This is a genomic window from Actinomycetota bacterium, assembly GCA_019347675.1.
Lineage (GTDB): Bacteria > Actinomycetota > Nitriliruptoria > Nitriliruptorales > JAHWKO01 > JAHWKW01.
Window position 1 is genome coordinate 114665 of sequence record JAHWKW010000007.1, and the last position, 41143, is coordinate 155807.

General features: G+C 71.6%; 36 protein-coding genes and 2 pseudogenes (1 of these 38 only partly in view). 28 read left to right on the forward strand and 10 right to left on the reverse strand.

The features are described from left to right. A protein-coding gene (gene murJ, locus KY462_06315) for a murein biosynthesis integral membrane protein MurJ (GenBank protein MBW3577342.1) crosses the window boundary here: on the reverse strand, positions 1-1155 show its 5' portion. Its footprint begins 594 nt before the window's first position; only the first 1155 of its 1749 coding nucleotides appear in the window; the start codon lies at positions 1153-1155; the stop codon falls past the left edge of the window. 100 nt (positions 1156-1255) lie between these two features. On the opposite strand from murJ, the gene KY462_06320 reads away from it, so the two are divergent. Next, positions 1256-1774, forward strand: a complete 519-nt coding sequence (locus KY462_06320; GenBank protein MBW3577343.1) for a GNAT family N-acetyltransferase — start codon at positions 1256-1258, stop codon at positions 1772-1774. 3 nt (positions 1775-1777) lie between these two features. Here KY462_06320 and KY462_06325 read toward each other — a convergent pair whose 3' ends face one another. Continuing rightward, positions 1778-2668 (reverse strand): flap endonuclease, encoded by an 891-nt coding sequence (locus KY462_06325; protein ID MBW3577344.1) that lies wholly within the window; start codon positions 2666-2668, stop codon positions 1778-1780. Between the two features lie 64 nt (positions 2669-2732). On the opposite strand from KY462_06325, the gene aat reads away from it, so the two are divergent. Both aat and KY462_06335 read left to right on the forward strand, forming a co-directional pair. Continuing rightward, positions 2733-3512, forward strand: a complete 780-nt coding sequence (gene aat, locus KY462_06330; protein ID MBW3577345.1) for a leucyl/phenylalanyl-tRNA--protein transferase — start codon at positions 2733-2735, stop codon at positions 3510-3512. A gap of 75 nt (positions 3513-3587) precedes the next feature. After that, a complete protein-coding gene (locus KY462_06335) occupies positions 3588-5015 on the forward strand; it encodes an adenosylhomocysteinase (GenBank protein ID MBW3577346.1) in 1428 nt (475 codons plus the stop codon). Between the two features lie 103 nt (positions 5016-5118). Here KY462_06335 and amt read toward each other — a convergent pair whose 3' ends face one another. Together amt and KY462_06345 are read right to left on the reverse strand one after the other, a co-directional pair. After that, positions 5119-6453, reverse strand: coding sequence for an ammonium transporter (gene amt, locus KY462_06340; GenBank protein MBW3577347.1), 1335 nt, complete (start codon positions 6451-6453; stop codon positions 5119-5121). Positions 6454-6633: 180 nt separating this feature from the next. After that, positions 6634-7863: a GAF domain-containing sensor histidine kinase gene (locus KY462_06345; protein ID MBW3577348.1), complete on the reverse strand. Its 1230-nt coding sequence runs from the start codon at positions 7861-7863 to the stop codon at positions 6634-6636. A 270-nt stretch (positions 7864-8133) separates the two neighbouring features. Between KY462_06345 and KY462_06350 the strand changes: the two genes are divergently transcribed. The 13 genes from KY462_06350 to KY462_06410 all read left to right on the forward strand — a co-directional run bounded on the left by KY462_06350 (position 8134) and on the right by KY462_06410 (position 21289). After that, positions 8134-9213, forward strand: coding sequence for a TerC family protein (locus KY462_06350; protein MBW3577349.1), 1080 nt, complete (start codon positions 8134-8136; stop codon positions 9211-9213). A 75-nt stretch (positions 9214-9288) separates the two neighbouring features. Beyond that, positions 9289-11121, forward strand: a complete 1833-nt coding sequence (gene glmS / locus KY462_06355) for a glutamine--fructose-6-phosphate transaminase (isomerizing) (protein MBW3577350.1) — start codon at positions 9289-9291, stop codon at positions 11119-11121. A gap of 83 nt (positions 11122-11204) precedes the next feature. After that, on the forward strand, positions 11205-11963 hold the full coding sequence (locus tag KY462_06360) for a S1 family peptidase (GenBank protein MBW3577351.1): 759 nt from the start codon (positions 11205-11207) through the stop codon (positions 11961-11963). A 104-nt stretch (positions 11964-12067) separates the two neighbouring features. Further along, complete coding sequence (locus KY462_06365) at positions 12068-13696, forward strand: NAD(P)H-hydrate dehydratase (protein MBW3577352.1); 1629 nt, start codon at positions 12068-12070, stop codon at positions 13694-13696. Then, on the forward strand, positions 13693-14850 hold the full coding sequence (alr, locus tag KY462_06370) for an alanine racemase (GenBank protein ID MBW3577353.1): 1158 nt from the start codon (positions 13693-13695) through the stop codon (positions 14848-14850). Before KY462_06365 ends, alr begins: the two co-directional genes overlap by 4 nt. Further along, positions 14843-15913, forward strand: a complete 1071-nt coding sequence (locus KY462_06375; GenBank protein ID MBW3577354.1) for an alpha/beta hydrolase — start codon at positions 14843-14845, stop codon at positions 15911-15913. The genes alr and KY462_06375 overlap by 8 nt, the downstream gene beginning before the upstream one ends. A gap of 13 nt (positions 15914-15926) precedes the next feature. Further along, positions 15927-16880 (forward strand): P1 family peptidase, encoded by a 954-nt coding sequence (locus tag KY462_06380; GenBank protein ID MBW3577355.1) that lies wholly within the window; start codon positions 15927-15929, stop codon positions 16878-16880. An 82-nt stretch (positions 16881-16962) separates the two neighbouring features. Next, positions 16963-17583: a uracil-DNA glycosylase gene (locus tag KY462_06385; GenBank protein ID MBW3577356.1), complete on the forward strand. Its 621-nt coding sequence runs from the start codon at positions 16963-16965 to the stop codon at positions 17581-17583. 32 nt (positions 17584-17615) lie between these two features. After that, positions 17616-18125 carry a tRNA (adenosine(37)-N6)-threonylcarbamoyltransferase complex ATPase subunit type 1 TsaE gene (gene tsaE / locus KY462_06390; protein MBW3577357.1) on the forward strand — a complete coding sequence of 170 codons (510 nt, stop codon included), beginning with the start codon at positions 17616-17618 and terminating at the stop codon, positions 18123-18125. Continuing rightward, complete coding sequence (gene tsaB, locus KY462_06395) at positions 18122-18838, forward strand: tRNA (adenosine(37)-N6)-threonylcarbamoyltransferase complex dimerization subunit type 1 TsaB (protein MBW3577358.1); 717 nt, start codon at positions 18122-18124, stop codon at positions 18836-18838. Before tsaE ends, tsaB begins: the two co-directional genes overlap by 4 nt. Before the next feature lie 74 nt (positions 18839-18912). After that, positions 18913-19395: a ribosomal protein S18-alanine N-acetyltransferase gene (gene rimI / locus KY462_06400; protein MBW3577359.1), complete on the forward strand. Its 483-nt coding sequence runs from the start codon at positions 18913-18915 to the stop codon at positions 19393-19395. Further along, complete coding sequence (gene tsaD, locus KY462_06405; protein ID MBW3577360.1) at positions 19392-20444, forward strand: tRNA (adenosine(37)-N6)-threonylcarbamoyltransferase complex transferase subunit TsaD; 1053 nt, start codon at positions 19392-19394, stop codon at positions 20442-20444. Before rimI ends, tsaD begins: the two co-directional genes overlap by 4 nt. Continuing rightward, entirely contained in the window at positions 20441-21289 is an 849-nt protein-coding gene (locus KY462_06410; protein ID MBW3577361.1) for a GNAT family N-acetyltransferase, read from the forward strand. The genes tsaD and KY462_06410 overlap by 4 nt, the downstream gene beginning before the upstream one ends. A 28-nt stretch (positions 21290-21317) precedes the next feature. On the opposite strand, the gene KY462_06415 is transcribed toward KY462_06410, so the two are convergent. Further along, positions 21318-21806 carry a transcriptional regulator gene (locus KY462_06415; protein MBW3577362.1) on the reverse strand — a complete coding sequence of 163 codons (489 nt, stop codon included), beginning with the start codon at positions 21804-21806 and terminating at the stop codon, positions 21318-21320. Between the two features lie 357 nt (positions 21807-22163). On the opposite strand from KY462_06415, the gene groES reads away from it, so the two are divergent. From groES to KY462_06465, 10 genes are all read left to right on the forward strand, one after another. Then, positions 22164-22454 carry a co-chaperone GroES gene (gene groES / locus KY462_06420; GenBank protein ID MBW3577363.1) on the forward strand — a complete coding sequence of 97 codons (291 nt, stop codon included), beginning with the start codon at positions 22164-22166 and terminating at the stop codon, positions 22452-22454. A 66-nt stretch (positions 22455-22520) separates the two neighbouring features. After that, positions 22521-24155: a chaperonin GroEL gene (groL, locus tag KY462_06425; protein MBW3577364.1), complete on the forward strand. Its 1635-nt coding sequence runs from the start codon at positions 22521-22523 to the stop codon at positions 24153-24155. A 262-nt stretch (positions 24156-24417) separates the two neighbouring features. Beyond that, complete coding sequence (locus KY462_06430) at positions 24418-25311, forward strand: hypothetical protein (protein MBW3577365.1); 894 nt, start codon at positions 24418-24420, stop codon at positions 25309-25311. A 60-nt stretch (positions 25312-25371) separates the two neighbouring features. Next, positions 25372-25590 carry an excisionase family DNA-binding protein gene (locus tag KY462_06435; protein MBW3577366.1) on the forward strand — a complete coding sequence of 73 codons (219 nt, stop codon included), beginning with the start codon at positions 25372-25374 and terminating at the stop codon, positions 25588-25590. 44 nt (positions 25591-25634) lie between these two features. Then, positions 25635-27368 carry a hypothetical protein gene (locus KY462_06440; protein MBW3577367.1) on the forward strand — a complete coding sequence of 578 codons (1734 nt, stop codon included), beginning with the start codon at positions 25635-25637 and terminating at the stop codon, positions 27366-27368. 109 nt (positions 27369-27477) lie between these two features. Then, positions 27478-29457, forward strand: a complete 1980-nt coding sequence (locus tag KY462_06445; GenBank protein MBW3577368.1) for a HEAT repeat domain-containing protein — start codon at positions 27478-27480, stop codon at positions 29455-29457. Further along, positions 29454-30971, forward strand: a complete 1518-nt coding sequence (locus KY462_06450) for an HD-GYP domain-containing protein (protein ID MBW3577369.1) — start codon at positions 29454-29456, stop codon at positions 30969-30971. The genes KY462_06445 and KY462_06450 overlap by 4 nt, the downstream gene beginning before the upstream one ends. A gap of 71 nt (positions 30972-31042) precedes the next feature. Next, complete coding sequence (locus KY462_06455) at positions 31043-32383, forward strand: UDP-glucose/GDP-mannose dehydrogenase family protein (GenBank protein ID MBW3577370.1); 1341 nt, start codon at positions 31043-31045, stop codon at positions 32381-32383. After that, complete coding sequence (locus KY462_06460; GenBank protein MBW3577371.1) at positions 32380-33318, forward strand: SDR family oxidoreductase; 939 nt, start codon at positions 32380-32382, stop codon at positions 33316-33318. Before KY462_06455 ends, KY462_06460 begins: the two co-directional genes overlap by 4 nt. A 119-nt stretch (positions 33319-33437) precedes the next feature. Continuing rightward, positions 33438-34589, forward strand: coding sequence for a nucleotidyltransferase family protein (locus KY462_06465; protein MBW3577372.1), 1152 nt, complete (start codon positions 33438-33440; stop codon positions 34587-34589). A 21-nt stretch (positions 34590-34610) separates the two neighbouring features. Here the strand turns inward: KY462_06465 and KY462_06470 are convergent, their stop codons facing one another. Both KY462_06470 and KY462_06475 read right to left on the reverse strand, forming a co-directional pair. Next, positions 34611-34925 (reverse strand): PqqD family protein, encoded by a 315-nt coding sequence (locus KY462_06470; protein ID MBW3577373.1) that lies wholly within the window; start codon positions 34923-34925, stop codon positions 34611-34613. Then, positions 34922-35815, reverse strand: a complete 894-nt coding sequence (locus KY462_06475) for a hypothetical protein (protein MBW3577374.1) — start codon at positions 35813-35815, stop codon at positions 34922-34924. The genes KY462_06470 and KY462_06475 overlap by 4 nt, the downstream gene beginning before the upstream one ends. Before the next feature lie 200 nt (positions 35816-36015). On the opposite strand from KY462_06475, the gene KY462_06480 reads away from it, so the two are divergent. Then, entirely contained in the window at positions 36016-36552 is a 537-nt protein-coding gene (locus tag KY462_06480) for a hypothetical protein (protein MBW3577375.1), read from the forward strand. Between the two features lie 699 nt (positions 36553-37251). Here the strand turns inward: KY462_06480 and lhgO are convergent. The 3 genes and pseudogenes from lhgO to KY462_06495 form a co-directional block, all read right to left on the reverse strand. Beyond that, positions 37252-38469, reverse strand: a complete 1218-nt coding sequence (lhgO, locus tag KY462_06485) for an L-2-hydroxyglutarate oxidase (GenBank protein MBW3577376.1) — start codon at positions 38467-38469, stop codon at positions 37252-37254. 177 nt (positions 38470-38646) lie between these two features. After that, positions 38647-39387 (reverse strand): annotated as a pseudogene (locus KY462_06490) (methylenetetrahydrofolate reductase). 187 nt (positions 39388-39574) lie between these two features. Beyond that, positions 39575-39877, reverse strand: coding sequence for a hypothetical protein (locus KY462_06495; GenBank protein ID MBW3577377.1), 303 nt, complete (start codon positions 39875-39877; stop codon positions 39575-39577). Positions 39878-40261: 384 nt separating this feature from the next. On the opposite strand from KY462_06495, the pseudogene KY462_06500 reads away from it, so the two are divergent. Next, a pseudogene (locus tag KY462_06500) lies at positions 40262-40639 on the forward strand (DUF4277 domain-containing protein). Positions 40640-41143: the final 504 nt, after the last annotated feature.

A 41143-nucleotide genomic window follows, 5' to 3' on the forward strand; every position in this document is an offset into this window, starting at 1 on the left:
GACCTGCAGGCTGTCGGTGCGGTCGAACTCCCCACGCTGGTACAGCGCCCCGACGATCAGGTCGCCGATCGCCAGGAACCCGACCACCGTCGGGACGACGAAGACCGCGATGCGCGACAAGCCCTCGTCCAGGCGCGACCGCAGCTGCTCACGGCCATGCGACTGCATGCTGGACAGCTCCGGTAGCTCCGCCGCCGCGACCGCCATCCCGAACAGGCTGATCGGCAGGACGTACAGGGTCTGGCTGAACCGCAGCGCCGCGAGGGCTCCCACCGCCAGGAAGCTCGCCAGGATCTGGTCGGCGTAGGCAGACAGCTGCACCACGCCCCGACCGCCGACCACCGGCGCGAACGCCCGGGCGACCTGCCGCACGCCGGGCAGGTCGGTACGTAGCGACGGTCGCACCCCGCGCGCGACGCGCAGCACCCACGGCAGCTGCACCAGGAACTGCAGCGCCCCACCGAGGACGGTGCCCCACGCCAACGCGGTGATCAGGGCGATCTCCGCCGACCGGGCCTCCAGTCCGTTGCCCAGCGCCCCGGCGTAGACGGTCGTGCCCAACGCGACGAGCACGCCGATCTGCGCCCCGTTCCACAGCACCGGTGCCACGTAGGACAGGAAGAACCGCCGGTGGCTGTTCAGCACGCCCAGGCACCAGGCCGACAGGACCAGGAACCCGATCCCGGGCGTGATGATCCGGGTGAGGCGCACGGTGAGCGCGAACGTCGCCGGCGCCAGACCGGGAGCCAGGACCGCGGTGATCGGCCGAGCGAACACCACTCCGACGAGGACCAGCCCTCCGGCCACAGCGGTCAGCAGCCCAGCCGTCGCGCCCGCGACACGGCCGGCTTCCTCTTCTCGGCCCTCAGCCAGAAGGCGGCTGTAGACGGGGATGAACGAGGCCGACAGGACGCCTTCGCCGAGGAGGTTCTGCATCAGGTTGGGGATCCGGAAGGCGGCCGAGAAGGCGTCCGCAGCGAACCCGAGCCCGAAGAAGTGGCTGATGGTGCCTTCGCGGACGAGACCGCTGATGCGCGACAGCAGGATCCCGGCCGCGACCAGCGCCGAGTTGCGGCGGGTGGACGCGGGCGGCGCGCCCGCGGTGTCGTCGTGGGAGGCTTCGACGGTGTCCTCGGTGGACGGAGCCTCCTCCACGGCAACCTCCCATCACCGGCGGAACCGTACCGGGACGCCACAGCGCGCCCGAGGACTCATGGGCCGTGGTGCTCGGGTGGCGTATCGTCTTCAGGCGCCGATGGCCGACCTGCGTTTCACCGTCGATCCGCTCCTCGACCGTGGATTGCGTGACGCCTTGATCGCGCTCTGGGTCGATGTCACCAACGCCGGCGGGGCGGTGGGCTTCGTCCCGCCCGTGTCCGCCGCAGACGTCCGCCCGGTCGCCGAGGAGGCGTTCGACCGGGTCGCCGCCGGACACGACCACCTGGTGGTGGCCTGCGACGGTGATCGTGCCGTGGGCCTGGCGTTCCTCGAACAACGCGGCGGCCCGCTGTTCCGCCACTGGGCGACGGTGAAGCGGCTGCAGATCCACCCGTCGTGGCAGGGCCAAGGAGCGGGGACGGCGCTGCTCGAGGTGGTGCACCGAGCCGGACGGGAGCTCGGTCTCGAACAGCTCCGGTTGGATGTGCGGGGCGGGACCGGCACGGAGGTCTTCTACCAGCGTCACGGGTACGAGATCGTCGCGCGCATCCGGCGGACCATCCGGGTCGCTCCGGGCGACGACCGCGACCAGATCTGGCTGCTCAGCGACCTGTGACCGTCAACCGCCGGCCGTGGATGCCCATCGACGCGTTCGGGCGGGCAACGCTTCGACGCCGACCTGTTCGCACCAGTTCAGGAAACGCTCGCGGGGCACTCCCGGCCACTTCAGGTCGCCCAGCTCCTCAGCGAGGGGCACGTCGGTGACCAGGGTGGCGAGCTCGCGGTACAGCAGCGCGTCGTCGCGGCGGGCCGCCAGCGTGGCCGCCAGCCGTTCCGCGCCCCGCACCGCAACCCCCGACCAGCGTGACGACTCGAGCGGGATGCGGTCGAGCTTGTCGTAGGCGGCCAGGAGCGCAGCGGCCGAGCGCTGGCCCCATCCCGGCAGTCCGGGGATCCCGTCAGCGCGGTCACCGACGAGCGCGAGCAGGTCCGGGACGCTCGCCGGGCCGATCCCCAGCCGCGCGCGCAAGCCGTGCTCGTCTTCCGTGCGCCCGCGACGCCGGTCGACCACCACGACGTCGTCGCGGTGGATGCACTGACACAGATCCTTGTCGCACGTCAGGATGCGGACCTGGGCGACGCCACGCCACCGCGCAGCCGCCGTCGCCAACGCGTCGTCCGCCTCGTGGTGGGCCATCGACCAGACCGTGATGCCCAACGCGCGGACCGCGTCCTCCGCGCGGTCGAACTGGGCGACCAACGCGGGGTCGACGTCGGAACCGTCCTTGTACCCGCCGAGCCGGTCGTTGCGGAACGACCGGATCGGGTTGTCGAACGCGACCGCGATGTGGGTGACCGCCTCGGTGTCGTCGTGCACCAGGGCGACCAACGACTCGATCAGCCCCACCGTCGCCTTGACGTCCGCGCCGGTGGCGTCCGTCCGCGGTGGACGCGGCGAGAAGTGGGCGCGGAACAGCTCGTAGGTGCCATCGACCAGGTGCAGGCGCACGCACGCCTTTCGGTCGGGCGGGGCGCCAACGGTACCGCCACGGGCATGGCCCTACTCTGACGACATGGTGCGCCCAGCGCGGGGAGAACCGACCGGTCAGACCCGCGCCCCGGCGACGCGCCTGGCCAGACCACCGCAGCGCCTGCCACCGCCGTCGTGGCTGTTCCCCGACCCCGAAACGGCCGACGAGGACGGCGTCGTGGGGGTCGGTGCTGACCTGGCGCCCCGGACCCTGGCGTACGCCTACCGCGCGGGTGTGTTCCCCTGGCCGCATCCGAGCATGCCCCTGCCGTGGTTCTCGCCCGACCCCCGGGGGGTGATGACCGTGGACAGCTTGCACGTGTCGCGCTCGCTGCGGCGCACGCTGCGGCGCAGCGGCTGGTGGACGACCGTCGACGTGGCGTTCCCGGCGGTGATCGCGGGGTGTGCCGAGCAACACAGCGACGCGGACGAGGGCACGTGGATCACGCCGGGGATGGAGCGCGCCTACACCCGGCTGCACGTGTTGGGCTGGGCGCACAGCGTGGAGGTGTGGGACGACCACGCCCTGGTCGGGGGCGTCTACGGGGTGCAGATCGGTGGGTGCTTCACCGGGGAGTCGATGTTCCACCGCGAGTCCGACGCGTCCAAGGTCGCGCTGGTGGACCTTGCGCACCGCTTCGGGGAGGTCGGCGGCCGGATGATCGACGTGCAGTTGACCACTCCCCACCTCCGCGGCATGGGTGCCCGAGACGTTCCCCGGTCACGGTTCCTGCGCGAGCTGAAGGTCGTCCGCGATCTCGACGTCCGGCTGCCGGTCGACGCACGCCCGGTGAGCCGCCTGGTGGCAGCCAGCGGCCGCTGACCACACCGCCCCGCTATCCTCGGCCGTCCGACTGCCGCTGTCCGTGCCGATCCGGCGCCTCACCCAGGAGCACTCGTGGACGCCAACGACTTCAAGGTCGCTGATCTCTCCTTGGCCGACTGGGGACGCAAGGAGATCCAGCTGGCCGAACAGGAGATGCCTGGGCTGATGGCGCTGCGCCAACGCTACGCCACCGACCAGCCGCTGGCTGGTGCGCGGATCGCCGGCTGCATCCACATGACGGTCCAGACAGCGGTGCTGATCGAGACGCTGCAGGCGCTCGGGGCGCAGGTGCGCTGGTCGTCGTGCAACATCTTCTCCACGCAGGACCACGCCGCGGCCGCGATCGCTGCCGCGGGCACCCCGGTCTTCGCCTGGAAGGGCGAGACCGAGGAGGAGTACTGGTGGTGCATCGAGCAGACCCTGCGCTGGCCACGGGGTTCGGGGTCCTCCCCGGAGCCAGGGGGTTCGGGGTCCTCCCCGGAGCCAGGGGGTTCGGGGTCCTCCCCGGAGCCAGGGGGTTCGGGGTCCTCCCCGGAGCCAGGGGGTTCGGGGTCCTCCCCGGAGCCGGGAGATCAGGGGCCCAACATGCTCCTGGACGACGGCGGTGACCTCACCACGCTCGTCCACGACGAGCACGAGGACCTGCTGGCCGCCATCCGCGGTGTGTCCGAGGAGACCACCACCGGGGTGCACAACCTGCGCGCCATGCAACGGCGGGGCACCCTGCGCATGCCGGCGATCAACGTCAACGACTCGGTGACAAAGTCCAAGTTCGACAACCTGTACGGGTGCCGCGAGTCGCTGGTGGACGGCATCAAGCGCGCCACCGACGTGATGCTGGCCGGCAAGACCTGCGTCGTGGCCGGGTTCGGCGACGTCGGACGCGGCAGCGCCCAGTCGCTACGCGGGTACGGCGCCGAGGTCTGGATCACCGAGGTCGACCCGATCAGGGCGCTGCAGGCACGGATGGACGGCTACCGGGTCGTCACCATGGACGAAGCCGCCCCGGTCGCCGACCTGTTCGTCACCGCCACCGGCTGCCGCGACGTGATCACCCTCGAGCACATCCTGCAGATGCACGACCAGGCGATCGTGTGCAACATCGGCCACTTCGACATCGAGATCCAGGTCGCGCGGCTGCGGCGGTTCGACTGGACCAACGTCAAACCCCAGGTCGACCAGGTGCACCTGCCCAACGGACGCTCGATCATCCTCCTCGCCGAGGGACGGCTGGTGAACCTCGGCTGCGCGACCGGTCACCCGTCGTTCGTGATGAGCATGTCGTTCACCAACCAGGTTCTCGCCCAGATGGAGCTGTGGGCCAACCACGAGGACTACAAGCACGAGGTCTACGTCCTGCCCCGTCATCTCGACGAAGAGGTCGCACGTCTGCACCTCGACCACCTCGACGTGCACCTCACCCAGCTCACGCCCGAGCAGGCTGCGTACCTCGACGTGCCGGTCGAAGGTCCCTACAAGCGCGACGACTACCGCTACTGACGGGGTCCGGGCCGGGGCGTTGCCCGTCAGCGCCCCGTCGGTCGGGCGGTGACGAACGCGTTGCCCCCCGGGGCGACCCGGGAGGCAACAGCGCCGGTCGGTGTTAGCCCCAGGCGGCGGTGACGGGCTCGGGTTCGGGTTCGGGTTCGGTCGGGACCAGCTTCGGGCCGGTCGGCTCCGTGGCCGGGCCGCCCGGATAAGCGGCCGGACCGTGGGCCAGCTCCGGGTAGGCGTACATCCCGTGCTCGTGGATGTCGAGACCCTCGAGCTCCTCAGCCTCGGTTACCCGGATCCCGATGGTCGCCCGCAGCGCCAGGAACGCCGCTCCCGAGGTGGCGGCGACGAAGGCGGCGACCGCCACCACCCCGATCGCCTGGGTGAGCAGGAGCCCACCCCCACCGCCGTACAGCAGGCCGCCGTCGACGGCGAACAGCCCCACGCCGACCGTGCCCCACGCCCCGCAGACGGCGTGCACGCTGACGGCCCCGACCGGGTCGTCGACCCGCAGCCGGTCGATCGCGGCGACGGCCTCGAACACGATGACACCGGCGACGGCGCCCAGCACCAGCGCACCGAGGTTGTTGACGACGTCCGCCCCGGCGGTCACCCCGACCAGACCGGCGAGGATCCCGTTGCCCTTCATCCCGACGTCGAACTTGCCCGTCCGCACCCTGCTGTAGAGGCCGGTCGTGACGCCTCCGGCGCAGCCCGCCAGCGCGGTGGTGACCAGCACCCGGCCGATCGCGTCACCGTCCAGCGCGAGCACCGAGCCGCCGTTGAACCCGAACCAGCCGAAGAACAACGCCAGCACACCGAACACGGTCATCGACATCGAGTGGCCCGGGATCGCCCGCGGCGCGCCGTCCGGGCCGAACTTGCCCAGGCGCGGACCCAGGATCAGGGCGCCCATCAGTGCGGCGACGCCGCCGGTCAGGTGCACGACGGTGGAGCCGGCGAAGTCCACGAACCCGAGCGAGTCGAGCCAACCGCCACCCCACTTCCACGCCCCCACCATGGGGTAGATCAGCCCCGTCATCGCCACCGCGAACAGAATGTACGCCGAGAGCTTCATCCGCTCGGCGACCGCTCCGGACACGATCGTGGCAGCCGTGGCAGCGAACATCCCCTGGAAGAAGAAGTCGATCGCGATCGAGCCAGCGACCGGCTCGTACGCGCTGAAGTTCAACAGGAAGAACCCGTCCGTGCCGAACAGACCGGCTGCCTGCGCGCCGTACATGACGCCGAACCCGACGGCGAAGTAGACGATGAACCCGAGACACAGGGTCATCAGGTTCTTCATCAGGATGTTGGCCGTGTTCTTCGCGCGTGTCAGTCCCGCCTCGAGCATCGAGAACCCGACGTGCATGAACATCACGAGGACGCCGGCGAGCATCAGGAACATGACCAGGACGGCGTTCTCGAGCTGGGTGACAGACATCCCCTCGGACCTCCCATCGACTGCAGTGGCCATCCACTGCGGTGGCCCGCAACCTACGCAGGAGCCTTTTCCGGGGAGTTGCTCGCGGGTTTCGCGGGCGTTACAAGTCGAGGTCGTTTCCGAGTCGAGGTCGCTCACGAGTCGAGGACATCACCGACGAGCCCGGACGGTGCTCCGCACTCAGCGGCTCGAGGCCACCCGGTCGTGGCTGGGGTCCCTGCTGCGCTCGCTGGTCGGGTGCGCTGCTTGCAGAACCAGTGTGAAGCGCGTGCCTTGTCCGGGAGTCGACTGGACACCGAGGCGGCCGCCTTGCGCTTCGGCCAGGGCGCGGCTGACGTACAGGCCGATGCCGCTCCCGGAACTTCGGTCGCTGCGGTAGAACTTCTCGAACAACCGGGGCAGCGCGGTGGCCTCGATGCCCGGTCCCCGGTCGGCCACGCTGACAGTCGGTGAGCCGTCGTCCTGGTCCTCGACGCTGACGTCGATCGGCATCTCGAGGCCGGCGAAGCGGACGGCGTTGTTCAGCAGCTCGATCAGGATCTGCAGGACGCGGTCACGGTCGGCGAGTGCGGGGCGGTCGGATGCGACGCGAACGTCGATGTGGGCCCGGTCGGTGAAGACATCGACGGCGTCGGTGACCAGTTCGGCGAGGTCGGTCGGAGCGACGTGGACCGTCACCCGTCGGTCCTCCTCGAGCTGCGCGTAGTCGAGGAACTGGCGCACCAGCCAGTCCAAGTGGCGGATCTGGCGACGCGCCAGGTGACGGATGCGGCGCCGTTCCGGATCGAGCGATCCGACGCCGTCTTCGAGATCGACCGTGCCTCTGAGGATCGCCAGTGGCGTCCGCATGTCGTGAGACAGTCCGGCGAGGATCTGCTCGCGGAATTGGGCGTTGGCGCGTTCCGTCTCGAACTCGACGGTGCGACGGGCCGCGAGGCGCAGTTCGAGCTCGTCGATCACGATGGCGGCGAGGTCGGACAGCGTCTGGAGCTGCTGCGAGTCGACGTCGCGCGGCTCCACGTCGATGATGTTCAACGTCCCCAGGTTGTAGCCGTCGCTGGTCGTGAGAGGCACCGCGACGTAGAAGCGCAGGCCCAGCTCGCCGCGCACCAGCGGGTTGTCCAGCGTCCGAGGGTCGAGGCCCGCGTCGGTGACCACGTACGGCTCGTCCCGCAAGATGACGGACGCGCACAGCCCACGATCGCGCGGGATCTGATCGATGTCGATGCCGCACGTGGACTTGAACCAGATCCGGTCGCGGTCGACGATGGTGATGGTGCTGATCGGCACGTCGCAGAAGCGCGCAGCCAGGGCGGTCACCCGGTCGAATGCCCCGTCGGGGGGCGTATCGAGGATGTCGTACCGTCTGACGGCATCGAGACGACGCTCCTCGTCATCACCCGTGATCATCGGCGACGCCGTTGCGCCAGGAACACATGACCGCCGTTCCGTCTCGGTCGCGCGAGGCTATCCCGACGCGTCGCGGCTCCCGGGTGGCCGAAGGGGCGGTGCCGAGCTGGCCCCATGACGGTCCGAACGACGGGTATGCTGCGCCGCCTCGGAGGGGAGTACCCGCAGGCGGCGGCGTCGTCACCACGGCCTCGTGCCCGGTGCCGTCGACCACCTCGACCAGGTGGTGGGGAGACCTCCGGTCGCTGACGTGGCTTCCGGAGGTCATCGATGTTCCTCGCCGCCGCTCCCGCCGGTCCGGGCGATTTCGTCCGACTCGACGTCCCCGGCTGGGCGTGGGTGGCCCTGACGCTCGCCATCGTGGCGCTGCTCCTGGCCGACCTGCTGCTGGTCCACCGCACGCCGCACGAGGTCTCGTTCCGTGAGGCACTGGTCGAGAGCGGCGTGTGGGTCACACTGGGGCTGGTGTTCGGGATCGTGTTGTGGTGGTGGGCGGGCGGCCAGACGGCCGGCGAGTACTACGCCGGCTACCTGATCGAGAAGAGCCTGTCGGTCGACAACGTCTTCGTCTGGGCGGTGATCTTCAGCTACTTCGGCGTGCCACCGAAATACCAGTTCAGGGTGCTGTTCTGGGGTGTGTTCGGTGCGCTGGTGCTGCGGGCGATCTTCATCTTCGCTGGCGTTGCGCTGCTGGAGCGGTTCGACTGGCTGCTGTACGTCTTCGGCGCGTTCCTGCTGTACACCGCGTTCAAGATGCTCCGCCACCGCGGCACCGAAGTGCACCCGGAAGACAACCCCGTCCTCAAGCTGGTGCGTCGGGTGGTTCCGTCGACCAGCGACTACGACGGGCAGAAGATGTTCACCCGCCGCGACGGTGCCCTGCTGGCGACCCCGCTGTTCGCGGTCCTGGTGCTGGTCGAGGCCACCGACGTGGTGTTCGCGATCGACTCCGTCCCGGCGATCCTGGCGATCAGCCGCGAGCCGTTCATCGTGTTCTCCTCCAACGCCTTCGCGATCCTGGGGCTGCGTGCGCTGTACTTCGCCCTGGCTGGTATGGCCGGACGGTTCCGGTACCTCGACATGGGGCTGGCCGCGATCCTCGCGTTCGTCGGCGTCAAGATGATCCTGGTGGAGTGGTACCACCTGCCGATCCCGCTCAGTCTTGGCGTGATCGCCACGATCCTGACCGTGGCGATCACTGTGTCCGTGCGCGCCGACCGACGTGGCGAGCCGGACCGGATCCACGCCGCCGAGCCGGCGCCGAGCCAGCAGCCGTCGCAGCGGCCCGACGTCTCCGATCCGGACAGCGCACCGGCCCAGTCCAAAGAGCCGTTCTTCCAGCAGGACTGAGCCGGCGATGGGCTCGGTGAGCGGGCCCGTGGGTAGGCTGCGGCCATCCGCGGTCGGTCGACGACAGGGCAGCGCATGTGCGGGATCATCGGTGTCGTCGGCCGTGACGACGCCCTGGAGGTCATCGCCGACGCCCTGCAGCGCCTCGAGTACCGCGGCTACGACTCGGCCGGAGTGGCGCTCCAGACCGGCGGCGGTGGGGCCCATGGCCTGCGCGTGGTCAAACGCGCCGGGAAGCTGCAGACACTGGGCGCCGCCCTCGAGGACGCGCCGGCCCACGGCCGCACCGGCCTGGGACACACCCGCTGGGCGACCCACGGAGCACCGACCGACCGCAACGCCCACCCCCACACCGACCCCACCGGATCGGTCGCGGTCGTGCACAACGGGATCATCGAGAACTACCAGACGCTCAAGGCGTCACTGGACGGGCGGTCGTTCGCGTCCGACACCGACACGGAGGTCGTCGCGCACCTCGTCGCAGACGCCTACGACGGCGATCTGCTCGAGGCGGTCCGTCGGGTCGTCGCGCGGCTGCGGGGCGCCTACTCGCTGTGCTTGGTCCACGCCGACGAACCCGACGTGCTGGTGGCAGCCCGCCGCGAGTCGCCGCTGATCATCGCGCACACCGACGGCGTCGGGTACTGCGCCTCGGACGTCGCGGCGCTGATCGCGCACACACTTGACGTAGCGGCACTCGGCGACGGACAGCTGGCGCGGATCACTCCCGACGGGGTCGACGTCGTCGACGGCGACGGTCGCCCGGCCGAGCCCCACCGTTACACGGTCAGCTGGGACGTCGACGCCGCCGAGAAGCAGGGCTACCCGCACTTCATGCTGAAGGAGATCCACGAGCAGCCCCAGGCGGTCGCCGACACGCTGCTCGACCGACGCCGCGACGGTCGCCTCACGCTCGACGAGCTCCACCTCGACGAGGACGAGTTCGCCCGCCTCGACAAGGTCTTCGTGGTGGCGTGCGGAACGTCGCTGTACGCCGGGATGCTCGCCAAGCTCGCCGTCGAGCATTGGGCCGGGATCCCGGTCGAGGTGGAGGTCGCCAGCGAGTTCCGTTACCGCGACCCGATCCTGTCCGAACACACCTTGGTCGTGGCGATCAGCCAGTCCGGCGAGACGATCGACACGCTGGCGGCGGTGGGCCACGCTCGCGATCAACGCGCCAAGGTGGCCGCGATCACCAACGTGGTCGGCTCGAGCCTGGCTCGGGAGGCCGACGCCGTCCTGTACACCCACGCCGGCCCCGAGATCGGCGTGGCGGCCTCCAAGACGTTCACCACCCAGATCGTGGCGGTCGATCTCCTGGCGCTGTACCTGGCCCAGATCCGCCGGGCGTTGTGGCCCGACGAGGTCGCCGACATGCTCAAGCGCCTCGAGGACCTGCCGACGCAGCTGGACGAGGTCCTGGCCGCCGAGAAGGACATCGTCGACCTCGCCCGCCGCTACGTCGACGTGCCCTACACCATGTTCATCGGTCGCCACGCGAGCCTCCCGATCGCCCACGAGGGCGCGCTGAAGCTGAAGGAGATCAGCTACCTGCACACCGAGGCGTTCCCCGCCGGCGAGATGAAGCACGGGCCGATCGCCCTGATCGAGCAGGGCAGCCTCGTGGTGGCGATCGCTCCCCGCGGCCACGTGTTCCCCAAGATGGTGAGCAACATCCAGGAGGTCAAGGCCCGCGGCGCCCGGGTGCTGGCGATCGGGACCAAGGGTTCCACCGCCGAGCTCGAGGAGCACGCAGACCACATCATCGCGATCCCCGAGGCGCACGAGCTGGCTGCCCCCGCGTTGGCGGTCGTGCCCCTGCAGCTGCTCGCCTACCACATCGCCACACTGCGCGGAGAGGACGTCGACCAGCCCCGCAACCTCGCCAAGACGGTCACCGTCGAGTGACGGGGGCGTCGCCCCGGTGACCTCCTACCATCGCGTCGACCCCACCGGGCCGTGAACCGCCCGGCAACGAGAGGACATCACCAGTGCGTCCGTACAGGCGTTGGGTTCCGGCAGCGGTCGTCTGCGTGGTCGTGCTGGCCCTGTCCGGCGCGCCCGCGTTCGGGTCACACGCGATCCAACAGGCCACGATCGAACCCGGCGCCGCGATCGTCACCGACGCCGGGTACTGCACGCTGAGCTGGATCTTCGACGGGACGAAGAAGCTGGCCGGCGAGGTGTACGCCAGCACCGCCGCCCACTGTGTGGACGAGGTCGGTCAGGCGGTCAGTCTGGCGACGACCAGCCTCGGCGCAGCGCAGGATCCCATCGGCAAGGTCGCGTTCCGCGGTGACCCCGAGCAGCCGGGGCGCGACTACGCGTTCATCAAGATCGCCTCCGACGACCGCGACCGTGTCGATCCGGCGATGAAGGGACACCCCCGCATCCCCACCGGCGTCTCGCGCGACTACCGCGAGGGTGACCTGATGCAGTTCTCCGGCCACGGGGTGGGGTTCAACCTCACGTCGCTCACCCGTCAGGAACGCGTCGGCGTGCTCAACTGGACCGACCGCCGCGAGCACCAGATCGTCGGCGGTGTCGCACCCGGCGACTCCGGCGGTCCCGTCGCCAACCTCAGCGACGGCGGCACCGCGTTCGGCATCGTCGCCACGGTCGGGGTCGGGATCGACACGCGCGCGCTGACGCTGGTCACCGCCGGGGAGGGCGGCGCCAACCTCGACTGGGTCCTCGCCGACGCCGCCGCCCACGACTTCACCGTCTCGCTACGCACCGTCGACGGGTGACCGTTCGCGGCCCCGCCGTGCCTGACCGGCACGGCGAACCCGGCCGACCGTGACGCGGCGGTGGCCCGCCCCGACGCGACCCGACTGACCTAGCCTGCGAGGTGATGTCGGATCTGCGCTCCGTGCCGCTGCTGGACGCTGATGCTGCCCACGCCGGGGACCAGGCGGCGGTCGCGGCCGGTTCGTCGTGGGCTGCGCTGATGCACCGTGCAGGAGGGCACCTGGCGCGCGGCATCGTGGCCAGCGCCGGGTACGGGTACGGGTTGCGCGTCGCCATCGTGGCCGGGAAGGGCAACAACGGCGGTGACGGTTGGGCGGCGGCCCGTCGACTGGCCGCTTGGGGCGCCGAGCCGCGGGTGGTGGCGGTCGCGGGACTCGACGCTGAGCTCTCCGACGAGGCGAGCGACCAACGCCGCCGGTTTCTGAGCGCCGGCGGCTGGGCGCGGGGGCCACAAGCCACCGACGCCGTGCTCCAGTGGTGCGATGTCGCGGTCGACTGTCTGCTGGGGACCGGGGCCACCGGCGCGCCCCGCGGGGTGATCGGCGACGCTGTGGCGGCGCTGCGGCGGGCCGGCGACCGCGCGACCTCCGTGGTGGCGTGCGACGTCCCCACCGGTGTCCAGGCTGACGACGGGCAGGTCCCGGGCGAGGCCGTCTCCGCGGACCTGACGGTCACCTTCGGCGGCTTGAAGCGCGGCGTGCTGCTGTACCCCGGAGCCAAGTACGCCGGCCGGGTCGCGGTCGGGGATCTGGGCGGGGCGTACCAGCCGCCCGAGGTCGCCTGGTCGGCCCTGACCGCTGCTGGCGCCGCACCGCAGGCGCTGGGTGTCGGCGTGGACAAGCACGCCCGCGGGAGGGTCCTGGTCGTCGCGGGGTCCCGCGGCATGGCCGGTGCGGCGGTGCTGTGCGCACGCGGTGCCCTGGCGGCCGGTGCCGGGCTGGTCACCGTCGCGGTCCCCCGCGGCATCCAGGACCTGGTCGCCGGCCTGATCCCGCCTGCGCTGACGATCGGTCTGGACGATGCCGGCGGTGCGGTGGCAGCCGCGGCCGTCGATGCGATCCAGGACGCCGCCGCCGACGCCGACGTGGTGGTGGCTGGACCCGGCATGACGTTCGGGTCCGGCACCCGCCAGGTGATCGAGACGCTGCGCCGAACGGCCCGACGGCTCGTGCTCGACGCCGATGCCCTCAACGCCCACCGTGGCGAGACCGACGTCCTGGCCGACCACGCCGGCGAACTCGTGGTCACGCCCCAGCACCGGGAGCTGGCCCGGCTCGTCGAAGACGCCACCGACGGCGACGACGCGCTGCGTCGCCGCGCGGAGCTGGCACCACCGCTGGCAGCGCGGCTCGATGCCACGGTCGTGGCCAAAGGCCCCACCACCGTCGTCGCTGCACCCGACCAACGGGTTTGGGTGACTCCCACCGGCGGTCCGGCCCTGGGAGCGGGTGGGACCGGCGACGTCCTCGCCGGCATGGTCGCGGCCGGCTGCGCGACCGCCGAGGACGTCCCGTACGCCGTCGCGCAGGCGTGCTGGCGTGGCGGGCTGGCCGGACAGCTGGCTGGCGCGCCGGCCGCCGACCGCAGCACCAGCGACGACATGGCTGACGCGGTCCCGGCCGCGCTGGCGCTCACCGTCCGGTTGGCGCAGCACCGACCGACGTGGCCTTTCGACGCGCCAGGCTGGCGCGCCGGACGCGTCCCGGCCGACGACGCCGGGTGGCGCCCGTGACCCACCTCCCGGACGACGCTGGTGGGCCGCTCCGCCCGGCGGTGGCCGAGATCGACCTCGAGGCGGTCGACCACAACGTCCGCCTCTTGCGCGAACGTGTCGCTCCGGCCGAGGTGATCGCCGTGGTGAAGGCGGACGCGTACGGGCATGGCGCGGTCCCCGTGGCGCGGGCGGCGCTGGGCGCCGGAGCGACCTGGCTGGCGGTCGCGCTCGTGGAGGAGGCCGAGGAGCTGCGCGCCGCGGGCGTGACCGTGCCGATGCTGCTGCTGTCCGAACCGCCACCGGCCGCTGCCGCCCGGGTCCTGGCCGCCGACCTCACACCGTCGGTGTACACGCCGATCTTCGCCGAAGCGCTTCGTGTGGAGGCGGCCAGGCGCGGCCGCCCGGTCCGCGTGCACGTCAACGCCGACACCGGCATGGGGCGTGTGGGGGTGGCCCGAACGGACTGGGACGGGTTCCTGCGGACGTTGCGCGCCTGGCCGGACCTCGAGGTCCAGGGCCTCATGAGCCACTTCGCGTGCGCCGACCAGCCGGGACACCCATCGGTCCGCCAGCAGCAGCAGCGGTTCGAGGAGTTCCTGCAGCTGGCGCGCACGCACGGCTTCGACGCCACCCTCGTCCACGCGGCCAACTCCGCCGCGGCGCTCACCATCGACGAGTCCCACTACGACGCGGTCCGCCTCGGCATCGCGATGTACGGGGCGCCCCCATCACCCGCCCTGGCCAGCGCCGCCGAGCTGCGCCCGGTGATGCGCCTGGTGGCCGACGTGGCGTTCGCCAAGCGGGTCGGGGCGCACAGCCCGATCTCGTACGGACACAGCTGGTCGGCTCCCGTGGCCGGCGTGGTTGCCACGGTCCCGCTCGGGTACGCCGACGGGGTGCCCCGGCTGCTGTCGAACCGTGGCGAGGTGGTCCTGAGCGGGGTGCGCCGCCCGATCGTCGGGGCCGTCACCATGGACATGTTCATGGTGTGGTGCGGCGACGACCAGGTCGATGTCGGCGACCAGGTCGTGCTGCTGGGCAGGCAGGAGGATGCCGAGGTCACCGCCACCGAGTGGGCGCACCATGCCGACACGATCGCCTACGAGATCCTCAGCCGCATCGCGCCACGGGTGCCACGGGTCTACCTGACCGGGCAGGCCAGCGGTGGCTGACCGGGGCAGACGGGCGTTGACCGCCGCGACGACCGCAGCCGGTGTCGCCGCAGGGTACTTCGGCGAACGGGAGGCGTTCCGCGGGCGGATGCAGATCGTCCGTCACGGACCCGAGCTCGGCGACTTCGCGGGCGAGTCGCGCGAGATCGAAGCCCCCGACGCCACCAGGATCTTCGTCGAGACCTACGGCCCCGACGACCCCGACGCCCCGCAGGTCGTGTTCGTGCACGGGTACACGATGTCCGGCCGCTGCTGGCACGAACAGGTCGTCGCGCTGCGGCACCGCTACCGGCTGATCACCTACGACCAGCCGGGTCACGGGCGGTCTTCCCCGCCCCGCTCGGGCACCTTCACGATCGAGCTGCTCGGTGACGCGCTCGGGGCCGTGATCGAGCAGGCCACCGACCACACACGCGGCCCGCTCGTCGTGGTGGGCCACTCGATGGGCGGGATGACCGCCCTGGCCTGCGCCCGCCGCCACGGCGACCTGTTCCGCGCTCGGGTCGGGGGGCTGGTGCTGCTGTCGACCACCGCCAAGTCGGGCGCTGAGGACGTCGCGATGGGTCTCGGCGTGCAGCTGCTGGCCCGGGCCGAACGCGCCATCACCGCCGTGGCCGGGGTGCTCGGCGAGCGGGTCCGTGAGGTGGCCCGTATCTACCGTGCTTCGAGCGACCTCAGCTTCGTGTTGGTCCGCGCGGTGGCCCTCTGCCGTGGTGCGGACCCACGGTACGTCGACTTCACCGAGCAACTGGTGCTCGATACCGACCTGCGCACCGCCAGCCAGTTGCTCCCCGTGCTGGCGCGGATGGACGAGGACCACACGCTGGCGACGCTGGATGTCCCGACGTTGGTGGTGGTCGGGGCCCGTGACCGCATGACACCGGTCGACCACGCCCGCCACATGGCCGAGGTGAACCCGGACGTGGATGTGGTCGAGCTGCCGGGGATCGGTCACATGACACCTCTCGAGGCACATCACGTCGTGAACGCCCTGGTGGTGCACATGGTCGGCGCCGTCCACAGTCCCGCGCCGAGCGCTGAGGTCGCAACGTCGCGCACGTGACGCAGGAGGGATCGTGGCGCTGGGGCACGAGGACGTGGCGGTGGGCTGCTGGACGTGCGACGATCCGCCGACCGGTTGCACGGTGGTGCTGCCGCCGGCGGGCACGCTCGGAGCGGTGGCGGTCCGCGGCGCCGCGCCGGGGACCCGCGAGGCGGTGGCGCTGGGCCCCAACGGCAAGCTGACCGTCTGTCACGCGGTGGTGCTGGCAGGCGGGTCGGCGTTCGGGCTGGCCGCCGCCGACGGGGTCGTCGCGTGGCTGGAGGAGCGGGGCGTCGGGTACCCGGTCGGCCAGCCGGAGCCGGTCGCGCGGGTCCCGATCGTGGGTGCCGCGATCGTGCTCGACGCGGCGGTGGCCGTTCCCCACGCGCGCCCGGGACCGGACGCCGGCCGTGCCGCCTGCGAGCAGGCCACGACCGCCGATCCGCCCGAGGGTGGCGTGGGGGTCGGTGCCGGGTGCATGGTCGCCAAGGTCGGTGGCCTGGCACACGCCTGGCGGGGCGGTCAGGGCATCGCCGTGCGGCGCGCCGGTGACGTGGTGGTCGGGGCGCTGGTGGCCAACAACGCCGTGGGCGAGGTCTTCGACGAGGACGGCCGCCCCCTGGCGGCGTCACGCGCTGGCCACGGCACCCCCCGCTACCCCTACGATCCGGACGCGATCGCCGGTCAGCGCGCGGACGCCGGCGGGCCGACCGGCTCGACCGTCCTCGGCTGCGTCGTGACCAACGCCCGCCTGCTGAAGAGCGACGCGTGCCGCGTCGCAGACCTCGCCCACTCGGGCATCGCCCGGGCGGTCCGCCCCGCGCACACCCAGCTCGACGGAGACGCGTTGTTCTGCCTGGCCACCGGGGAGGTCGACGCGACGGTCGACCTGCTCGCCACGCTCGCCGCCGAGGCGGTCGCGGACGCGTGCCGCCGCGGGGTCCGCGCCGCGGTGTCCCGCCACGGCGTTCCCGGCCTCGCGGGGTGAGAGGAGCGCTGGGCGGTGGACTAGCATGCCCCGAGCCGTCGTCCCGCTCGGAGCGTCGCTCGTGCCGTCGTCACGTGTTCCCGTGGACTCGCACCGGTGGACGGTGGTGCAGCGCGAAGCCGAGACGTGCACCCGGTGCGAGCTGCACACGGCCCGGAGCCGGGTCGTGTTCGGTGACGGCGATCCCGGCGCCGAGCTCGTGTTCGTCGGCGACTCCCCGCGCCACAGCGAGGAGCTATCCGGCCGGGCGCTGGCCGGCGCTGCGGGGAACCTCCTCGACAACGTGCTCCTGGAGAACGGGCTGCGCCGCGAGGACGTGTACGTCTGCAACCTCGTCAAGTGCCGCCCTCCCGGCAACCGTCCCCCCCAAGCCGACGAGATCGGCGCGTGTCGCCGGCACCTCCACGATCAGCTGGGGCTCGTCGCCGCACGCGTCATCGTGGCCCTCGGTCCGGCCGCGGCGCAGCTGTTGTTGGGCCGCCGTGCTCCGCTCGAGAAGGTCGCCGGGTACCGGTTCGAGGCACCCGGAGCGACGCTGATCGCGACGTACCACCCGATCGCTGCGCTCAGGGGCAACGCCACCGCCATGGCCGCGTTGCGCCGGGACGTCCGGACGGCGGCGGGGATCCTGACCGGCCGTATCGCATCGGCGCGTGATGCCGTCGGCGAGCTCCGGGAGGGTCAGGGGTCGGCGGCGTCTTGACGTTCGAGCGACGCCCCCGGCCACAGCGGGAGCTGGTGCTGCGCACCCACGGGGCGGACGACACGCGTGCGCTGGCGGCAACGATCGCCGAGGCGCTGCGGCCCGGCGACGTCGTCTCGCTCAGCGGCGAGCTCGGCGCCGGTAAGACCTGCTTCGTGCAAGGCGCCGCCAGTGCGCTGGGGGTCACCGGCCGCGTGACGTCGCCGACGTTCACCCTGGTGCGGCCCTACCAGGCCCGCTTGCCCGGCGACGACGTCGCCGTCGAGCTCGTGCACGTCGATGTCTACCGCCTCGACCGGCTCCAGGAGGTGGTCGAGCTGGGCGAGGACGTCATCCTGGGCGACGAGCAGATCACGTTCGTCGAGTGGGGCGACGTCGTCGACGCGCTGCTGGGCACCGACCGGCTGGAGGTGGAGCTGGCGCTCGGCGACGCTGACGACGAGCGGATCGTCCGCGTCCGCGGCCACGGTCGCTGGGCCGACCGCGTCGCCGACGTGGCCCCGCGGCTGCAGCGTTGGGCGGTGCAGGAGCCGTCCCGGTGATCGTGCTCGCGATCGAGACGTCGACGGCACGGTCGTCGGTCTGCCTCGCGCGACAGGGCCGGGTCCTGGCCTCCGCCGCTCTGGGTGTCGAACAGCGTCACGGCGAGTTCGTGGCTCCGGCCATCGACTTCTGTCTGCGTCAGTCGGGCCACACGACCGACGACATCACCGGTGTCGCGGTCGGTGTGGGCCCCGGGTTGTACACCGGACTGCGGGTGGGGATCGCCACCGCGCGGACGTTCGCGGCGACCCGGCGCCTACCGGTGGTGGGTCTGTGCGGCCTGGACGTGTTGGCGTTCCAGGTCCGTCACGTGCGCCGGCTGATCTGCGCTGCCCTGGACGCGCGACGAGGCGAGGTGTTCTGGGCCTTCTACCGCTTCGCGCCCGGCGGGGTCCAGCGGGCCACGGAGCTGGGGGTCGGCAGCCCCACCGCGCTGGCCGCGGAGATCGAGGGTGCCGGCGAGGAGTGCCTGGTGGTCGGCGACGGCGGGCTGCGCTACGCCGATGTGCTGCAGGGCGTCGACGCCGACGTCGCCGGCCTCGAGAACGCCCACCCGGACGCTGCCGACCTCGCCGTCCTGGCCCTGCCGCGTTTCGTGCGCGAGGACACCCAGCGCCCCGATCAGCTCCAACCCGTGTACCTGCGCAAGGCCGACGCGCGTCTGGGCTGGGAAGCCCGCGGGCGCCTCCGTGGCGGCCGCCCACAGCGGTGACCGGAGGCCGGCGGTGCTCGCGGCGGGCAGCGGCCGCGCGCGGTGACGGTCCCGCCCGGACACGGTTGCGGCGGATGCACCCGGGCGATCTCGATCAGGTCCACGCCATCGAACGCGCCGTGTACCCGCGGCCATGGCCCCGTGAGATGTTCGTGTCGGAGCTGGCCCAGCCCGACACCCGCACCTACCTCGTCGCTGAGCGCGGCGGCGCCGTCGTGGGCTACGCCGGGTCGATGCTCGTCGTGGACGAGGCGCACATCACCACGGTGGTGGTGCAGGACACGCACCGGCGCCGTGGCGTTGCGACCGCGCTGGTCGTGGCCGTGCTGGGCGACGCCCGTCGACGCGGAGCCCAGGCCGCCACCCTCGAGGTGCGCCACACCAACGCCGCGGCACGCGAGCTGTACCGTGGTCTGGGCTTCGCGCCGGTCGGGGTGCGCCCGGGCTACTACGACGACACGGGGGAGGACGCGGTCATCATGTGGCTGCACGACCTGCAGAGCGACGACGTCGCGGCGTCGCTCGCCGCTGCCCGTGGCCGGTCCGGCGGGACCTGAGACCGGTGCTCGTGCTCGGCATCGAGACGTCCTGCGACGAGACGGCGGTCGGGGTGGTCGAGGATCGGCTGCGAGTCCGGGCCAACGTCGTCGCGTCACAGGTCGAGCTGCACGCGCCCTACGGCGGTGTCATCCCCGAGCTCGCCGCCCGCGCCCACCTGGAGCTCCTCCAGCCCACCATCGACCGGGCGCTGGTCGAAGCCGGCGCGAACCTCGATGACGTGGACGCCGTCGCGGTGACCGCCGGCCCCGGCCTGGTGGGGGCCCTGCTGGTGGGTGTGGCGGCCGCGAAGGCGCTGGCGCTGGCGCGCCGTCTGCCGCTGGTGGGCGTCAACCACCTGCGCGCCCATGTGATCGCCACGCAACTGGAGTACGGCGACCTGCAACCACCGCTCGTGGCGCTGGTCGTGTCCGGGGGGCACACCAGCCTGGTGCGCATGGACGGCGACGGCGCCGGGGCGGCCGCGACGTTCCGGGAGCTCGGCTCCACCGTCGACGACGCCGCCGGTGAGGCGTTCGACAAGATCGCGCGGGTCCTCGGCCTGGGCTTCCCCGGCGGGCCCGAGATCGACCGCCTGGCACGCCAAGGTGATCCCACGGCCGTGGACTTTCCCAGGCCGCTGTGGCGCGAACGGTCCTACGACTTCTCATTCTCGGGTCTGAAGACCGCCGTCATCCGCTACCTGCGACGCCTGGAGGACGCGGGCGAGCAACCCGACCTGGCTGACGTCGCCGCGTCCTTCCAGGAGGCCGCCGTCGACGTCCAGGTGGACAAGACCCTCGCCGCGGCCGCCGCGGAAGGCGTCACCACGGTCGTGATCGCCGGCGGGGTGGCGGCCAATTCTCGGCTGCGCGCCCGGATGGATCAGGCCTGTGGCGAGCACGGCATGCGGCTGCTGACCCCATCCCCGGCGCTGTGCACCGACAACGGTGCGATGGTCGCAGCGGCCGGAGCCAACCTCGTGGCCGATGGTCACCGCTCACCGCTGGAACTGTCGGTCGACCCGGGCCTGTCGCTGGTCGATGAGCCGCACGGGCCGGTCCCGTGACGGTGCTGTCGCGGACCCGCTGGCGTCGCGTGCGTCGCGACGAGGTCGTTGACGTCGCCCACATGCTCGAGACGTGGCCGTGCCCGGCAGGGGGCGCCGCGCGCCATATGTTCCTCCTGTCGACGCTGCGATCCAATGGCCCATCGGTGATGCGGCTGGCCGAGTGGCGCGGCCGGTCGGCGGTGTGCGTCGTGCTGCCCGACCAGCTGATCGTCCCCGCCGGCGACCCGCAGGTCCTGGCGCGCGCGGGAGTGCCCAACCGCGGGTGGCGCATCATGGTCGGCGACGCTGCCGCCGCTGACGTGTTGCTCGAACGGTGGGGCAGCGACGCGTCCATGGTCGTCCACCGGCAGCGCTTCGAGCTGGTCGACCCCGGCCGGGTTCCCGACGCGCAGGCGCTCCCCGACCCGGGGTTGCGGCCGGGGCGACGCGAGGATGTGCCCGGCCTGGCGCAGCTGGCCGTGCAGCTCCACGTCGACGACGGGTATGGCCCAGACCCCGGCGGGTCCGGCTACCGGGCGTACCGTGACCGCATGGAGCGGGCGGTCCGCGCCGGCACCGTCGTGTGTGTCGGGCCGCCGGGGGATCCGCTGGTCAAGATCGAGCGGGCCGTGGACTGCGACGACTACGGGGTGCAGCTGGCGGGGGTCTGCGTGCGTCGCGACCGCCGGGCGGAGGGTTTGGGACGCGCATCGGTCACGGCCGTCGTCCGTGACGCCCTCCACCGCCACCCCGGTCGGCCGGTCGCGCTGCACGTGCGGGCGGACAACATGGTGGCGCTGCGGACCTACGCCACCGCGGGCTTCGTCGACCGCGAGGAGTGGCGACTGGCCGTCCGCACGTGAAGAGAATCGCGAAGAGAATCGCGGCCGATCAGCGCACGTCGGCCAGCAGCCCCCGTTCGTCGAGTCGCTCGACCAGTTCCTCGCTGGTCGTGCCGTACAGAGCTGCGAGCGATCGCAGGTCGGTCTGACGCAGCGTCAAGACCCGGCCGTTGTAGTCACCACGCTGCGCCTGGATCGTGCCGGCGTACCGCGACACCGGCCGGAACCGGGGCTCGACCTCGTGCTCGTGCAGCCGGGTGAGATCCAGCGCGACGCGCGGGCGCGTCGGCTCGGGTTGCGGTTCGTCGATGTCCGGCTCAGGCAGTAATTCGCCCACCGGAACGCCGTAGAAGTCGGCGAGTTCGGCCAGCTTCGCCAGCGACACCGCCCGATCGCCACGTTCGTAGGAGCCGACCACCACGGCCTTCCAATGCCCGCCGCTGTGCTGCTGGACGTCCTGCAGGGTCAGATCCTGCTGGGCACGGATCGCGCGGAGACGCTCGCCGAGGCGATGCTGGTACTCCGTCGCGCTGGTCACGTCCGCTCCGATCGTGCTCGGTCGCACCAACAGTGTCGGACATGGCCGCCCGGGCGCGTGCGCCGGGGTCGGCCGTCCGTCCGGGGAGCAACGACGTTGGACGCGGCGACCGGTGGTCGCTCACGGGCTCGGCGGATCGGATCGTTGCCGGCCGACGCTGATGCGGTCACTGCGAACCGGCTTGGGAGCCGATCGTTTGCACTCTCATGGGGAGAGTGCTAATTTCCCCGCTGTTGGCACCCGCCGGGGCAGAGTGCTAGCCCTGGAAGGCCCCAGCGGCTGGCAACGAAGGCACCTTAACACCACGAACCTTACACCACACGTACGGAGGGAACGTTGGCCACCACCGCAACGAACGTGCGGGTCCGCCCGCTCGAGGACCGGGTCGTCGTGACCTTGAGCGAAGCCGAGGAGACCACCGCATCGGGGCTCGTCATCCCGGACACCGCCAAGGAGAAGCCCCAGCAGGGCACGGTCGTCGCCGTCGGGCCGGGGAAGCGCTCGGAGCAGACCGGCGACATCGTGCAGCTGGACGTGCGTGAGGGCGACACGGTCCTCTTCAGCAAGTACGGCGGCACGGAGGTCAAGATCGACGGTGAGGACTACCTGATCCTCTCCGCTCGCGACCTGCTCGCGGTCATCGAGTAGCAGCCGCCAAGGACGGGCGCGACCACGCCCATCCATCACCCATCGCAACAGGAGGCAACGACACCTATGCCGAAGCAGCTCTCCTACTCCGAGGACGCACGACGCCGGCTCGAGGCCGGGGTGAACCGGCTGGCGGACGCCGTCAGGGTCACCCTGGGCCCCAAGGGCCGCAACGTCGTCATCGACAAGAAGTGGGGCGCCCCCACCATCACCAAGGACGGCGTGACCGTCGCCCGCGAGATCGAGCTGGAGGACACCTACGAGAACATGGGTGCCCAGCTCGCCAAGGAAGTCGCGACCAAGACCAACGACGTCGCCGGTGACGGCACCACCACCGCCACCGTCCTCGCCCAAGCCATGGTCCGCGAGGGCATGCGCAACGTCGCCGCTGGCGCCAACCCGATGATGCTGAAGCGTGGGATGGACGAGGCGGTGCAGCGGGTCGTCCAGGAGATCTCCAACCAGGCCCGTGACATCGAGACCCAGGACGAGATCGCGCACGTCGCGGCGATCTCCGCCAACAACGACGAGGAGATCGGCCGGATCATCGCCGACGCCATGGACAAGGTCGGCAAGGACGGCGTGATCACCGTCGAGGAGTCCCAGACCTTCGGGATGGAGCTCGACTTTGTCGAGGGGATGCAGTTCGACAAGGGCTACATCTCCCCGTACTTCGTCACCGACCCCGAGCGCATGGAGGTCGTGTTCGAGGACCCCTACGTCCTGATCGCCAACCAGAAGGTCTCGGCGGTGCACGACCTGCTCCCGGTGCTGGAGAAGGTGATGCAGGCCGGTCGGCCGCTCGTCGTGATCTCCGAGGACGTCGAGGGTGAGGCCCTCGCGACGCTGGTGGTTAACAAGATCCGTGGCACGTTCCAGTCGGCTGCGGTCAAGGCTCCCGGCTTCGGTGAGCGCCGCAAGGCGATGCTCGCCGACATCTCGATCCTCACCGGCGGCCAGGTCATCTCCGAGGAGGTCGGCCTGAAGCTGGAGAACGCCACCATCGACCTGCTGGGCCGTGCCCGCAAGGTGGTGATCACCAAGGACAACACCACCATCGTCGAGGGTGCCGGCTCCGAGGAGGACATCAAGGGCCGTATCAACCAGATCAAGGCCGAGATCGAGATCTCGGACTCCGACTGGGACCGCGAGAAGCTCCAGGAGCGCCTGGCGAAGCTGTCCGGTGGGGTGGCCGTGGTCAAGGTCGGTGCCGCGACCGAGACCGAGCTGAAGGAGAAGAAGCACCGCATCGAGGACGCGCTGTCGGCGACCCGCGCCGCGGTCGAGGAGGGCATCGTCGCCGGTGGCGGCACGTCGCTGCTGCACGCCGAGCGGGCGCTGGAGAAGATCGACCTCGAAGGGGACCTGCGCACCGGCGCCATGATCGTCCGGTCGTCGCTGGCCGAGCCGCTGCGCTGGATCGCCAACAACTCGGGTCTCGAAGGCTCCGTGGTCGTGGAGAAGGTCCGCGACATGAAGGTCGGCGAGGGCCTCAACGCCTTGACCGAGGAGTACGGCGATCTGGTCAAGCAGGGCATCATCGACCCGGCCAAGGTCACCCGCTCGGCCCTGCAGAACGCCTCGTCGATCGCGGGGCTGCTGCTCACGACCGAGGCGCTGGTGGCCGACAAGCCCGAGCCGAAGCAGAACGGCGCCGGTGGCGGCCACGACCACGGTATGGGTGGCGGCATGGACTTCTAGTCCACCTCACCTCACTCACCGAGGCGCCAACGCGCGCGACCGGAGGGCCCGCCTGCAGGCGGGCCCTCCGGCATCTGCGGGCGGGCCGCGCCGGGTGATCTCCGTGCGCTTCGGGGCGTCGCGCGACGCCCCGGCAGCCCCTACCGCCCGACGGGGTCCGCGTCGATGAATCCCGTCGCGAGGAGGGCGGTCCAGGCCGCCGCCACGGCGACCGTGGTCCGGGCAGATCTCAACACGGGTGAATCCCAACACGGGTGAATCCATGGGGCTGCAGCGTACGACCGGGCCGCCATGGCTACCCTCGCCCGCCATGCGTTATCTCGCCGCCTTGTTCGCTGCCCTGTCCGCGGCTGTGGGGGTGGCCTGCGGACCGGGGACGTCCACGGCCGCTGGCGACCGTGACGTCAACGACATCCGCCGGGCGCGGGCTGCCCTCACCGAACCCGTCGAGCGCGTCGGGACGCTCGCGATGAGCCTGACCCGCGACGTCACCGCCGTCCGGCTGGGTGAGCCGCCGGACCCCGCCGAGCGGCTGGCTGCTGTCGACGCCGTACGGGCAGGGGTGTTGAACGACCTGGCGACAGCGTCCGCCCAGCTGGCGGACACGAACCTGGTGGGCTCGGGTGGCGCCATCGTCGACGCTCGCGCCGCACTCGCAGAGGTCGCCGCCGCTGCGGACGCTGTGGCGGCGGCCGCCCGAGCGGACCTGGAGTTCGTCGCGACGCTCGCCTCGGCAGATGCCGAGCTCGTCCAGCTCGTGGCCGTGTGGGATCAGCCGGGTTCCCGTCGCGAGCAGCTCACACGACTCGCCGAGGCGGCCGACGCGGCCGGCGAGCTGGCGATACGCCTGCGCGCAACCGACGAACGGCCGCCGTGCGGGGCGGCCGTCGCCCGGCGAGCTGATGCTGCCGCGACCGCGGCAGCGGCCAGCACCGAGCTGCGTGGCCTGGTCGCGGCCCGCCGCGGCACCGCGTTCGACCGCCGCCGGGCCGAGCTCGCGGCGGACCCCGCCGGTGCGGGGATCGCACACCTGGCCGCCCTGGATGTCGCCGACCGCCCGTGTGTCGAGCGTGAGGCCGCCACGGTGGTCGCGACCGACCATCTGCGGGCGACCATCGACCGTCTGGTCACCGTGCTCAACGACCCGCCGACCTAGCATGGCCGGATCGCGACGGGGGACGGTGTGCCGCGGGATCGCACGGCGCTGTTGGGGCTGCTGGATCCCTCCGGCGCGCACGCGCGGCGAGCCGGCGACGAGCACTACTTCCGCACCGGCGAGGTCGCAACGATCCTGCGCGTCAGCTCCAGGGCCGTCCGGTCGTGGGCCGACGACGGGAAGCTGGAGTGCGTGCGAACCACCGGAGGTCATCGGCTGTTCCCGGCCGCGACGGTCCGTGCCGCCCTGGACCGCATGGAGAGTCGCGGGGACGCCTGAACCAGTTCCACGGTCTGGCCGGCCGGGTCGGTTACCCTCCCGGCGTGCCGCCCCCCACGCCCACTGCACCGCCGCCCGAACGCGGCCGCCGCCCGCCACCCTGGGCGGTGGAGCTACTCGAGGTTCTCCGGCTCCGGCGCCGGGCGATCGTCGCTGTCGCCGCACTGGTGAGCCTGACAGGCATCGCCGTCACCGCCGTGTTCCCGGGCGTGCTCCCGCCCCGCCCGCTCAGCGGTGCGGCGGTCGGTCTGGCCGCCTGCTTCCTGGCTGTGGCGGTCGGCGTCGCCCTCGACGCCACCGACCGGCTCGTCCGCGGCCCGCGCCACGTCCGCACAGCCGGCGCCCGCCTGGCCGCGACGACGACGCTCGAGCCGTCGGCGGCACTGCTGCGTTGGGTCGACGCGCGGATCCGGCAGGAGCCCGGCCTGCGCCTCGCCGTGGCGGCGGCCGGGTCCGACGCGCTCAGCTCGGGGCGGCTCACTGACGCAGTGGGCACCGCGCTGGCCCGTAACGGCTGGCGGGTCCTGGTCGCAGATCTCAGCCACGGCAGAGGGGATCGACCCGGCGTGGCGGAGGTGTGCCGGGGGGAACGCCGCCTCGGCGAGGTCGCCCAGATCCACGCGACGCTGCAGTACGCGCGCCTGGGGGCGGGGCAGGGACTGGCCGAGGCCCTGCACGGCTTCCCCTCGCTGACGGCGCGCCTGCCACGCGATGTGGACGTGCTGCTCGCGGCGTTGCCGGGGCTGGGGCACCCCGGGACGCTGCCGGCCGCTGCCGCGGCGGACCGGGCGCTGGTCGTCGCCAGAGCCGACGTGACCATACGCGCGGAGCTGGTCGAGTCACTGGATGCACTGGATCGTGCAGGTGTGTCCACCGATGTGGTCCTGGTGCACGGTGACGAGGGAGCGCGTCGCCGACCTCGAGCCGAGGACGACCGCGAACAGCCAAGCGGCGACGAGCGAGGACCCGAGGCCGATCGTGGCCCGGACGGCGAACCCGACCGTGCGTCGGACGGCGAGCCCGAACGTGCGTCGGACGGCGAGCCCGACGGGGCGCCGCAGCACGAGCCCGACCGGGCGTCGGACGGCGAGCCCGAGCGTGCGTCGGACGGCGAGCCCGACCGGGCGCGCGATCCCCAACCCCGCGCCCCGGATCATCGACCCGACCACACTCCCGACCATGAGCCCGACCGCGGCCGTCCCCCCGATGGCGAACAGAGACCAGGCGCTGCACGACCGGCCCCCGGTGCACAGCCCGTCGATCGACCACAGCGTCCGGAGTCGGCTGAGCGTCCGGAACCCACCGAGCCGCCAGAGCCCACCGGCCGCATCGTGACGCCAGCTGGTCAGTCAGCGTCGGAGCGCCGTCGGAGCGTCGCGGCGATCGCGCCGTACTTCGCCACAGCCTCACCAGTGGTCTCCGACGACGATCCGACCGGCGAGATCCCCCGGGTGCGCGCTCCGCAAGGCCGGCCCCCGCCGTCTGCGGCGACGACCGGGTCCGCCACCGGATCCCCCGCCCAGTCCATCAGCGACGACACCGGCCAGGACACCGGTCACGACACCGGCCACGCCACCGGTCACGACACCGGCCACGACAGCGACCGGGCCGGCGACCAGCGCGCCGCCGGGGACGCGACCGGAGATCGGTGGGGGACGATCCCGGCCGAGCCGACGCCGAACACGCCCGGTGAGCCGGAACCGTCGCTGCGGCTGGCGGTCGCACTCGACGCCCTGGTCCACGAGGTGTGGGGCGACGACGACCCCCGACCGCGGTAGCGCCCGACCGCGGCTGCCGGCCCCCGCTGGCACACCAGGACCCGGCGGTCGATACGCTCCGAGCCCGCGGCTGCGGTGAAGGCTCGGCGAGGACGACGACGGGGCAGACGTGCCCGACGAGGACGACCACGGGGCCCACGTGCCCCACCACGGTGACACGGACGTGGCCGCGCTGCTGCGGCAGCTCTCGCAGGGCCTGGCCAGCTACCGGCTCTACCCCGACGATATGGATCAACCGACGTTCGTGGCCGCCGTGCACCGCATCGGTGTGGCTGCCGAGCGCGCGCTGCGTCGCGGTCCCGTCGCGGTCCAGATCCACGGTGAGCAGCTCCTGGGCGTCGACGGCGTCGACCACGAGACGGCTGCGCGGCTGGCGGCGTCCCTGTTCGCACGCCGTGCCGAGGAGCTGGAGATCCGGGCCGTCCCCGACCGTGACGACCTGGCGACGCTGTACCGGACGCTGACCCGACCACCAGACGAGGTCGCCGCCGCTGGCGGCGTCGGGTGGGCGCTGTGGCGTGCTGGGGTGACCTCGATCGTCGTCCGCGGAGCGGAGCCCGATCCCGCTGAGGGCGACGGTGTCCTCACCCCCGCCCAGAAGGCGCTGTGGAACCGGCTCCGCGACCCGGCAGGGTTCGCCGCCAGCCTCCTGGTCGGCGGGATCACCGGCCGTCCCGCCGACGACGCCGAAGCGTTGTACCTGCGCTTCCGCGCCATCATCGACAACCTCCCACCGTGGCTCGCCGAAGCGCCCGACCCCTACATCCGGCTGCAGGACGTCGTCCGCCAGCTGCCGGCCGGTGTCCGACGCGCGTTCGCGGGGTTGTTGATGGGACGCGTCGCCACAGACCGGTTGGCGCAGGGCTTCTTGGGGACGATGACGAGTGCCGAGGTCGCCAGGGTCCTGGCCGAACTCGGGGAAGACGGCGCCGACCCCGTCGACCTCGCGTACCGGCTCGTTGAGTGCGACGTGCACGAGGCGGAGGTCGTCGACCTCGTCGTGGCCGCCCAGACTGGTGCCGAGGACGCCGGGACGCTGGTCTCCGCTGCTGTCGGCGATGCCGCGGATCCGGTCGCCCAGACCGTCTCGGATCTGCTGGCGCGCGGCGCCGCGGCGCAGGTCGATGCGGATCTGCAGGCGCTCCGCGACGGCTTCCCCGCATCGACCGAGGATCACCGCGCCCTGGCCCTCGATGCCGTGCGCGACTACCTGAAGGTCGAGCGCGACCGCGACCGCCTCGACCTCGTCCTGGGATCGTGGTCGGTGACGGTGGGCGACGAGATCCGTCGCGGCGACGTCCGCGCCGTCGAGCAGCTGGTGGCGGTCGCCGCGGACGTCCGCCGCACCAACCCGCATCTGGCCGCGGTGGTCGAGCAGCACCGCGGTCAGGTCCTCGACGACCACCTCGTCGCCGATCTCGTCGCGCGGGCCCGCGATCGCGGGCCCCACGCTGTGGCACCCCTGGTCGAGCCCTTGGGCGCGGCCGGGATCCGGCGGCTGTTCGATGTGCTCGCCGAAGAACCGGACCAGGGCACCCGCGGACAACTCGTCGCGCTCCTGGCGGCGGTCGCCAGCGACAACGGCGCCGGGGGACCCGCCCGGATCGAGGCGGTCGAGGAACGGCTGAACGACGACCGCTGGTACGTGGCACGCAACGCCGTGACCGTCCTGGCCCGGCTCGGCGGGTCCGGGATCGTCCCCAGCATCGTCAAGGTGGCCGACCACCCGGAGGCGGCCGTCCGCCGCGAGGTGGTCCGCGCGCTCGGGGTCGCGGGTGGCGACACGGCCGTCAGCCAGCTGCGGCGGCTCGCCGTCGACCCGGTCCCCGAGGTCCGCGCCGCGGCGATCCACGCGCTGGCGGGCCAGCCCGGATCGGCGGCAGCGGCCGCGCTCGGCCACGTCGTGCGCAGCGGGCGGGACCTCACCGATCGTCAACGGGCGCTGGTCGAGCTGTCGCGCCATCACGGTGACGCCGGGCGCGCCACGCTGCGGTCACTGGCCGCGCGCAGCGGAGGGCTGCCTCGGCGGCTGCGCCGGCGCGCCGCCGCCCTGCTGAAGCAACGCCGACCGCGTCGGGGAGGGCGGTGAGGCCACCCGAGCCGTCGCCGCAGGCGCTGCAGGTCGCACGCGACTGCCTGCACGCCCTGTCCTCCGCCCGCCAGACGTACCACCTGTACGACATGGGCCACCCGAACCGACGCGAGGCCACGCGCGTCCTGCTGGAGCAGGTCCACGAGCTCCAGCGCCGCTTGGGCGCCGACCCGGTCCTGTTCGTGACCCGCCACAGCTTCTACCTTGGGGCGACGCTCCTGCCGCACGAGTCGCTGCGGCTGTTCCGCCTGGTGGAGGCGTTCGAACGTGCCGGGGTCGTGTCGGTCGAGCTGCACGCGGGCGTGGACGCGGACGGTCTCGACGGGTTGGTGCGGATCCTGACCGAGGGTCTGCCGGCCACCAGCGAGCTCGTCGGGGTCACGCTCAACCGCGTGCAACCGCAGGTCGACCTCAGCGAAGACGAGGATCTCACCGAGCTGCGACGCGGGTACGCCCTGGGACTGGCGCTGCTGCGCGAGAGCGCCGTCCGGGCGGCTGCAGGTCGCCCGATCGACCTGCAGGAGGCCACCGAGGTCGTCGAACAGCTGGCGATCCAGGTGGTACGCGACCCGTCGCAGGCGCTGCTGCTTGCCGGTGTCCGCTCCTACCACGAGTACACCTACTACCACATGGTCAACGTGTGCCTGCTGACGATCGCGCTGGGGCACGCAGCCGGGCTGCGACGCGATCAGATCGTGGTGTTGGGCATCGGAGCGCTCCTGCACGACGTCGGGAAGCTGAACGTGCCCCAGGACGTCCTCGACCACGTGGGTCCACTGTCGGAGGAACAGTGGCGGATCGTGCAACGCCACCCCGTCGTCGGCGCCGGCCTCGTGTTCGGGACCCGTGACGGGCTGTACCACCCGGCCGCGCCGGCCGTGCTCGAGCACCACGCCGCCTACGACCTGTCCGGCTACCCCCATCTGACGGGGCGGCCCCTGCCGTGCCTGCCGGCTCGGGTGATCGCGGTCGTCGACTGCTTCGACGCGGTCACCAGCAAGCGTTCCTACCGCAAGCCGGAGGAACGTCGCCAGGCGCTGCAAATCCTCGCCTCCGCGGCGGGGAAGACCTTCGACCCGCAAGTGGTCAGGGTCTTCCTGCGCCTGTTGGGCCTGTTCCCGGTCGGGTCGCTCGTGCAGCTCGGGACCGGCGAGATCGCCCTGGTGGTGGCCACCGGCGACGGCATGCTCGCCGCCCCGACCGTGCGTCTGGTCCTCGATCCCCGCGGCAACCCGTGTGAACCGCGCCAGCTGGACCTGTCGGTCGAGGGAGCCCCGGACGTGGTCCGCTCCGTGCCTCCCGACGACCTCGACCTCGACCTGGTCCAGCTGCTGATCACCGGGCGGGTCCAGCCGGCCGACCCCGGGTACGCCGGCGGCTTGGTGCACGAGCCGTCGCCCGGGGAGCCCCCACCGCCCGGCTACGTCGATACGCACCGTGACGCGCACAGCCACCAGTCGATCGACGGGGCGCCCGACCCGGATGTCGCTCCGCCGTGGCGCGAGATGTAGCGGATCTGCCCAACGTGCGCGCCCAGGATGTGTCCCGGGTACCGTTGCCCGGTCGTTGGAAGGGAGACCATATGCGTGTCGCAGTGATCGGCGTCGGCCACGTCGGGCTCGTGACGGCGGCGTGTCTCGCGCGCTGGGGACACCAGGTCATCGGGATGGACGACGATCCCGACAAGATCGCGACGCTGCGCTCGGGCGGTGTCCCGTTCCACGAACCGGGGTTGGCCGAGCTCGTCAACGAGGGCCGGTCGCAGGGTCGGTTGCGCTTCACCGACGACGTGGATGACGCGCTGGCGGACGTGGCGGTGGCGTTCGTCTGCGTGGGGACCCCGTCGCTACCCGGTGGCGCCCCGAACCTGAGCTTCGTGGAGCGGGTCGGACAGGCCGCGGCGAACCATGCCACGGGCGACCTGGTCCTGGTGGAGAAGTCGACCGTGCCGGCCAACACCGGGGTGCGACTGACCCAGGTGATCGTCCGCGAGCAGGCCCGCAACGGCAGCTCCGTCTCGATCGACGTCGCATCCAACCCGGAGTTCCTGCGGGAAGGTCAGGCCGTCCACGACACCCTCCACCCCGACCGGGTGGTGGTCGGCACCGACTCCGAGCGTGCCGCCGCGGCCCTGCGTGACGTGTACGCCCCGCTGCTGGAGCGCCACGACTGCCCGTACCTGAGGACCGACCTGGTCACCGCCGAGCTGATCAAGCACGCGTCGAACGCGTTCCTGGCCACACGGATCTCGTTCATCAACGCGATCGCGCGCATCTGCGACCAGGTGGGAGCCGACGTAGCGGTCGTCGCCGAAGGGATGGGCCACGACCACCGCATCGGCGCGCACTTCCTGCGAGCGGGGCTCGGCTACGGCGGATCGTGCTTCCCCAAGGACGTGGACGCCTTCATCCACCTCTCGCGCAGCCTCGGGTACGACTTCCGCCTGCTGGAGGAGGTCCGTCGCGTCAACGACGCGATGCGCGAGCACATCCTCGAGATCCTCCGCGCCGAGCTGTGGCACCTGGAGGGCAAGACCGTGACGCTGCTGGGAGCGGCGTTCAAGCCGGGGACCGACGACCTGCGCAACGCCCCAGCTCTGTGGTTGGCGGAGCGACTGCTGGCCGAGGGTTCCCATGTACGGGTGTATGACCCGGTCGCGCTGGTGCACCTCAAGACCTGCCTCCCCGACGTCGAGTGCGTCGACGACCCGTTGGCGGCGTGCCGTGACGCGCATGCTGCCGTTGTGTGTACGGAGTGGGACCAGGTGACTGCCCTCCGCGGCCAGCAACTCGCCGCGGCGCTCGCCTACCCGATCGTCATCGACGGGCGGAACGTCTTCGATCCCGAGACGATGCGTGCCGCCGGGGTGCACTACCACGCCATCGGCCGTCCCGCCACCAAGGCGACGCTGCGACGACCATGAGCCGTGTGGTCGTCACCGGCGGGACGGGGTTCTTGGGATCGCATCTGTGCCGGGCGCTGATCGGCCGCGGTGACGAAGTCGTGGCGATCGACAACCTCGCCACCGGCGGACTCGAGAACCTCGCCGACCTCTACAGCCACGACCGTTTCGTGTTCGTCAAGCACGACGTGTCCGACTACGTCTGGGTCCCTGGACCGGTCGATGCGATCCTGCACTTGGCCAGCCCCGCGTCGCCCAAGGACTACCTCGAGCTGCCGATCCAGACGTTGAAGGTCGGGAGCCTCGGGACCCACAACACGCTGGGCCTGGCCAAGGAGAAGCACGCCCGCTACCTGCTGGCCTCAACCAGCGAGGTGTACGGCGACCCGCAGGTCAGCCCGCAGCCGGAGTCGTACTGGGGACACGTCAACCCGGTGGGTCCGCGGGGCGTGTACGACGAGGCCAAGCGCTTCGCCGAGGCCATGGCGATGGCCTACCACCGCTACCACGGCGTCGACGTGCGGATCGCCCGGATCTTCAACACCTACGGGCCGTCGATGCGCCCCGACGACGGACGCGTGATCTCGAACTTCCTGGTCCAAGCGCTGCAGGGCAAGCCGCTCACCGTGTACGGCGACGGGTCACAGACCCGCAGCTTCTGCTACGTCGACGACCAGGTCCGGGGCCTGCTCGCGCTCCTCGACTGCGACCACATCGGCCCGGTCAACATCGGCAACCCGACGGAGTTCACCGTGCGCGAGCTGGCCGACATCGTCTTGGAGGTGACCGGCTCACGTTCGGCGATCACCTACGAGCCGCTGCCGCAGGACGACCCCAGCCAGCGGCGACCGGACATCACGCTGGCGCGTGAGGTGCTCGGGTGGGAGCCGAAGATCGACCTGCGTGAGGGTCTGCGCCGGACCACCAGGTGGTTCTCGGAGTGCCTACCGGACTGACCTGGCTCGGTCGCGGTTTCTGCCACCGCCCGCTCCGGGACACCTGCCCCTGCCGCCAGCGGTCGCCCGGCGGTTTCCTCGACCGACGACATCGAGACGCCAGCGAACCGGGAGGCACGATGAGCGCCGCCCGTCGGGCCACGGCGCGGGTGCTGCTGGCCAGCGTCCGTGGTGATGGGTGGCGCCGTCCACCGCCCGCCCTGAACGCGGACCTGGGAGCGGGCCACGACCTGTCCGACCTGTGCGGCGCTGCCGTGTTCCACGGCGTCGCCGGCTACGTCCACCACGCGCTGTGGGCGGCGGGCGGTCCGGAGATCGCCCGCCTCGTCGAACCGGCCTACCATGGTGTGGTCGCCGGTCACCTGCGGGGGCTGGCGACGTTACAGCGCGTCGCAGCGGTGCTAGAGCCGGCGGGCATCCCCTGGTTGGTCGTCAAGGGCCCGGTGCTAGTCGCGACCGCTCACGCTCGGGATGACCTGCGCGGCTACGGCGACCTGGACGTGCTCGTGCCCCCGTACGCCTTCCCCGACGCCCTAGTCGCCTTGGAGGCGGCCGGCGGACAGGCGCACGTGCACAGCTGGGGTTTCCACCACCGTCAAGCTGCGGGCGAGGTACCGGTCACCCTGCCGGACGGAGCGACCGTGGACCTGCACTGGGACCTGTGCAACACGCCGGAGCTGCGCCGGGCCTTCCCGATCGACACCCGCTCGCTGTTCGAGCGGGCCGCCACCGTCGCGGTCGGCGGCCGCGACGTCCGCACGCTCGACCCGGTCGACGGGCTGCTGCACCTGGCACTGCACACCTGCACCTCGGGTGGGAACCGGCTGGTCTGGCTGAAGGACGTCGAAGGCTGGCTGGCCTCCTGGGATCCGGAGGACGCCGAGATCGTCCGCCGGGCACATCGCTGGCGGGTCTCGCTGCCCGTGGCGGTGGTGCTGACCAAGGTCGGTGCCGTCCTGGAGGCCGACGTCGACCCGGGACTGATCCGCCGGCTGGCACCTCAGGTCGGATGGCGTGCCGTGACCCGGTCGGTCTGGCGGGTGTCCCCGCCCGCCGCGGCCCGGCCGGGACCGTCACTGGACCGGCTGGTCATGCGATCCGTCCGGGCCGACCAGCGCGCCAGCGCCGCCGTTCTCGCCCACAAGGCCCGACGGCTGCTCACGCCCTCTGCGGGCCGGACCGGCGGCCGACGGACGCATCCGGCGGACGGGCACCAACGAGGCGCCTACCTGGCGGCGGTCGTCTCGGGCGCGTTCACCAGCGGGACGTGACCCGCGCGGTCACCCGCGGTCTCACGCGGGCCGCCGACCGTCTCCCAACTCGACCAGGCCATCATCGAGCAGGCGCTCCACGAGGGCGAGCAGATCCCGTTCGATCGTCTCTCGCTCCTCACCGGGGTAGACGTGGGCGAGGTCGTCGACGAGTTCGTTGAGCGGTACGTCGCCATCGAAGCAGTTCCACAGCAGCGTACCCAGCTCATCCAACCAGTGCATCGAACCGTCCTCGGATCGGTACAGCACCGCTCGGCCGTCGAGTTCCACAGCGGTGACGTGGGGACGTCGGCGTGGTGCCACGGACGGGACGAGATCGTGGTTCTCAGCGATCATCTGACCGGATCGCTTGCATGCATGAGATCGAGCACCGCGGCGACCGCGGGTCGAACATCTCCGAAGGTGAGTCGGTAGGCGGGACAGGTCCGGGCGAGCTGGCCGAGCACGGCCAGGTTCCGCCCCGGATCCCCGTCGAGATCGAAGGTGACGCTGGCCAGGGTCACCAACACCTGCTGGGCGGGCAGGCGTTCGAGGCGCAGTGCGGCGCCCGGCTCCAGGCGTGGCGCCACGATCGTGGCGGGACGGGCCCGGCGCACCACCGACCCGGGCCGCAGCACGTCGGCCGGGACCTGCCACTGGTACGGCAACGACCGGGCCAGACGTTCGGTCAGCCGAGGCCGGACCTCCGCGAACGCCAGCCAGGCGCCGGGGTCCAGCGAAACGGCGCGGGGGAAGCCCTCGAGGTGCCCGTCGTCCGGGTCAACCGCGACGAGCTCGTCGGACAGGTAGTCAAGGCCGGCGCGGACCAACCCGGCGGTGAGCGTGGACTTGCCGGCCTCCATCTCGCCCGGGATCAGCACGGCGTCACCCGCCCGGGCCACCCCGCCGGCGTGCAGCCGCACGAAGCGATCGCTGCGCGCGATGACCTGCCCGTTGATGTGCCACAGCAGGACCGCGACCGCCCGGTGGGTAGGCACCTGTCCGCAGAGACGACGGTCGTCGAACCACAGATCGGCCGCCGCCGCGCTCACGGACAGGTGGTAGTGGTGGGCGGCCTGCCCCGGGCCGGCCAAAGGGCTGAACAGGGCACCCAGGTACGACCCGAGCTCCGCGTCGTCGCAGTCGAGGTCGAAGTCGTGGCCCAGCGCGACGAACCGGGGGCTGGTGTAGGCGGCAACGCCCCGGCGCTGCAGTGCCGAGGGGGTCGTCGTGGAGGGCGTCGTCACGACAACGGAGGGTAGAGAGCCCAGCACCGGCCGCGAGAGGGTCGGATGTCCCAACCGCGCCGAGATCGTCAGGCTTGGGTGACCCCGGAGCGGCGGTCGTGGGACATGTGACCCTGCCCGACCGCGCTACCGTGCGTTTTCATCACGTCGCAGCCCGTATTCAAGCCGACAGTCCGACCGGGACGGCTGGAGGAGTCACCGTGGATGCCATCGTGGGAACCGAGCGCGACGGAGCCGGAGAGCGCTTCACCCGGCGCGACGCCATCCGCAGGGCGGCGGCGCTCGGCGCCGTCGCCGTCTGGGCCGCTCCGGCCGTCCAGCGGCTCGGGCAGGTCGCCGCGTTCGCGCAGAGCCCGCTACCTACGCCCCCTCCGCCGCCGGAGGTTCAACCGACCGGGTTCCCGTCGAACGTGCAGCTCGTGGCCCGCTACCAGGGCGCCCTCTACGGCTTCAAGTTCGACGAGGGCGACGGCGGCTGGGATCGCCACCCCGATTCGACCGACCAAGCCAAGCAGTGCCTCGCCCACCGGTCGTGGAGCGCGCCGTCGGACGAGCAGATCGCGCTCTGGAACGCCAACGCCACCGTCACGAAATCGGTCGACGCGAACGGCTCCGGTGTGTACACGGTCACCATCCCGTCGGGCTACAACTTCATCGAGGGGTACGCCAAGTGCGGCCAGGACTGTCCCGCCGGCGTCCGCATCGACAACGACACGTACTCGTTTTCCTGCGGATAAGCAGGGACGAATGCTGCCGGACGTGCCGACGTGATCCGCCCCCCCGCGGGACCCGGCACGGGGAGGTTGGTCCCGAGGGCACCGACAGAGACGATCCTGCCCGCTCGCCGGCCACCGACGAGACCGCCTGGAAGGTCGGGCGATCGCGTCGGTCTTGCCGGCGAGCGGCGCCCTCTCCGTCTGGGGTCCGATCGCGCCCAGCGAGAAACACCGAGTCCGCCAGACGGCGGGTAGCAGCAGGGTTCCCGATCTGCAGGTGAGCGTCCGTGTGGGGCCAGATGTCACGGAGCACGCCCAGGTCGTCGCGATGTTCCTGTGGCACCTCAACCGCCAGGTGGTGCGTGCCGCCACCGGGAGGTGCAGCTCCACGCTGCGGGTGCGGAACCGGGTGGCCGGGCGGTCCGGCTGCCGGCTCCGATGGAGTCCGGGAAGATGACCCTCGTCGCCGGACTGATCGGGGGGCCTCGCCTACTTCGCCGACGAGATCGTCGCACTGCACCCGACCACATCGACGATTAGCTCATACCCCAAGGCCTGTCGGTCGATCCAGGGTCGTGGAATGTCCTGACCGACCTCGCCCCGTCGATCGGTCGGGGGCTGGCTCCGATCCCGCCGCGTGGCAGATACCGGCAACGTCGATCCGCCGGGATGGGTCGGCCGGCCGGCCGAAACCGGTGCTGCCGCCCCCGAGCTCCCGGATCACGCTGTCACCTGGCCCGTCAGCGCGCGAGCGGCGATGGCCTCACCGATCGCGAGCGAGGCCGTGGCGGCCGGGCTCGGGGCGTTGCGGACGTGCACGAAAGGACCGCGGGACTCGATCGCGAAGTCGTCAACCAGCGACCCGTCGCTGGCGACCGCCTGCGCCCGGATCCCGCAACCCGCATCCTCGACGTCCTCGTAGCGGAGCTCGGGAAGGAAGCGCTGGGCCTCTCGGATGAAGCTCCGGCGGACGCGATCACGCCAGAGTTCCCGGACGCCCGAGGCAACATGGCGGGATGCCAGCCTCCAGAAACCCACGTACCCGAGCGTCTCCCGCGCATCGCGCCAGCGGAACCGGTCGGCACGTTCGTAGCCCTCGCGGTGTAGCGCAAGTACCGCGTTGGGTCCGACCAGCACCTCACCGTCGATGCACGGGGTGAAGTGCACGCCCAGGAATGGGAAGCGCGGGTCCGGCACGGGGTAGATATTGCCCGAGACGAGATTACGCGCTGATGGTCGCAGCCGCAGGTAACTCCCTCGGAACGGGACGATCCGAAGGTCACGTGAACCGCCGGTGGACGCGGCCAGGCGGTCCGAATGGAGGCCCGCACAGGTCACGACGGCCCTGGCGGTGATGGTCCCCTGGCCGGTGAGCAACTCTCCGGCACCGTCACGACCGGTGCGCAGCTCGATCACTTCATGTTGGAGGAGCACGCCCCCACCGCGGTCCTCGACCTCGCGGGCGAGCGCGAGCGCGATCTGCCGGAAGTCGGTGATGGCGGTCGCAGGGGAGTGCAATGCGGCGACGCCCTCGACGTGGGGCTCGATCTCGAGCAGTTCGTCGCGGCCGATCTCGCGTAGCCCTTCCACGCCGTTGGCCACTGCCCGGTCATGGAGGTCGCGGAGCCGGGGGAGTTCCTCCGGCTCCGTGGCGACGACGACCTTGCCCACCCGTTCGTACGGGATGTCGTGCGCCTGCGCGAACCGTTCGAGCCGGCGTCGTCCCGCCACTGCCAGGCGGGCCTTCATGGTGCCGGGGGCATAATAGATGCCGGCGTGTACGACACCGGAGTTGCGCCCCGTCTGGTGAGAGGCCAATTCGGCCTCCTTCTCCACAACAACGATCCGCGTTGCTGGTGCGCGACGGACGATGGAGTACGCGGTCGCCAGTCCGATGATCCCGCCTCCCACGATCGCGACGTCGTAACGGGATCGCATTGATGTCGTCTCCCCGGGTCGGCCCGGACGCGGCGTCCGGCGACAGTAGCGGTGGATCACGCGCTCGTCGGGACTCGGCAGGATGCTCATGGGCGGCCCTGATCGTCAGGCAACGGCCACGGGAGTGCGGCGGTGGATGGCCGTGCTGGGCAGCAGATCCGAGCGGGACAGGGCCTCGGCGAGTTCGCGGTGACGGCGGGCAGGTACAAGGTGTGCCCCGTCGACGTCACCACCGTGACGGAGGCGGTGCAGCTGTTCGACCGCGAGCTTCACGCCCGCTTCCGGGTCGCGATCCAACAGCCGCAGGGTCGCCTCAGGAACATCGAGACCGGGGATCAGGTCCATCAGTCTGCCGGCCATCGCCCGGCTGGAGAGGACGACGACGCCGGCGTACACGCGGCCATCGAAGCCGGAGCGTTGCCGCCACCGGCTCACAGCGGTCTGGCCCAACGAGATCTGTGTGCAAACGAAGTCGGCGTCGCGCTTCCAGTCCGGCAGTGGCTTCGTGATGTCGGCAGAGACGCCGACCCGCAGGGCGATGCCCATGCCGCGGACCTCGCGGAGCATCTGTCGGACGGTCGTGGTGCTGCGGTCGCCGAGTGAGGGAGCGTCACCGTAGACGAACAGTAGTTCGTCGACGTTGTACGCCGCGGCCGTGATCACGTCGCGGCGCAGTCCGAGCAGGTTGCGGTCGCGTGCGTTGAGGCACGCGATCGCCCGGGCGCCGAGGCGCACGGCCTCACTGGCGACAGCGACGCTGGAAACGGTGGCGTGTCCCCGGTGGTTGTCTGGCACGAGCAGCGCATCGGAGACCGTCGCGAGCAACGCCATCTGTTGACGCACCGCGGTCAGATCCGGCGTGACCGGAGAGTCGACTTCGCAGACGATCTCGAACGTGCGATGAGAGGCGTTCCCCATCTCCGTCTCCTGCACGTCTACCGGCCCGCATGTCTGTACATCTGCCACACCCAGTCAACGTGTCGCCTGCCAGACGGGCAGGGGCAGGCGTCCCGATTCTTCGTGTGAATGGCCAGCCGATCGACCGTTGGGTCGCCAGCCGAGCGGGGTCTCGCGCAGGCGTCCGACCATCTTGCTCGTCGGCCCGTCACATGCGGCCGTCACCCCGGCAGACCTCGTCTCCTCGACGTCCCTCTCGCCAGAGGCGTGCTTTCGTCCGTGTTCGCTGCACGGCCATCGCCGCGAGGGTGTCCACCGCGATGATCATCTTGTGGTGCACGGTGTGGGATGACCGGGCGATCGCGTCGAGGTGATGGTACGCCAGGCGAAGCGTGGCAAGACGGGCGTGGCCCGCGTTGGCCGGGTCTAGCCAGGTCCAGTCGTGACGGTGGAGGTGGCCGGGCGGGCCGCGGAACAGCAGCGGCTCGGGGACACACACGAACGGTCCCACTAGGCGCGTTTTCCGCATCGTCGTGCCGTAAGTCGTGGCCGTAGCGGGCTGTTTGCCGTTCTTGCTGGGGGTTCCTGGGCGTTTCTGGCTTCCGGGCCTCTGACATTGTTGTGCCAACATGAGCGCAGGGTGGCGTGAGGGTGCGGTAGGAGATGCTTGGGCTTGGTGCACGGGCAGCGTAGGGTTGTGCCAATGTATCCACGGGTGAAGCGTGTCCGCCGCGGCGACCAGGTGTACGAGTACGTGCAGCTGGTCGAAGGCCGCCGCGTGCAGGGCAAGGTCCGCCAGCGGGTTGTGGCAACTCTGGGCCGGCTGGACCAGATGAAGGCCTCCGGGGAGCTGGACCGGCTCGCGGGGGCGTTCGCACGCCTGGACCCCCCACCGGTGGGCACGCGCCGTGAGGTCGGTCCGCTGCTGGTGGTGCGCCACTACGTGCGGCGGCTGGGGATCGCCGACATCGTGGACCGTGCCACGCCGATGCGCGGGCGGGCGCTGTTGACCCACGGGGAGGTCGTCGAAGCGCTGGTCGTCAACCGGCTGTGTGCGCCCGCGCCGCTGTACGACGTGGCGGGGTGGGCGTCGTCGGCAGCGGTCCACGAGCTGTTGGACATCCCGGCGGGGCTGCTCAACGACGACCGGCTGGGCCGTGCGCTGCAGGCGCTGGCGCCAGTGGCCGAGCACGTTCGCGGTGAGACGACGCTGGCCGCCGTCGATGCCTTCGACGTGGACGTGTCGCAGTTGCACGTGGATCTGACCAAGCTGCGGTTCGCCGGCGCCTACCCCGACTCCACGCTGGTGACCAAAGGGTGGGGACCCGACCGCAGGGTCGCCCGACAGGTGCAGGCACTGCAGGCCGTCACGCCCGATGGTGTCGCGCTCTACGTACGGCCACACCCCGGGGCTGCGGCCGAGGTCGCGGCGATGGGCGCCGCGATGCAACAGCTGCGCCAGCTGTTGCCCCCCGGGCTGGTCGTGATCGCCGACTCCGCGCTGGGACGGCTGGGCAACCTGTGTGCCGCCGACCGTGCCGGGATCGGGTTCGTGGTGCCGCTGCGAGCCGACACCGGCTACGTCGAGCACTTCCTGGATCACGTCGGCCACGACGCGCTACGGCCGCTGCGCTACGTGTCCCAACGCCAAGCCCACCTGCCGCCGAACAGGCGTACCCGCTACCGCGGTGTGCTGCGTGACTGGGACATCACCGACCCGGCCACCGGCCGTCCCCACCGGCTGCGCGTGGCGTTCATCCACTCAGATCGGAAGAGC

Coding starts and splice junctions, on each gene's coding strand:
- KY462_06320 (MBW3577343.1), top strand. CDS start 1,256: ATGGCCGACCTGCGTTTCACCGTCGATCCGCTCCTCGACCGTGGATTG.
- aat (MBW3577345.1), top strand. CDS start 2,733: ATGGTGCGCCCAGCGCGGGGAGAACCGACCGGTCAGACCCGCGCCCCG.
- amt (MBW3577347.1), bottom strand. CDS start 6,453: ATGTCTGTCACCCAGCTCGAGAACGCCGTCCTGGTCATGTTCCTGATG.
- KY462_06345 (MBW3577348.1), bottom strand. CDS start 7,863: ATGATCACGGGTGATGACGAGGAGCGTCGTCTCGATGCCGTCAGACGG.
- KY462_06350 (MBW3577349.1), top strand. CDS start 8,134: ATGTTCCTCGCCGCCGCTCCCGCCGGTCCGGGCGATTTCGTCCGACTC.
- glmS (MBW3577350.1), top strand. CDS start 9,289: ATGTGCGGGATCATCGGTGTCGTCGGCCGTGACGACGCCCTGGAGGTC.
- KY462_06365 (MBW3577352.1), top strand. CDS start 12,068: ATGTCGGATCTGCGCTCCGTGCCGCTGCTGGACGCTGATGCTGCCCAC.
- rimI (MBW3577359.1), top strand. CDS start 18,913: ATGCACCCGGGCGATCTCGATCAGGTCCACGCCATCGAACGCGCCGTG.
- groL (MBW3577364.1), top strand. CDS start 22,521: ATGCCGAAGCAGCTCTCCTACTCCGAGGACGCACGACGCCGGCTCGAG.
- KY462_06430 (MBW3577365.1), top strand. CDS start 24,418: ATGGGGCTGCAGCGTACGACCGGGCCGCCATGGCTACCCTCGCCCGCC.
- KY462_06455 (MBW3577370.1), top strand. CDS start 31,043: ATGCGTGTCGCAGTGATCGGCGTCGGCCACGTCGGGCTCGTGACGGCG.
- KY462_06460 (MBW3577371.1), top strand. CDS start 32,380: ATGAGCCGTGTGGTCGTCACCGGCGGGACGGGGTTCTTGGGATCGCAT.
- KY462_06465 (MBW3577372.1), top strand. CDS start 33,438: ATGAGCGCCGCCCGTCGGGCCACGGCGCGGGTGCTGCTGGCCAGCGTC.
- KY462_06470 (MBW3577373.1), bottom strand. CDS start 34,925: ATGATCGCTGAGAACCACGATCTCGTCCCGTCCGTGGCACCACGCCGA.
- lhgO (MBW3577376.1), bottom strand. CDS start 38,469: ATGCGATCCCGTTACGACGTCGCGATCGTGGGAGGCGGGATCATCGGA.